The sequence below is a fragment of the Hydrogenophaga sp. ZJX-1 genome, from assembly GCF_048590325.1.
Taxonomy (GTDB): domain Bacteria; phylum Pseudomonadota; class Gammaproteobacteria; order Burkholderiales; family Burkholderiaceae_C; genus Hydrogenophaga.
Map to the genome: position 1 here is coordinate 56703 of NZ_JBMBRA010000004.1, position 57671 is coordinate 114373.

General features: G+C 66.7%; 48 protein-coding genes and 1 pseudogene (2 of these 49 cut by a window edge). 24 read left to right on the forward strand and 25 right to left on the reverse strand.

Annotation, left to right across the window (positions count from 1 at the left end; all coding sequences use genetic code 11):
• Both ACN5W5_RS12270 and ACN5W5_RS12275 read left to right on the forward strand, forming a co-directional pair.
• Positions 1-773: the 3' portion of an amino acid ABC transporter permease gene (locus ACN5W5_RS12270; protein WP_420048793.1), read on the forward strand. The gene continues 331 nt to the left of window position 1, outside the view; 773 of the gene's 1104 nt are visible here — the last part of the coding sequence; the start codon falls outside the window, past its left edge; its stop codon occupies positions 771-773.
• A gap of 32 nt (positions 774-805) precedes the next feature.
• Positions 806-1561 carry an amino acid ABC transporter ATP-binding protein gene (locus tag ACN5W5_RS12275; RefSeq protein WP_177137826.1) on the forward strand — a complete coding sequence of 252 codons (756 nt, stop codon included), beginning with the start codon at positions 806-808 and terminating at the stop codon, positions 1559-1561.
• Between the two features lie 236 nt (positions 1562-1797).
• Here the strand turns inward: ACN5W5_RS12275 and ACN5W5_RS12280 are convergent.
• The 5 genes and pseudogenes from ACN5W5_RS12280 to ACN5W5_RS12300 form a co-directional block, all read right to left on the reverse strand.
• Positions 1798-2112, reverse strand: a pseudogene (locus ACN5W5_RS12280) (hypothetical protein); the annotation flags it as partial.
• A gap of 129 nt (positions 2113-2241) precedes the next feature.
• Positions 2242-2547 carry a hypothetical protein gene (locus ACN5W5_RS12285; protein WP_420048794.1) on the reverse strand — a complete coding sequence of 102 codons (306 nt, stop codon included), beginning with the start codon at positions 2545-2547 and terminating at the stop codon, positions 2242-2244.
• Positions 2544-11105, reverse strand: coding sequence for a filamentous hemagglutinin N-terminal domain-containing protein (locus ACN5W5_RS12290; RefSeq protein WP_420048795.1), 8562 nt, complete (start codon positions 11103-11105; stop codon positions 2544-2546). Before ACN5W5_RS12290 ends, ACN5W5_RS12285 begins: the two co-directional genes overlap by 4 nt.
• Positions 11106-11168: 63 nt before the next feature.
• Complete coding sequence (locus ACN5W5_RS12295; RefSeq protein WP_420048796.1) at positions 11169-12899, reverse strand: ShlB/FhaC/HecB family hemolysin secretion/activation protein; 1731 nt, start codon at positions 12897-12899, stop codon at positions 11169-11171.
• A gap of 124 nt (positions 12900-13023) precedes the next feature.
• Positions 13024-13494, reverse strand: coding sequence for a Cd(II)/Pb(II)-responsive transcriptional regulator (locus tag ACN5W5_RS12300; RefSeq protein WP_420048797.1), 471 nt, complete (start codon positions 13492-13494; stop codon positions 13024-13026).
• Positions 13495-13570: 76 nt separating this feature from the next.
• Between ACN5W5_RS12300 and ACN5W5_RS12305 the strand changes: the two genes are divergently transcribed.
• The 8 genes from ACN5W5_RS12305 (at position 13571) to ACN5W5_RS12340 (ending at position 20224) form a co-directional block, all read left to right on the forward strand.
• Positions 13571-14224 (forward strand): cation transporter, encoded by a 654-nt coding sequence (locus ACN5W5_RS12305; protein WP_420048798.1) that lies wholly within the window; start codon positions 13571-13573, stop codon positions 14222-14224.
• A gap of 60 nt (positions 14225-14284) precedes the next feature.
• Complete coding sequence (locus ACN5W5_RS12310; protein WP_420048799.1) at positions 14285-15067, forward strand: DUF1223 domain-containing protein; 783 nt, start codon at positions 14285-14287, stop codon at positions 15065-15067.
• 67 nt (positions 15068-15134) lie between these two features.
• Complete coding sequence (locus ACN5W5_RS12315; protein WP_420048800.1) at positions 15135-15518, forward strand: hypothetical protein; 384 nt, start codon at positions 15135-15137, stop codon at positions 15516-15518.
• 419 nt (positions 15519-15937) lie between these two features.
• Complete coding sequence (locus ACN5W5_RS12320; RefSeq protein ID WP_420048801.1) at positions 15938-16174, forward strand: cupredoxin domain-containing protein; 237 nt, start codon at positions 15938-15940, stop codon at positions 16172-16174.
• A gap of 29 nt (positions 16175-16203) precedes the next feature.
• Positions 16204-16680: a DUF411 domain-containing protein gene (locus ACN5W5_RS12325; protein ID WP_420048802.1), complete on the forward strand. Its 477-nt coding sequence runs from the start codon at positions 16204-16206 to the stop codon at positions 16678-16680.
• Positions 16681-16701: 21 nt separating this feature from the next.
• Entirely contained in the window at positions 16702-17067 is a 366-nt protein-coding gene (locus ACN5W5_RS12330) for a copper-binding protein (RefSeq protein WP_420048803.1), read from the forward strand.
• A gap of 195 nt (positions 17068-17262) precedes the next feature.
• Positions 17263-18849 (forward strand): methyl-accepting chemotaxis protein, encoded by a 1587-nt coding sequence (locus tag ACN5W5_RS12335; RefSeq protein ID WP_420048804.1) that lies wholly within the window; start codon positions 17263-17265, stop codon positions 18847-18849.
• Between the two features lie 43 nt (positions 18850-18892).
• Complete coding sequence (locus ACN5W5_RS12340; RefSeq protein ID WP_420048805.1) at positions 18893-20224, forward strand: TAXI family TRAP transporter solute-binding subunit; 1332 nt, start codon at positions 18893-18895, stop codon at positions 20222-20224.
• Positions 20225-20234: 10 nt separating this feature from the next.
• Here the strand turns inward: ACN5W5_RS12340 and ACN5W5_RS12345 are convergent, their stop codons facing one another.
• The 6 genes from ACN5W5_RS12345 to ACN5W5_RS12370 form a co-directional block, all read right to left on the reverse strand.
• Positions 20235-22316, reverse strand: coding sequence for a DUF1631 family protein (locus ACN5W5_RS12345; RefSeq protein WP_420048806.1), 2082 nt, complete (start codon positions 22314-22316; stop codon positions 20235-20237).
• Between the two features lie 105 nt (positions 22317-22421).
• On the reverse strand, positions 22422-22976 hold the full coding sequence (locus ACN5W5_RS12350; protein ID WP_420048807.1) for a DUF1415 domain-containing protein: 555 nt from the start codon (positions 22974-22976) through the stop codon (positions 22422-22424).
• Positions 22977-23179: 203 nt separating this feature from the next.
• Positions 23180-23611 carry a GNAT family N-acetyltransferase gene (locus ACN5W5_RS12355; RefSeq protein WP_420048808.1) on the reverse strand — a complete coding sequence of 144 codons (432 nt, stop codon included), beginning with the start codon at positions 23609-23611 and terminating at the stop codon, positions 23180-23182.
• A 215-nt stretch (positions 23612-23826) separates the two neighbouring features.
• Positions 23827-25488: an energy-dependent translational throttle protein EttA gene (gene ettA / locus ACN5W5_RS12360; RefSeq protein WP_420048809.1), complete on the reverse strand. Its 1662-nt coding sequence runs from the start codon at positions 25486-25488 to the stop codon at positions 23827-23829.
• Positions 25489-25543: 55 nt separating this feature from the next.
• Positions 25544-26089, reverse strand: a complete 546-nt coding sequence (locus tag ACN5W5_RS12365; protein ID WP_420048810.1) for a hypothetical protein — start codon at positions 26087-26089, stop codon at positions 25544-25546.
• A gap of 55 nt (positions 26090-26144) precedes the next feature.
• Positions 26145-28268 (reverse strand): DUF1631 family protein, encoded by a 2124-nt coding sequence (locus ACN5W5_RS12370; RefSeq protein WP_420048811.1) that lies wholly within the window; start codon positions 28266-28268, stop codon positions 26145-26147.
• Between the two features lie 328 nt (positions 28269-28596).
• Here ACN5W5_RS12370 and ACN5W5_RS12375 point away from each other — a divergent pair, with 328 nt between their 5' ends.
• Positions 28597-30396, forward strand: coding sequence for a DEAD/DEAH box helicase (locus ACN5W5_RS12375; RefSeq protein ID WP_420048812.1), 1800 nt, complete (start codon positions 28597-28599; stop codon positions 30394-30396).
• A gap of 93 nt (positions 30397-30489) precedes the next feature.
• Here ACN5W5_RS12375 and fdhF read toward each other — a convergent pair whose 3' ends face one another.
• Positions 30490-33336 (reverse strand): formate dehydrogenase subunit alpha, encoded by a 2847-nt coding sequence (gene fdhF / locus ACN5W5_RS12380; RefSeq protein WP_420048813.1) that lies wholly within the window; start codon positions 33334-33336, stop codon positions 30490-30492.
• Positions 33333-35153 (reverse strand): NADH-ubiquinone oxidoreductase-F iron-sulfur binding region domain-containing protein, encoded by a 1821-nt coding sequence (locus tag ACN5W5_RS12385; RefSeq protein WP_420048814.1) that lies wholly within the window; start codon positions 35151-35153, stop codon positions 33333-33335. The genes fdhF and ACN5W5_RS12385 overlap by 4 nt, the downstream gene beginning before the upstream one ends.
• Positions 35154-35278: 125 nt before the next feature.
• Between ACN5W5_RS12385 and ACN5W5_RS12390 the strand changes: the two genes are divergently transcribed.
• From ACN5W5_RS12390 to ACN5W5_RS12405, 4 genes are read left to right on the forward strand one after another with little or no spacing between them, the layout of a single operon-like run.
• Entirely contained in the window at positions 35279-36349 is a 1071-nt protein-coding gene (locus tag ACN5W5_RS12390) for a substrate-binding domain-containing protein (RefSeq protein WP_420048815.1), read from the forward strand.
• 34 nt (positions 36350-36383) lie between these two features.
• The gene (locus ACN5W5_RS12395) at positions 36384-37463 is read left to right on the forward strand and encodes an endonuclease/exonuclease/phosphatase family protein (protein ID WP_420048816.1); all 1080 of its coding nucleotides are present in this window, start codon (positions 36384-36386) and stop codon (positions 37461-37463) included.
• A 19-nt stretch (positions 37464-37482) separates the two neighbouring features.
• Positions 37483-38145 (forward strand): response regulator, encoded by a 663-nt coding sequence (locus tag ACN5W5_RS12400; RefSeq protein WP_420048817.1) that lies wholly within the window; start codon positions 37483-37485, stop codon positions 38143-38145.
• Positions 38142-39509 (forward strand): sensor histidine kinase, encoded by a 1368-nt coding sequence (locus ACN5W5_RS12405; protein WP_420048818.1) that lies wholly within the window; start codon positions 38142-38144, stop codon positions 39507-39509. The genes ACN5W5_RS12400 and ACN5W5_RS12405 overlap by 4 nt, the downstream gene beginning before the upstream one ends.
• A 36-nt stretch (positions 39510-39545) precedes the next feature.
• On the opposite strand, the gene ACN5W5_RS12410 is transcribed toward ACN5W5_RS12405, so the two are convergent.
• The 5 genes from ACN5W5_RS12410 to ACN5W5_RS12430 form a co-directional block, all read right to left on the reverse strand.
• Positions 39546-40460, reverse strand: coding sequence for a 2OG-Fe(II) oxygenase (locus ACN5W5_RS12410; protein WP_420048819.1), 915 nt, complete (start codon positions 40458-40460; stop codon positions 39546-39548).
• A 174-nt stretch (positions 40461-40634) separates the two neighbouring features.
• Positions 40635-41729 (reverse strand): WD40/YVTN/BNR-like repeat-containing protein, encoded by a 1095-nt coding sequence (locus ACN5W5_RS12415; protein ID WP_420048820.1) that lies wholly within the window; start codon positions 41727-41729, stop codon positions 40635-40637.
• 28 nt (positions 41730-41757) lie between these two features.
• Entirely contained in the window at positions 41758-42027 is a 270-nt protein-coding gene (locus ACN5W5_RS12420; RefSeq protein WP_177137885.1) for a MoaD/ThiS family protein, read from the reverse strand.
• A 102-nt stretch (positions 42028-42129) separates the two neighbouring features.
• Positions 42130-42513, reverse strand: a complete 384-nt coding sequence (locus tag ACN5W5_RS12425; protein WP_420048821.1) for a hypothetical protein — start codon at positions 42511-42513, stop codon at positions 42130-42132.
• Between the two features lie 136 nt (positions 42514-42649).
• Complete coding sequence (locus ACN5W5_RS12430; RefSeq protein ID WP_420048822.1) at positions 42650-43282, reverse strand: DUF4148 domain-containing protein; 633 nt, start codon at positions 43280-43282, stop codon at positions 42650-42652.
• Between the two features lie 290 nt (positions 43283-43572).
• On the opposite strand from ACN5W5_RS12430, the gene ACN5W5_RS12435 reads away from it, so the two are divergent.
• The 4 genes from ACN5W5_RS12435 (at position 43573) to ACN5W5_RS12450 (ending at position 47113) form a co-directional block, all read left to right on the forward strand.
• Positions 43573-44505 (forward strand): LysR family transcriptional regulator, encoded by a 933-nt coding sequence (locus ACN5W5_RS12435; RefSeq protein ID WP_420048823.1) that lies wholly within the window; start codon positions 43573-43575, stop codon positions 44503-44505.
• Positions 44506-44605: 100 nt separating this feature from the next.
• Positions 44606-45511 (forward strand): hypothetical protein, encoded by a 906-nt coding sequence (locus ACN5W5_RS12440; RefSeq protein WP_420048824.1) that lies wholly within the window; start codon positions 44606-44608, stop codon positions 45509-45511.
• Between the two features lie 52 nt (positions 45512-45563).
• Entirely contained in the window at positions 45564-46139 is a 576-nt protein-coding gene (locus ACN5W5_RS12445) for an RNA polymerase sigma factor (RefSeq protein WP_420048825.1), read from the forward strand.
• Positions 46136-47113, forward strand: coding sequence for an ankyrin repeat domain-containing protein (locus ACN5W5_RS12450; RefSeq protein ID WP_420048826.1), 978 nt, complete (start codon positions 46136-46138; stop codon positions 47111-47113). Before ACN5W5_RS12445 ends, ACN5W5_RS12450 begins: the two co-directional genes overlap by 4 nt.
• 13 nt (positions 47114-47126) lie before the next feature.
• On the opposite strand, the gene ACN5W5_RS12455 is transcribed toward ACN5W5_RS12450, so the two are convergent.
• Both ACN5W5_RS12455 and ACN5W5_RS12460 read right to left on the reverse strand, forming a co-directional pair.
• Positions 47127-48116 carry a 2-hydroxyacid dehydrogenase gene (locus ACN5W5_RS12455; protein ID WP_420048827.1) on the reverse strand — a complete coding sequence of 330 codons (990 nt, stop codon included), beginning with the start codon at positions 48114-48116 and terminating at the stop codon, positions 47127-47129.
• Positions 48117-48264: 148 nt separating this feature from the next.
• Positions 48265-48612 (reverse strand): FKBP-type peptidyl-prolyl cis-trans isomerase, encoded by a 348-nt coding sequence (locus tag ACN5W5_RS12460; protein ID WP_177137893.1) that lies wholly within the window; start codon positions 48610-48612, stop codon positions 48265-48267.
• A 190-nt stretch (positions 48613-48802) separates the two neighbouring features.
• On the opposite strand from ACN5W5_RS12460, the gene ACN5W5_RS12465 reads away from it, so the two are divergent.
• Positions 48803-49609, forward strand: coding sequence for a hypothetical protein (locus ACN5W5_RS12465; protein ID WP_420048828.1), 807 nt, complete (start codon positions 48803-48805; stop codon positions 49607-49609).
• Between the two features lie 113 nt (positions 49610-49722).
• Here the strand turns inward: ACN5W5_RS12465 and ACN5W5_RS12470 are convergent, their stop codons facing one another.
• The 3 genes from ACN5W5_RS12470 to ACN5W5_RS12480 all read right to left on the reverse strand — a co-directional run bounded on the left by ACN5W5_RS12470 (position 49723) and on the right by ACN5W5_RS12480 (position 51974).
• Entirely contained in the window at positions 49723-50457 is a 735-nt protein-coding gene (locus ACN5W5_RS12470) for a nitroreductase (protein WP_420048829.1), read from the reverse strand.
• A 75-nt stretch (positions 50458-50532) separates the two neighbouring features.
• On the reverse strand, positions 50533-50976 hold the full coding sequence (locus tag ACN5W5_RS12475) for an acyl-CoA thioesterase (RefSeq protein WP_420048830.1): 444 nt from the start codon (positions 50974-50976) through the stop codon (positions 50533-50535).
• A complete protein-coding gene (locus ACN5W5_RS12480; protein WP_420048831.1) occupies positions 50973-51974 on the reverse strand; it encodes a histone deacetylase in 1002 nt (333 codons plus the stop codon). The genes ACN5W5_RS12475 and ACN5W5_RS12480 overlap by 4 nt, the downstream gene beginning before the upstream one ends.
• A gap of 263 nt (positions 51975-52237) precedes the next feature.
• Between ACN5W5_RS12480 and ACN5W5_RS12485 the strand changes: the two genes are divergently transcribed.
• Positions 52238-52780 (forward strand): phasin family protein, encoded by a 543-nt coding sequence (locus tag ACN5W5_RS12485; RefSeq protein WP_226462647.1) that lies wholly within the window; start codon positions 52238-52240, stop codon positions 52778-52780.
• 410 nt (positions 52781-53190) lie between these two features.
• Positions 53191-54234 (forward strand): extracellular solute-binding protein, encoded by a 1044-nt coding sequence (locus tag ACN5W5_RS12490; protein ID WP_420048832.1) that lies wholly within the window; start codon positions 53191-53193, stop codon positions 54232-54234.
• 217 nt (positions 54235-54451) lie between these two features.
• Here ACN5W5_RS12490 and ppk2 read toward each other — a convergent pair whose 3' ends face one another.
• Entirely contained in the window at positions 54452-55369 is a 918-nt protein-coding gene (gene ppk2 / locus ACN5W5_RS12495; RefSeq protein WP_420048833.1) for a polyphosphate kinase 2, read from the reverse strand.
• A gap of 144 nt (positions 55370-55513) precedes the next feature.
• A complete protein-coding gene (locus ACN5W5_RS12500) occupies positions 55514-56038 on the reverse strand; it encodes an RNA polymerase sigma factor (protein WP_420048834.1) in 525 nt (174 codons plus the stop codon).
• A 122-nt stretch (positions 56039-56160) separates the two neighbouring features.
• On the opposite strand from ACN5W5_RS12500, the gene ACN5W5_RS12505 reads away from it, so the two are divergent.
• Both ACN5W5_RS12505 and ACN5W5_RS12510 read left to right on the forward strand, forming a co-directional pair.
• Positions 56161-56892 carry a response regulator transcription factor gene (locus ACN5W5_RS12505; protein WP_420048835.1) on the forward strand — a complete coding sequence of 244 codons (732 nt, stop codon included), beginning with the start codon at positions 56161-56163 and terminating at the stop codon, positions 56890-56892.
• Between the two features lie 3 nt (positions 56893-56895).
• Positions 56896-57671, forward strand: the 5' portion of a protein-coding gene (locus ACN5W5_RS12510; protein WP_420048836.1) for an ATP-binding protein. 766 nt of this gene lie beyond the right edge of the window; the window shows 776 of its 1542 coding nt (coding positions 1-776); it begins with the start codon at positions 56896-56898; its stop codon lies beyond the right edge, outside the window.

The window sequence follows — 57671 nt, forward strand, 5'->3', positions numbered from 1 at the left end:
GCGTGGTCGGCATCAGCTGCATGCCGCGTTTCTGGAACAAGGCGCTGCCCCTGATCTGGGTGGTGATGCTGGTGGTCTATTTCACCCTCATGAAAGGTGGCGTGCTCGGCCTGACGCCGGTGGACACCGACCAATGGGGTGGCCTGCCACTCACCGTGATGCTGACCGTGGTGTCGATGACGATGGCCTTCCCGCTCTCGATCTTCGTGGCGCTGGGACGGCGCTCCAACATGCCTGCCATCAAGACGCTGTGCACGCTGTATGTGGAGCTGATTCGCGGCGTGCCGCTGATCACGGTGCTGTTCATGGCCTCGTTCATGCTGCCGCTGTTCATGCCCGAGGGCGTGAGCATCGACGTGCTGATCCGCGTCGTGGTGGGCATCACGCTGTTCTCGGCCGCCTACATGGCCGAGGTGGTGCGCGGCGGCCTGCAGGCCCTGCCCAAGGGCCAGACCGAAGCCGCTGCCACGCTGGGCCTCACCTACTGGCAGACGCAACGCAAGATCGTGTTGCCTCAAGCGCTGACCATGGTGGTGCCCTCGCTCATGAACACCTTCATCGGCATGTTCAAGGACACCTCGCTGGTCACCATCGTCTCGCTCTACGAACTGACCGGCGCACTGGCCCTGGCGCTCAACGCCGACGCCGACTGGCGCCCCTTCAAGCTCGAAGCCTATTTCTTCATCACGCTGATCTATTTCGTGTTCTGTTTTGCCATGTCGCGCTACAGCCTGTGGGTTGAGAAACGCACCGCCATCAGCAAAGTCCGCTGAACACAGAACATCCCAAAATCAGAAAGCCTCTCATGAGCCAATCAGAAGCACCCATCATCCAGTTCGACAACGTCAACAAGTGGTACGCCAGCAATGGCTACCACGTGCTGCGCGACGTCAACCTCAGTTTCGCCAAGGGCGAAAAAGTCGTGATCTGCGGCCCGTCCGGTTCGGGCAAGTCCACGCTGATCCGCTGCATCAACGCGCTGGAGGAATACCAGCAAGGCAAGCTCACGGTGGACGGCACCGTGATCGGTGACGACCTCAAGGGCATCGACAAGGTGCGCCGCGAAGTCGGCATGGTGTTCCAGCAGTTCAACCTGTTCCCGCACCTCACCGTGCTGGAGAACCTGATCCTCTCGCCCACCTGGGTGGCCAAGCTGCCGCGCAACGTGGCGATCGAAAAGGCCATGGTGCAGCTGGAGCGCGTGCGCATCGCCGAACACGCCAACAAATACCCGCTGCAGCTCTCGGGTGGTCAGCAACAGCGCGTGGCGATTGCGCGCGCGCTGTGCCTCACGCCCAAGATCATGCTGTTCGACGAGCCCACCTCGGCGCTCGACCCGGAGATGATCAAGGAAGTGCTGGACGTGATGATCGGCCTGGCCGACCAGGGCATGACCATGCTGTGCGTGACGCACGAGATGGGCTTCGCCAAGGCCGTGGCCGACCGCGTGATCTTCATGGACCAGGGCCAGGTGGTTGAACAGAACACCCCCGAGGAGTTCTTCAACAACCCGCAGACCGACCGCAGCAAGGACTTTTTGTCCAAGATCCTGGGGCATTGACGCGCGCGGCCTGGCCAGAGACCTCGGATCAGGAACGGCGGGGCAGTTCTGCCTGCCCCGTCGACTATCGCTTCGTTGCGCGTTCTTCGTCGTTGCCGCTGCCCCACACCGGTCTGGTTGTAGGTGCTGTTTTCAAAGGACCAGACCGGGCCTTTGCCGACCGCGTTGCCATTCTCATCGCGCGGGGACTGGGCTCGCACCTGTTTGCCGGTGTCGTAGGCCAGCAGCAGCAGGTCGCCGCCGGCTGAGAGTCGGGCCTTGCCCCCGGCCTTGATGCCGCCGCCGACGAAGACCATGTCGCCCCCGGCTTTCATGGTGAGGTTCTGGCGCGCGGCGATGTCACCCAGGATGCTGGTGATGCCGCCGCTGGCGCGCAGGTCGACGTTGTTGCCCTGCAGCTGGCCGAGCACGTTGGTGATGCTGCCGGCGTTGATGGCGAGGTTCTCTCGTGCGGCCAGCGTGCCGCTGTTGAACAGGCCGCCCGAGAGGTTGATGGTCGTGCCTTTGGCCGAGATCAGGCCGGGTTGCAGGGTGCCGGTTTTGCGGTCCACCAGGGCTTAGAGCTGGGGCACGAGTACGCGCTGGTTGCGGCCGTCGGGCAGTTGCACGGTGCGTTCGACCAGCCAGACGATGTCGCTGGTCAAGAGGGCCATCTGCTGGTGCACCGATTCGCGAAAAAATCAGTGACGTCGATTGCGCAGGTAAAGCACAGTTGCCCCGATGATGCCCGGTAGGCAGATAGCGGTCGACCACATTTGTCGCCACCGGATCTTGCCTTCGGAATCAACATCATGTGGTCCCCAACCCATAAGATTGTCCACCCAGGGGCCGATGATGTGTCCATACCAAGCGTATGCCCAAAATGCACCGAACGCGAAGACCCAGAACACCAAATCTCCGAACTTCTCCAGACGGGCACGTTTCTCCATTCGTGCCGTCACACGTGCTTCATGGCGTTTGAAGGCATTGAACCATCGTTTGATCATGGCTTGCTCCCAGGTGTGTTGCCATTGCTCAAAGGAATGAAACTGGGAAGGTTGCCCACGGTGTTGCCTGTGGCCGCGCCGATGTACCCAGGCATCGTGGGCCAACGGCTTTGAATTGGAATGTAAGCTGTGCCAGTCATTGGAATTCTTGGAGCGTTGGTCACCCAAGGTGCCACAGCACTCCCAACGTACCTTCCCACATACGGTCCGGCAACCGATGCTCCTGCGCCCAAGCCCGCAGCAAACCACACGTTTGTGTTCTCTCCATAGTAGAAGTTGTTGAATGTCGTATTCGCTCCGACCACCGCACCACCTGTGGCCGCGGTCGTGTACACGCCACCCCTAAGTGCCAAAGGCAAACCAGCCGCCCCGGTGAGACCCGCCACCACACTCTGCACAGGACGCACGGAACCGTTTTGAACGAATTGTCCCGCAGCATCGAAGCCGGCCCCCAAGGCAAAGCCTGCGCCAGAAAGCCGCAATATTGACGCGCCTTGCCCGCCTGCTGCGAGTACCAAGGCATCCGCAGTGCTCTGGCTGACATTGTCGTTGAAGCTATTCGGGCGCGTGACGGGCCCGACCGTTGCGGTGTTCAGTCCAATGGCCCCGTTGGTGCTGTTGGCATAAACCAAGCCCCCGTAGCTGCCTGTGATCACATTGCCCATGGCAATGGCCTGTTGCGCCTGGAAATTGCAATCCGCTTGACTTGCGCTCGGCCCTGAGCATGCATCTTTCAGTGCATAGTCGCGTGCCGCTGAACGCAGCGCCAATTCATCGCGCAGGGCGCAAGCCCCTGGGTTGCTTGGACCACATTCACTGACCGCACGCTCGTACTGCTCGACCTCAGACAAAGCCACCACGCTGGTGGGCTTGTTGTGGTTGAGGTAGTTGTTCACCGCCGCGTTCTGCGCCGTGCCCATGGCGATCTGCATCGTTGAGGCGTCGCCCCCGATCAGCAGCGCTCCGCCCGCACCCGTCAACTTGGCCAGTTCGGTGACGGTGTTGCGGATCTGGGCAACCTGCTGTTTCAGGGCCTCGTTGTTCGGGTCGTTCTTGAGCTTCTCCTCCAGGCCCCCAAGGTTCTGGCTGTCGCCATACAGCCCCGCCACGATCTCCCCGATCACCGCGCCCGTGGCCCCGGGTGCACAGCCACTGCTGCTGCCGGCCGTGGCCGTGCCCATCGCGCAGCCCAGCAGCGCGTGCGCCAGCGCTTTGCTTGTCGCACCAAGCTGGGCATCACCAATCTCGTCCGCCCCCTGCGCCGCCACGGTGTTGATCAACGCGCCTTTGAGGTTGTTCTTGAGCGCTTCTTCCAGGCTGGTGCCCATCACGGCGCTCTCCAGCACCGCGCTGGTGATGCCCTGGATGGTGTTCCTGGCGAACAACTGGCCCACCGTGCTGTTGGCGTCCACACCGCTGAGCCCGACCTGGTTGATGATGCCGTTGCTCAGCCCGGCCGTGGCCATGGTCAAGAGCAGGCCCTTGGCGTTGTCTTCGCTGCCCAGCTCCTTCAAGGTCGCGCCGATGTCGCCCTTGTTGTTGATCAGGCTCACCGCTGCCGTGCTGGCCAGCGAGGTGAGGCCGGCGGTGACCGCCGAGGCGACTGCCGCACCTGTGGTGGTCAGCACCGCGCCCGCGGCCACGCCGGAGCCGGCGACACCAGCGCCTGTGGCCGCCACCGTGCTGGCGCCAGCGGAGCCGGCCGCTGCGGTGGTCGTCATGTTGGCGCTGGTGGCCGCTGCCGTCCCCGCACTGCTGGCCGCCCCATAGGTCAGGATCGAGACGACTATGATGACCACGATGGTGGCTTCCTGCGTCAGGCCCGACTTGCTGAAGTCCAGGCTCTTGTTCAGTTCCTCCACCCGCTGCCAGTCGATGTCGCTGCGCTTGCCCAACTCTTTGAGGTAACCCTGGCCCGGCTTCTGCGACAGCGTCTCGATGGCCGTGCGCACGTTCGAGCCGGCGGGCAGTTGCACGCTCACCCCACCGGCGCCCTGGTAGGCGCTCATGTTGGCGGGCAGGCCGTGGATCTCCGGCATGTGCAGGGTCTGCTCAATGCGGCCCGTGCTTTTCGTGCTCTGCCAGCGGATGGTGCTGGTGAAGACGCTGTCCTCCACGTGGCGGGTGTCCACCGCCGCCACGGCCGTGACGGTTCCACCGGCGGTGAGCGGGTTCACTTGCCCGCCCCGGATCACCGAGCCTTCGATGAGCACGTCGCCGCCAGCGTTGCGGTTGACCGCCCCTGCCCCGGCGTTGATGTCGGTGACGATGGCCGTGCGGGTGCTGTCGATGTGGGTTTCGGTGCGGTCCTTCTCGGTCTTGCCACCCTGCTCGCCCAGGGTCGCTATCGCCAGGGTGTTGTTGGTGGCGTCGGCCAGGTACACCCCAAATCCGGTGCGCTTGGTGGTCTCGATGTGGACGTTTTCTTTCACGTCGTAAGCCGCACGCTCCTGGTAGCTGCCGCCGGCGCTGGCGCTGTAGCCCTGGCTGTTGATCTGCGCGCCCACCACGCTGAGGTTGCCCCCGGCTTTCAGGCTCACGCCCCCGCCGCTGCTCCAGTTGTTGCCGCTGTTTTTGAGGTCGATGTCGCGGCTGTTGATGCGCTGGCTGATCTTGAGCAGGTCACCGGCGCTTTTGTACTTGTTGTAGAAGTCGAAGCTGTTGACGTGGCCCCTGAGCGCGGTGGTGAGCTGCATGTCCTTTCCCGCCCTGAGGCTGGTGCTGCCGCCGACGTTGGCGTTCACGCCCTGGGCCACGAGGTTCTTGCCCGCGCTGGCCTTGAGGCTGCCGCCGACCTGGATGTCCACGCCGGTCTGGTTGTAGGTGCTGTTCTCAAAGGACCATACCGGGCCTTTGCCCACCGGGTTGCCGTTTTCATCGCGCGGGGACTGGGCGCGCACCTGGCGGCCGGTGTCGTAGGCCAGCAGCAGCAGGTCGCCACCGGCCGAGAGACGGGCGTTGCCCCCGGCTTTGATGCCGCCGCCGACGAAGACCATGTCGCCCCCGGCCTTCATGTTGAGGTTCTGGCGCGCGGCGATCTGGCCCAGGATGCTGGTGATGCCGCCGCGGGCGCGCAGGTCGACGTTGTTGCCCTGCATCTGGCCGAGCACGTTGGTGATGCTGCCGGCGTTGATGGCCAGGTTCTCCCGTGCGGCCAGCGTGCCGCTGTTGAACAGGCCGCCTGAGAGGTTGATGGTCGTGCCCTTGGCGGAGATCAGGCCGGGTTGCAGGGTGCCGGTCTTGCGGTCGACCAGGGCGTAGAGCTGGGGCACGAGCACGCGCTGGTTGCGGCCGTCGGGCAGGGTCACGGTGCGTTCGACCAGCCAGACGATGTCGCTGGTCAGGAGGGCCATCTGCGCGCCGGTGAGCGCGATGCCGGGCTTGAGCTGGTAGGTCTGCGCGAAGGCCACGCCCGCTTCGAGCAGGGCGCGGTACTGCGCTTCGTCGTCGCTGAAGCTGCCGAGGAAGCGCCGCCCGGTGAGCTGGGCGACCTGTTCGCGCACGAGCTTCTGTTCGTAGAACCCGTCGCCCAGGCGCTGGGTCTGGGTGGCCGGGTCGTAATCCAGCTGGGTGAGCATGTAGTCGCTGCCCAGCCAGCGGCGCTGGTTGGTGAACTCCGGGTCGGTCTCGACCAGGTAGCCCGCCGGCGCGCCGATGCGAACCTGGAACAGCGCGTTGGACGGCAGGCCGATGGGTGGGGCGTTGACGGACGATGCTGCTGTGGCGCCGGAGCCCGTGACGTGGCCACCGCTGCCCAGGCCCGAAGGCAGGGTGCGCACGACCACACCCGGGCCGGGCCGCCCGAGCTGGTTGTTGGGGGTGCCGCTCAGGCCAGTGGCCGTGGTGGCCGTAGGCGCGCTGGCGAGGCTGGCCACGGAGACGGCCTGTGCGTCCTGCGGGCGTGCGCTGCCGTGGTTGGGGTTGGTGTGGTAGTCCAGTTCGGCGGAGATGGCTTCGTACTCGGTCTGCTGGGTGGACAGGCGTTCGCCTGCGTCGCTGAAGAATCGGCGCCAGTGCCGCGACCAGTCGTACCAACCCCGCTCCGTGTAAGAGAGCTGGGATGTGCCGTTGTCTTCGGTGACCGTGCGCGAGCGGTAGCCGTCGATGTTTTGCAGGCTGCCGCCCGTGAGCAGGAAGTTGCCACCAATGAGGATGCTGCTCTTGTCGTTGACGGTGCTGCCGGCGTTGACCGTCATGTTGCCGCCCACGCTGATGCGCGCGGGGTCGCGGCCGGAGCTGCCGCTTTCGGTGATGGTGCGGTCGTATTCGTCGATGCGCCACAGGTTGCCCCCGACATGGGGGCTGCCGTCGTCGAAGAGGTAGTGGGCCATGTACTGCTCGTCGTACTCCAGGCGCCAGTCCATCTCGCCGGTGGCTTCGCTCAGGGGTTGCAGGTACTGAGGGTGGTCCTCATCGAGCAGCAGGAATTCCTTGATGTGTTCGGTGGTGCTTCTCTCGAAGCTGGTTCCGTGTGCATCGACGTTCTGCACGCTGGCGGCGTTGATCGTGAGGTTGCCGAAGACCTCGACTTCGGCGCTGCTGTTGATGAAGGCGCCGGCGCTGCCTATAGCCCGGGCGTTGGCGTCCAGGCTGCCGCCCACGCGGGTGTCGCCCAGGCTCAGCAGCAGGGCGCCTTCGCTGTTCTTTAACGTGCCCACGCCCAGATCGAGGTCGCCCCGGCTGGCGATCACGGGGTCGGTGCCCGCGCCGCCCTGGTTGTTCAGCTGGTTGGCGGCGATCGAGATCTGGTCGCCGTAGATGCGGCCACCGCTGGAGTTGGTGGCGGTGCCGGCCTGGATGAGGGTGAAGCTGCCGTTGACCAGGCCCTGGTTGCTGAGGCTGCCGGCCTGCAGGTCGATCAGGCCGGCGCGCACGGCGCCTGTCGCCTGGTTGTGGATACTGCCGGCGGCCAGCTGCAGTTCGTTCGAGGCTTCGAGCGTGCCGGCGTTGCTGGCGCTGACGACGGTCGCGCTCAGGCTGTCGGCGGCCTGCACGAAGCCGCCCGTGCGGTTGACCAGCGCACCGGACAGCGCGATGCGCAGGTCGCCGCTGCCGTCGCTGCCGTCGCCCGCGTTGACGATGACACCGCTGTTGTCCAGGCTGCGGGCGTCGATGGCGGTGGCGCCGTTGGCGGCGATGACACCGCCAGCGCCGTTGGTGATGGCCAGGGTCTTGGCGGCCGGGTTGGCCGCGGCCTGCGGGTCTGTGATGGCCAGCGTTCCGGTGCTCGACAGCAGGCCGCCCGTGTTGTCCAGACTGCCGCTGGCGCTGACGGCCAACTGGTTCTGCGCGAGCAATGCGCCGTTGCGGTTGTCCAGGCTGTGCACGTTCAGGCTCAAGCTCTGGGCCTGGATGCCCTGACTGGCGCCCGCTGTCTGGCTGTTGTTCAGGGCGCCGCCGCGCAGGTCGAGCGCGCCACTGGCGGCGATGAGGCCTGCCTGGCTGTTGTCGACGGCGCCAGCGCCGGCGTCGACCTGAAGGGCGGTTGCGCTCTTGATGTCGCTGCCCTGGTTGATCAGCCCCTGGCTGGTGATGCTCAGGCCGGTGTTCGCCGCGATGGTGGCGCGCACGCCGCTGGCGGAGCTGCTGTCGACGGTGTCGCTGCTGGTGAGGGTGAGCGTGCCGCCAGCGAGGATCTGGCCGCCCTGGTTGTTGACCGCGCCGTTGGCGGCGATGCTGGCATTGCCGCCGCCTTGCAGTACACCGCGCTGGTTGTCGATGGCGCCGCTGGCGATGTTCAGGTGGCGCGCGGCGAGGATGGCTCCGTCGGCGTTGCCCAGCGCACCGCCATGGGTGTCGATGCTGATGTCCTGCCCGCTGATCAGGCCCTGGGTGCTGTCGAGCGACTGGGCGCTGATGCCGATGTTCGCGCGCGACTGCACACTGCCTTCGCGCAGGCTGGCTGCACCGGCGATGGTGAGGGTGGCGCCGCCGTCGACGCCGACGAGGTCGGCCCTGTCCGCGCTGAGGCTGCCGGCGCTGACGCCCAGCGCACCGTTGGCCACGAGGGTGGCTTCGGTGGCGGTCATGGCGCCCTGCACGCTCAGCTGGGCGTCGGTCTGCGCGCTGATCAGGCTGCGGCTCGCTTGCAGCGCGGCGGCGTCAAGCCGCAGCGAGCCGCCGGTGCTCAGCAGCGCGTCGTCGGCCACCACGGTCTGCGGGCCCTGGCTTTGCAGCACAAGTGCGCCGGTGCCGCTGTGGGTCAGTGTGGTGCGGTCCAGCTGCAGTGCCTGGCTGGACAGCGTGAGCGAGCCGGCGTTGACGGCCAGGGTGGCGCCGCTGGCGTCGATGCGCTGGCCCACCTGGATGCGCGCGGCCTGGTCGGCGGTGCCCACCTGCTGCAGCTGACTGCCCTGGAGGTTCCATTCGCTGGCGGTGACTTCGAGCTGGGTGGCGCCCAGGGTGGCGTTGTCGGTGCGCAGCTCACCGGCTGCGTCCAGCCGCAGCTGCTGCACGGCCTGCAGCGAACTGCCTTGCGCCAACAGGTCGCCCTGGCTGGCCTGCAGGTCCATGCGCTGTGTCAACAGGTCCTGGCCGTCCAGGTTGAGGCTGCCGGCCTGGGCCTGGATGCTCTGGCCAGCCAGCGTCAGGCCCTTGAGGTCGATGGCGCCCGCGCTGCCGCCGAGCAGGCTCAGGCTGCCTTGGCCCAGCGGCACGGCGCCAGCGGGGTCCATGCCGGCGCTGAGCACCGAGCCGGTGGTGCTGTCAATGCGGCCATCGGCCGCCCGGGTTTCGAGCCGGATGTCGCCATCGGCGCCGATGCGGCCTTCGTTGAGGATGGCCTGGCCAGCGCTGCCCTGCAGGTCGCCGCCCGCATAAATCTGGGCATCGCTGTGGTTGCGGATGCGCTGGCCACTTTCCAGCTGCATGCTGCCGTCGCCAACGATCAGGCCGTGGTTGTCGATGCGGTCGGTGGCGCTCAGCGTGGTTTGCGCGCCGCTGAGGATGTGGCCCCGGTTCTCGATGATTTGTGGGGTCTGGATGCTCACGCCCTGGTCGCCCATGAGGCTGCCGGTGTTGGTGACGGTGGTGCCGGACTGAACGGCGAGTGCGCCGTCGGCCACCACGCTGCCGCTGTTGACCACATCGGCGGCCGTGGTCAGGGTGATGTTTTTCTGGCTCTGGATGCTGCCGGTGTTGGCCATGCCTTGCGGAGCGACAAGTTGAACCGAGCCCTGCACCACGATCTCGCCCGCGTTGTCGAAACGCCCGGCCGAGCTCAGGCTCAGCTGCTGGCCGGCGTTCAGACTTCCCGCGTTGGACAGTTGGGCGCCCTGCAGGCTGAGGTTGGTGCCCGCGCTCATACCGCCCGTGTTGTCCAGCCGTCCACCGGCGACGATGGTCGCGTCGGTCCCCGCGCCGATCTGTCCGCTGTTGTCCAGGTCGGCAGCGGTCTGCAGTGTCAGCGCCCCGCCGCTGCGGAGCTGGCCGCTGTTGGTGACCGAGCCCGTGCTTTGCACGTTCAGCGCAGCACCGGCGCTCAGGCTGCCGCTGTTGTCAAAGCGCCCGCTGCTGTTCAGGCTGGCGCTGCCTTGCGAAGCAAGACTGCCCTGGTTGACGAGGTCGCCGTTGGCGGAGAGTCTCAGGCCACCGGTGCCGGCCTGCACACCGCCCGCGTTGCGCACGCCCACGCCCGCTTCGGTGGCCAGCAGCGTGATCTTGCCGGCGTACATGCCGCCGAGTTGCGAGACGTCCAGCGCGAAACTGGGCGCCGGGCCGCTGCCGGCGGTGGGCGCAGCGCCCTGGCCGTCGGCCTCGATCTGGTTGGCGCCGGTGATGACGTTCAGCTGGTTGGCGCGCACCGGCCCGTTGACGGCGACGGCGCGCGCCAGGATGCCGGTGTAGTCGGTCAGGCTGGCATCAAAGCCCTGGCTGCCTATGGTGATCGTGCCGCCACGCACGGTGTAGCCACTGACCCCCGCGTCATTGAGGTTGACTTCGCCGGTGGTGAGCGTGGCGCGGCTGGCGTTGATGAAGCCGCTGCCATTGACGTTCAGGCCGGCGGGGTTGGCGACGATGATCTCCGAACGCTGACCGGCGATCTCGATGAAGCCGTTGATGTGGCTGGGGTTCTGGCTGTTGACTTCCAGCAGGATCACGCGCGCCTCGCCGGTGGCCAGCCAGGGGTTGCCCTGGACCCAGCCGCCGATCTGCGTGGGTGTGTTGGGGCGGCTGTTGTTGACCACGGCGCCGCGGCTGTCCACGTCCATCTGCGAGAGACGGTTGCGCGAGACACCGGCGGCGCTGGGCGTGGTGATGTTGACCTGGGGCAAGCCGTTGCCAGTGCTCAGCACGGTGGGGCGCTGCGCGCCAGGGGCGGTGTTGTCGGCTCGGATCTGCGCCACCGCCTGCAGGGGTTGCAGCAGGCTCTGGGTGAGCATGGCCGACAAGGCCAGGGTGTTGACCAGGCGCACGGTGCCCGAGGCGCCGCCAACCGGTGCGCGGCTGCGCTCGCCGCGTGCGCCGCCGCCCTTGCCCTGCCCTTTGGCCGCTTCGGCCACCACCATCAGGCAACCCCGGATCTTGCTGAATACCCAACGTCCACAATGCTTGTTCATTTGCTCACTCCCTCCATCGATATCGTTGTTGGCCGGCCGTGGCCGGCGGCTGGTGCCGGCGGGTCAGAAACCGCGGTGCAGCATGAAGCCCCAGGTGCTGGACGAAGCCTTGAGTTCGGCCGGCTTGCTGATGGGTTTGCCCCAGAAAAAGTCGTACTGGAATCCACCCAGAAGACCTCTGACGCCCAGGACGGCACCGACCAGGGTGGTGCCCGGCAGGTTGGCCGCGGAGGGGCCGGAGACCCGCCCCATGTCCCAGCCCAGGTAGGGCGACTGCCCGAGCGCCCAGCTCGGTGACCAGTTCAGTTCGTTGCGCCAGACCACACCGCTTTCGGCCACCAGCGAGGCCGCGTTGTCGAAACCCCGAACGGTGTAGCGCCCGCCGATGCTGAAACGGTCCTGGGGCGTCAACCGGGTGTGGTGTTTTTGCAGGCGCACGGTGGCGCTGTAGCGCCAGGCGCTTCCCAGCGCCTTCCACGGCACCTGGGCATTCAGGCTGGCGGTCGTCAGGCGGTAGCGGCTGGTGCCCTCATCAAAGGCCTCTTCCGGGGCCGGCAGGGTGCCCAGCCCGCTGAGGCCTTGCTTGAACGTGACATCACCCGCGAGGATGGCAGGACCCCAGTACATCCGGTGCGACAGCCCCCAGACCAGCGACGCAACGGCCCGCCGCTGGACGAGCACCTCGGTATCGTCGATGAAGTTGTTCGATGTCCGGCGTTGCAGGCTGGCATGGGCGGTCGTCACATGCCGGTTGTTGCGCCAGAGCACCCGATCGACGTTGAGTTCGATGTGATCGCTCTCGCCCGAGTAACGGTAGTTGTCGAAAGCGCCCACCACGGTCTGGTGGTAGTGATTGCGGCTGAGATTGAGGCTGTAGAGCCAAAAACCCCAGGGCACCGAGTAGTGCGCGACCAGGGCCTGGCTGCCCTTGGGCGAAGGGCCTTCGCCGCCCCCAAAACCCCGGGTGAAGCTGACGTAGGCCAGGTCGCTCAGGCCCAGGAGGTTGTCGGCCGATGCGGTCGTGGTGCCCTGGAACCTGCCGGTGCTGTCGCTGCCGGCATCGTCGAGCGACACGCCCAGGCGCCAGCGCCGGTCCTGCGTCCAGTTCAGTAGCAGGTCGCTCAGACCCGCCTCCTGGCCCGGAGCGATCTGCAGATCCGCCCGGACCGTGGGAACCCGTTGCAGATTCTCCAGGGCCTGCTCCACATCGCGCAGGTTGAGCAGGTCGCCTGGACCCGCGGGCAGCGCCGCTGCCGCATGGATGTGCCCGCGCACTGAGTCAGGCACCACCACCTGTGCGAGCCGCCCCCCGATGGGGCGCAAGCTGAGCACCCCGCTGGAGATGTTCTGGTTCTCCACGATCACCCGCGTGGTGACGTAGCCCCGGGTCATGATGGCGTTTTGCAGCCGTTTCTGGACCAGATTGATACCTTGGACACCGAGACAACGGCCCAGGGGCGGGTCGTCTCCCCGTGGTCCGGCCAGCGCACGCACTGCCCAGGTGAACCCAGCGGCATCGGGGCCAACCAGCCTCAGTTCCTTGATGTCGAAGCAGGGTGACTCGCCTTCCGGCAATCGCTCGCCCTCTTCTGCTCGCAGGTCCTTCGGAGCCAGCCGGTCGGTGGGTATGACCAGCGCGCGCCGGGCGGCCTCGTTGTCTTGCTGACGGCGCAGCTCAACACTCGGATCCGGCAAGGCCTGCTGGGCAAAAGCACTGGGCGTGGCCGCCAGCAAGCCGCAGATCGAACAGTCCAGCGCCCTGCGACGCAGACCCCCCACATATTCTCTTTTCATTCTTTTGAACCACCAAAACGAAGCGCGCCAGCCTAAGGTAGTTCAATGGACCTCAATTTTTGACACCTGCCGATTTTTCGCAACCGTGACAAATTGCACGCCGCATCGTCTGCAGCGGGTTCCCTCAGACGTGGCGCCGGGGCACAGGGCCAGCGGGTTCGGGCAGCGCCGCATCGGCCCGCTGGTGCAGCGCCTCGATGATGTGGCAGTGGTCGTCCGTGCCGTCGCAGCGTTTGCGCAGCGCGAGCAGGTCTTTTTCCAGCGCGCGCAGTTCGGTCAGGCGCTGGCGCACATGGCCCAGGTGTTCGTCCAGCGCCCCGCTGGCGGTGGCGCAGTCGGCCTTGTTGTTCAGGTCGAGCCCGAGCAGGGTGCGCACCTCGTCGAGCGACATGTCCATCGCACGGCACTGGCGCACGAAACGCAGCCGGTGGATGTCCGATTCGCTGTAGAGCCGGTAATCATTGCCGGCCCGCGCCTGCGGCTGCAGCAGGCCCTCGCGTTCGTAGTAACGGATGTTGGCCGTGCTCACGCCGGATTGCCGGGCGGCCTCGCCGATGCGGTGCTGTGGCGTCGTGGACAAAGGTGCTGCCGTCATGCTTGACCTTCAAGTGGCTTCAAGGTTTCCAATCATGACACGCCACCTCGCCCACTCCCAACGAAAGCCCCTTTTCATGGCCTGCACCTCCTGCCATTCCAGCTGCTCCACCGACACCGCCAACGCCGCCCAGACCATCGACCCGCGCTGGCGCAAGGCGCTGTGGATCGCGCTCGCCGTCAACGCCACCATGTTCTTCGTCGAACTGATCGCCGGCCTGCAGGCCAACTCGGTTTCGCTGCTGGCCGACGCGGTGGACTTCGCTGGCGACGCCGCCAACTACGCGCTCTCGCTGGCGGTGCTCAGCATGGCGCTGGTCTGGCGCAGCCGTGCCGCGTTCATCAAGGGCGTGACCATGTTCGCCTATGGCGTTTTCGTGCTGGCCCGCGCGGGCTGGATGCTGCAGGCGGGCAGCATGCCCGAGCCGTTCACCATGGGCGTGGTCGGGTTCATTGCCCTGCTGGCCAATGCGGGCGTGGCCGTGCTGCTGTACGCCTTCCGTACCGGCGACGCCAACATGCGCAGCGTCTGGCTGTGCTCGCGCAACGATGCGCTGTCCAACGTGGCGGTGATGCTCGCCGCGCTCGGCGTTTTCGGCACCGGTTCGGCCTGGCCCGACCTGGCGGTGGCGGGCGTCATGGCCGCGCTGGCGATCTCGGCCGGGATCTCTGTGGTGCGCCAGGCACGCGGTGAACTGGGTGGCCGGCAGGCCCATGGTCACGCGCATTGAATCCGGGCTGTAAGGTCTGGCGCGGCCAGGCGACCCATCTCCATTCCACAGGAGAGCGCCATGTCAAACGACCGGAATCTTCACCAGACCTGTGCCCCGAAATCGCTTCGGCGCCTTCGCCCGCTCTGGCTGAGCCTGCCGCTGCTGGCCAGCGCCGGCTGGATGCCACCAGCGGCCGCGCAAACCTGCCTGGCCCGCGCGGGCAGCACCCCGCCGGCGGTGGTGGAGCTCTACACCTCCGAAGGCTGCAGTTCGTGCCCGCCGGCAGACCAATGGCTCTCGACGCTCAAGCCGGAAGACGGCGTGATGGCCCTGGCCTTTCACGTCAGCTACTGGAACCACCTCGGCTGGCTGGACCGCTTTGCCACTCCGGAGACGACCGCGCGCCAGCACCGCATCAAGGCCGCGCTCGGGGCCCCCTATGTCTACACGCCACAGGTGGTGCTCAACGGGCGGGATCACCGCGGATGGCGGGGCCAGACCGCAAAGCAACTGCCCCCGCTGCCAGCGGCGCAGGCGCCGGCCTTGCGCCTGAGCCGGACGGGCGACAAGGTCACGGCCCACATCGGCCCCAGCCCTGCCAACACGTCGCTGGCGGGTTACTGGGCCGTGCTGCAGGACGGGCTGAGCAGCAAGGTCACACGGGGCGAGAACGCGGGTGAACACCTCAGACACGACCATGTGGTGCGGCTGTACCAGCCCCTGCCCGCCTGGCCGGCCGCTCAGGCCCACACCGTGGAGATCACCCTGCCCGCCGGCACGGCCGATCTTCGTGTGGCTTTTGTGGTCACCGACAGCGGCTGGACACGCCCCCTGCAAGCACTCACCCTGCGCTGTTCGTGACGCGGCCCCTCATCCCCTTGCGACCGTCCGAGGAACTTCTGCACCGCCCGCCATATCATCTACCTGCATGCGCCATTTCCTCATCGCCCTCATGATCGCCCTGCTGCCCGTGCGCGGCTGGGTGGGCGAGGTCATGGCGTTCTCCATGCAGGCGAACCCCACCAGCCCGGCGGCCCACGCCGGCTGCCCGGACCACGCGCCACCGTCCGCAGCGTCTACCGCACAGCTGACGCCGCCTTTGTTGGAGATGGCCAGCCTGGCCACCGACGCGGGCACCGATGACGATGGCACCCAGCAGCACGGCGCCTGCGACATCTGCAACGGCCCGGCCATGGCCGCATCGGCCACCGCGCTGCTGGCCCTGACGGCCATGCATCCCCAGCATGCCTCGCGCGTCGAACGCTTCGCCAGCTCCGAGTTGCGGCAAGGCGTCAAACCCCCCATTTCCTGAAGATCCACGCCACAGGTGCGTCCGTCGCCGGCCCGCGCCGGTGCGCCAGCGGAGGTCGTTTCGGATTTTCAGGAGGCATTCATGACCGTTTTTCGGTGGCAGCCGCCACCCTTGTCCCCATCCACTGAAGGCCGGCGACCTGCGCTCGTTGCGCTGGCCACCCGCCTTGACATTCCAGCACACCGCAAAAGACCAACCACCCATGGCACACACCGCACCCACCCGCCGTCGGTGCCAGCAATGGCTGGCCTTGGCCCCCTGGCCGCCTGGCTGGTCCACCGCCCGGCCAGCGCCCACGGTGAGAAGCACGAGAGTGGCGCTGCGGCGCCCCCGGTCGTGAAGGAGCAGAAGCCCTGGGGCATCGCCGCTGGAACCAAGGAGGCGAAACGCTTCGCCTGCGCGCGGTCAACCGCGGCAAAGTGCTGCACGCGATCGTGATCGGCACGCCCGAAGAACTTCAGGCACGCACCGAGATGATGAAAAAATACCCCGACATGGAGCACGACGAGCCCTACATGGCCCACGCGCCGGCCGGTCAACGCAGCGACATCACCTGGACCTTCAACCGCGCGCGCGACTTCGAATTCGCCTGCCCGCGGCCCGGCCATATCGACGTGGGCATGCGCGGCACCATCCGCGTCACGCCCCTGGCCTGATCCCTCACTCTTTTTATCTGGAGCACACCATGCAACGACGTTCCCTTCTCATCACCGCCCCTGCCCTGTTGGCCGCGGCCACCCTGCCCGCCTGGGCCGCCACACCATCGGCCAAGGCACTGCCCGTGCTGCAGGTCTGGAAAGACCCGAGCTGCGGCTGCTGCAAGGACTGGATCAGCTACCTGCAGCGCGACGGCTTCCAGGTGCAGGTCTTCGAGACCGGCAACACCGCGGTGCGTCAGCGCCTGGGCCTGCCGCAGAAATACGCCTCGTGCCACACGGCACTGATCGGCGGCTACGTGGTCGAGGGCCATGTCAACGCGCGCGAGATCCGCCGCCTGCTGGCCGAGAAGCCCAAGGCCATCGGCCTGTCGGTGCCGGGCATGCCGATTGGCAGCCCGGGCATGGACGGCCCCGAATACGGTGGCCGCAAAGACCCGCACGACGTGGTGCTGGTGCTGCCCGACGGCAGCGGCCGCGTCTACCAGTCCTACTTCCGCAGCTGATCACCCCTCAGGAGAGATTCCATGTCCCAACCTTCCAACCACTCCCTGCAACGCCTCGCCGCCCGTCTGGCCGCCCTCGTCCTGATCGGGAGCGCGACCATCGTCCACAGCCAGACGACCACGCCGGCTCCGGCATCGCCAGCCGCGGCCCCAGCGGCCAGCCTGCCGCTGGTGGCGGCCGAGGTCCGCAAGGTGGACCTGAGCGCCGGCAAGATCACCCTCAAACACGGGGAGATTCCCAACCTGGAGATGCCGCCCATGACCATGGTGTTCGTGGTCGAAGACAAGGCCCTGCTGGATCAGCTCAAGCCGGGCGACCGCGTGAAGTTCACGGCCGACAAGCGCCTGGGCAGCTACATGGTGCTGACGCTGCAACGTGACGAGTGACGCGTTTGGGCGGCGTCGACACGCGACCGGTGAAGTCCAAAGCGCTCGTTTTTTGAACATGGGGAAGGATTGACCGCCGCAGGTCGCCCAATTCGGGTTTTTGACCGGAAAGACCGCCCGTAGACTCAAGTCCAGCCACGCTGGGTTCGATACAGGACACAGCCAGTCCACCGACCCCACTCACCGAGCCCAGCCATGCGAACCAACCTCCCCGTCACACACAACGAGTTCGTCGTACCCGACGGGGTCACACTGGTCTCGACCACCGACCTGCAAAGCCGCATCACCTACTGCAACCCGAACTTCGTGGCGGTCAGCGGCTACAGCCGTGAGGAACTGATCGGACAGCCGCACAACCTGGTTCGCCACCCGGACATGCCGTCCGAAGCCTTTCGCGACATGTGGGCCACGCTGCAGAGCGGCTCACCCTGGTCCGCACTGGTGAAGAACCGGCGCAAGAACGGCGACCACTACTGGGTCATGGCCAACGCCACACCCATTGTTCAAAACGGCCAGACCGTGGGCTACATGTCGGTGCGCACCAAGCCCACCCGCGAACAGGTCCAAGGCGCTGAAACCCTGTACCAGCGCATGCGCACCGAGGCCGAAAGCGGCCACCCCGGTGTCGCGCTGCACCGCGCCCGCGTGGTGCGCACCGGTTGGCGCGGCACCGTGCAGCGCTGGACCCGCCCGACCCTGGGCCGCAAGATGGGCGCGATCACGATCACGCTGGCGTTTCTTGTGCAAGCCATTGAAAGCGCCACCGAAGGCCTGCCCGACGCCGTGCACTACGCGGCGTTTGGCGCCACCGCCCTGCTGGCCCTCGCGGCCGCCGCCTTCATGCGCCGCCTGATGGTGCGACCGGTGGAGGATGCGGTGAACTTTGCCAACCAGATGGCCGCGGGCGACCTGTCGGCCCGTTTCCAGGGCCAGACCTCCGGCGAACTGGGCGACCTGGCGCGCGCCCTGAACCAGCTCAACGTCAACCTGCAGGCCGTGGTCACCGACGTGCGCCACGAAGTGGAAGGCGTGCAGGTCGCGTCCAGCGAAATCGCCAGCGGCAACCACGACCTCTCCGCGCGTACCGAAGCGCAGGCCAGCAGCCTCGAAGAAACCGCCGCCTCGATGGAGCAGCTCACCAGCACGGTGGAGCAGAGCGCCAGTTCGGCACGCGAAGCCGCACTGCTGGCCTCCCGCGCCACCGAGGTCGCCCGCGAGGGCAACGACGCCATGGGCGCGGTGGTCTCGACCATGGACCAGATCAGCCGCTCGTCCAGCCGCATCGGCGAGATCATCCAGGTGATCGAAGGCATTTCCTTCCAGACCAACATCCTGGCGCTCAACGCCGCGGTCGAAGCCGCGCGCGCTGGCGAACAGGGTCGCGGCTTCGCGGTGGTGGCGGCCGAGGTGCGCAGCCTGGCCCAGCGCACCTCGACCGCGGCCAAAGAGATCAAGCTGCTGATCGACGAGTCGGCCAGTCAGGTGTCGCAAGGCGGCCAGCTGGTGCACAACGCTGGCAAGACCATGAGCAACGTGGTCGGCGCGGTGCAGCAGGTCAACGGCCTGATCGCCGAGATCACCGGCGCCTCGCAGGAACAGTCCATGGGCCTGTCGCAGATCAACCAGGCGGTGGTGCAGCTCGACAACGTGACGCAACAGAACTCGGCCATGGTCGAGGAGCTGGCCGCCGCGGCCAGTTCGCTGCAGGGCCAGGCCCAGGTGATGCACGAGGCGGTGCAGATCTTCCGTCTGAGCGACCAGCGCAGCCCCGGACACGGGTGAGCGCCGCCACCGGCGCGCAGCAGCTGCGTGCTAAGGTAACGCCATGTCCAAAAACATCCGCTACACCCTGCTGTCGCTGCGCGATCTGGCGGTCTCCATCGGCCCGTTTGCGCTGCTCACGCTGGCGCTGCTGTCGCTCACCTACTGGTGGCTCGACCCCAATCCGCCGAAGCGCGTGGTGCTCGCCACCGGCCCGGCACAGAGCGCCTACGACGAGTTCGGCAAACGCTACGCCACCGCGCTCGCGCGCTACGGTATCACCGTCGAACTGCTGCCCTCGGAGGGTTCCTCGGCCAACCTCGAACTGCTGCGCGCGGGCAAGGCCGACATCGGCTTCGTGCAGGGCGGCAGCGCCGACATCGGCTACGACGACGAAGAATCCATCGTCTCGCTGGGCAGCCTGTTCGTCGAACCGCTGTGGCTGTTCTACCGCGAAGACGCCGCGCAACGCCTGAAGAAGTCGCCCTCGATCACCAACCTGAGCGAACTTCAGGGCGGGCGCGTGAATGTGGGCACACCCGGCAGCGGTGTGCCCCGGCTGTTCAACACCCTGCTCGACGTCAACCGGATCGACCACGGTGCCATGCGGCTCAGCGAGCTCGAACAGACCCCCGCCACCGTGGCCTTCCTGGACGGCGAACTCGATGCCCTGGTGTTCGCCTCGGCCCCCGAGTCGCTCATGGTGCAGATGCTGCTGCAGTCGCCGGGTGTGCGCCTGCTCGACTTTGCGCAGAGCGAGGCCTACTCGCGCCGCTTTGCCTACCTCACGCCGGTGGTCATGCCCCAGGGCGTGGTGGATCTCTCGGCCAACGTGCCGGCGCAGGACGTGCGGCTGGTGGCCTCCACCACCAGCCTGCTGGCCGGTGCCAAGACCCACCCTGCCATCCTGCAGCTGTTTGCCCAGACCGCGACAGACCTGCATGGCAGTGGCGGCTGGTTCAGCCGGGCGCGCGAATACCCGAGTCTGGAGCACAGCGAAGTGCCTCTGTCACCGGAAGCCGTGCGCGCGATCCGCAACGGCCCGCCGTTTCTGCAGCGCTACCTGCCGTTCTGGCTCGCCAACCTGGTCGAGCGCATGTGGCTGGCCATGGGCCTGATCCTGGCGCTGGCCCTGCCGCTCTCGCGCATCGTGCCGCCGCTCTACGCGTTCCGTATCCGCTCACGCGTGTTCCGCTGGTACGGGCAATTGCGCACCATCGAACAGCGCAGCCAGGACAACGACGATCCAGTGCCGCTGTCGGAGCTGCTCGAACAGCTCGACACGCTGGAAAACAAGGTGGAACAGGTGGTGGTTCCGCTGTCCTACACCGATGAGCTCTACGCCCTGCGCAACAACATCGCGCTGGTGCGGCAGAAGCTGCTGCAACGCACCTGAAGCGACCTGCTCAGCCCTTGCCGGAGTTGAGCAGCGCCTGGCGCGCGACCGCATCCAGCGCTTCGTCCACCACGCCGTGATCCGCCACCACATGCAGACGGCCCAGCTCCTGCAGCCGTTCCAGCCCGCGTTTCGTGAGCGAAATTGAACGCCCGTTGGGGGCTGTGAACAGGAACATGGTGCCGTATGGACTGGCCCAGCTCAGCTGGCAGCGCAACGTCTGATCCTGCTCCATCAGGTCTACCCAGCACCCCACGGTGAGCGATCCGCCAGACAAGCCAGGTTCTCCCCGGGTCAACTCATCGCGCATCGTCACCGGCTGGGTGTCCAGGAACGCCGGCTGGGTGTCGATCGCCAGGTCTTCCATGAACCCGGTGTCGCGCGCCTCTTCCGGCTGCATCCACATCTCATACCCGTCCGGGTCCTGCTGACTCGGCGAGTCATCCTGCGGCTGCGACCCGTTGCGCTGGGTCTTGTAGGCCGCTTCATGCAGGCCCATCAGGGTTCCGAAAAAACTCTCCGCCTGCGGGCGCGGATAGTCGATCGCGTCCAGCCCTTCGCGCAAGGTGCGCAGCAGGCCAGGAATGACCTTGATCAGCCGCGGCCGGTTGAGGCTGGCCAGGGCGAGCTGGCTGGACCACAGCAGATCGGGCAGCACGCTCATGTAGCGGTGCGCCGCTGCGTCCGCCGGCAAAGCCTCACCCTGTTCGGCCGAATCCAGGCGGGCCTGCGCCACCACCTGGGCCCAGGGCCCGGTCAGAAAGCGCCGCACCACACCGGGCGCACGCGCGAAATCGTTGCGCGCCTGGAACTCGATGGCCACCCGCTCGGCCAGCAGATGGCGCTGCTCCACGCGCACCAGCGTCTTCATCGCCAGACCCCGCTTGGGCGCCTGGCGGCTGGCGATGGCGGCGTCGGCCTCGGTGAAGCGCTGCAACAGCACGGGCATCAACTCCGGCAGGCTCTGCGTCGGCGCCTGCAGGGCCATCACGGTTTCGTGCACGCGCTGCGCGTAGGCCATGAACCCGCGATCCTGCTCGCTGGTGAACGCCAGACTCTGCGTGGTGATGGCGTCGAGCAGGCGCCGCGCGGGGTTGTGCCGGTCGGCAAAAAACCGCGGATCGGTGCGTGCCAGCTGCAGCAAGGCGGGCTTGAGGCGCTGCACCATGTCGCGCACCGGTTGCAGCAAGCGCTGGTCTTCGGCAATGCGCCGCAGCATCAGCGTGACCACCTCGGCCGCGAGCGTGCGCACCATGGCGTTGCCCGAGCCCGACGTGCCCTGGTCGGTGACCGCACCGCCGCTCTGCTCCAGGTTGCCCACCAGCAGCTGGTGCAGGTGGTCCAGCGTGAGCAGCGCATCGCTGCCGAGCATGGAGGTCGCGGGCACGCTGTCCGATCGCTCCGCCGAAGGCGCTGCAGACGCTGCGGGTCGGGCCTTGGCGGCATGCACCACCACGTAGCCTGCGGGCTGCACGCCCATGCCGTCGAGCAACAGGGTCAGTGTTCGGTAAAACTGCTGCAGCTCGTTGCCCAACGTCACGGCACCGGCGTGCAACCAGCGCGCGCGAACGGCTTCGTCAACATGCAGGCCCGACAGCGCTTTCATGAGCGCCCCCACCACCGCCTCGGGCCGCAGCGGGTTGGTTTCGATGCGCACCACGTCGTACCCTTGAGCACGACACAGGCGGGCATTGAAGGCGACCAGTTCCTCGTCGGCGGCCATCTTGACGACCTGCTGCACGCGTGCGAGCTCCACGGTCTCCTGCACCTGCTGGTGGTCCATCAGCTCCAGATCGTCAAAGCTCAACGACCGGAGGCTGCGCGCCGGGCCGGCATTCCCCTGGGGCGCTGTCGAACCCTGCACCACCTCGGCGATCTCGGCAATGAAGCGGCTGGCCAGCAGATCACGGTAGCCGACCAGCGCGGTACGCGCCTGGGAAAACACCTGTTTTTCATTCAGGTTGCCCGCCGACGTTTCGCGCTGGTGCAGCGTCTCCAGCAGCTTGCCCAACCAGCGTGGCACCCAGCCACGCGACAGCACAAGCGCCTCGCTCAGACAGACATCAAAAGGGGAATCAGCACTTGCGCTCATGGCAATGGGTGGATGTGTCGCCAGAAAAGAAAGTATTCACTTGTCCGGATTATGGGCAGGCCCCTCACCCCCAAAGCCCGAAAGTAACCAAAAAAACTGCGCAGTTCATGGTTTTGAAAGCACGGCTTGCCAGCCGGCCGAGCCCAGTTCGCGCAGGGTCGCGATGTTGCGCTCCACGATCTTCTCGGCGTCACCCGCGTCGGAAGCCACCGCACGCTCCACACTCTCCTCGCGCAACAGATGCAGCATCGGGTAGGGCGCGCGGTTGGTCGCGTTGCTGATGTCGTCGGGCTCGACGCCCTCGAACTGGAACTGCGGGTGGAAGTTCGCCACCTGGATAACCCCCTCCATCTCGTGCTCGGTCACGACGTCGTCCACCACGTTCATGAAATCGTTGAAGACGAAAAAGTCCGGGAACAGCGTGGGGTGCACCAGCAGCGTGGTGTCGACCTCTTCGGCCGGCGTGTTCACCAGCAGGTCCAGCTCGTGGTCCAGTTCGTCGAGGAACGCGTCAAGGTGCCGTGCATGGCTCACCACGATGCGCACCTGGTTCTTCACATAGACCGAACGCGCAAACGGACACAGGTTGAGCCCGATCACCGCCTTCTCGATCCAGTGGCGGGTGTCGGCAAGGATGGTGGCGTCGTCGGGCGTGTTCATGGGTCGGTGCGGTGTTGGGCGGTTCGGCTGGCAAAGTGCGCCATGGTAAACGTTGGGGGTGGTCGATTCCAGACTGGTACAGGGCGTTACACCACCGACCGGAGAGGCTGTGCGGTCAACGCGAAGCGGTCCCCGGCCCGGCAGTGCCCGCAAGCGGTCAGGCACCTGCCCGCTGGCGGCGCCGGCAAAGGGCTGTGAGCGGTTCAGGGTTCATCGATGTAGCCGCGCTCGGCCGCCAGCGCCTGATTCTCGAAAATGGCCATGGCGGTGCGCATGCGCCGAAAGCCGAACTTCTTGTAGAACGGCTCCTTGCCGGGGACGGCATAGAGAATGATCTTCTTGTGGCCGGCGGACAAGGCCAGCAGTTTGGCGACGATTGCCTTGCCCAGACCTGTGCCTTGATGGCTGGGCATGACCGCCACGTCGCAGATGTAGGAGCAGTCCGTGCCGTCGGCCAGTGCCCTGCCAACGCCCACAAGAACACCGTTTTCACGAACGAAGCACCTGAACATGCTGTGGGTGAAAGCCATCTGCAGGGTTGCCGGCAGCTTGTTCCCGAGCGGGGCAGCACGGTAGAGCGCCGCGAGCTCGCTCCAGTCGACGTTCTCAATGGAATCGGACCATACCAGCTTCATGTGTGCTCCCTGTGAAATCTTCACGTTCAGAATGTGTCGCACCGGTGCGCGGCGGAAGGTGCCAGCAGCGACGTTGTTGATGCCGGTTTGACCCCCCGTTTGGTTGAAAAATGGACGCCCCATTGAAAAAGAAAAAGCCCACCGGTCACCGATGGGCTTTTGGTACTGTGAACGGGCTCCCGCACCAATCGGCGCAACCCGGTCGCTGAACCGCCTTATTTCAGCGCCTTGTAGCGGAACCGGTGCGGACGGGCGCCCTCTTCGCCCAGGCGCTTCTTCTTGTCGGCTTCGTACTCCTGGTAGTTGCCGTTGAAGAACACCCACTGGCTGTCGCCCTCGGCGGCCAGGATGTGGGTCGCAATGCGGTCGAGGAACCAGCGATCGTGGCTGATGACCAGCGCGCAACCGGCGAATTCGAGCAGCGCGTCTTCCAGGGCACGCAGGGTTTCCACGTCCAGGTCGTTCGAGGGTTCGTCCAGCAGCAGCACGTTGCCGCCTTCGGCCAGGGTCTTGGCCAGGTGCAGACGGCCGCGTTCACCACCCGACAGGCTGCCGACGCGTTTCTGCTGGTCGCCGCCCGAGAAGTTGAAACGGCCGCAATACGCACGGCTGGGCATCTGGAACTTGCCGACCGTGATCATGTCCAGGCCACCCGAGATGTCTTCCCACACGGTCTTTTCGTTCGCCAGGTCGTCGCGGCTCTGGTCCACCACGGCCATCTTCACGGTCTGGCCGATCTTGACCTCGCCGCTGTCGGGCTGCTCCTTGCCCGAGATCAGCTTGAACAGCGTGGACTTGCCGGCGCCGTTGGGGCCGATGATGCCGACGATGGCGCCGGCCGGGATCTGGAAGCTCAGGTTGTCGATCAGCAGGCGGTCGCCAAAGCTCTTGCTGACGTTCTTGAACTCGATCACCTCGTTGCCCAGGCGCTCGGCCACGGGAATGAAGATCTCGTTGGTTTCGTTGCGCTTCTGGTAGTCGACGTCGCTCAGCTCTTCAAAGCGCGCCAGACGCGCCTTGCTCTTGGCCTGGCGGCCCTTGGGGTTCTGACGCACCCACTCCAGCTCCTTCTTCATGGCCTTGGTGCGCGCGTCTTCGGTGCGCTGCTCCTGCTCCAGGCGGGCTTCTTTCTGCTCCAGCCAGGTGGAGTAGTTGCCCTTGTAGGGAATGCCGTGGCCACGGTCGAGTTCGAGAATCCACTCGGCCGCGTTGTCCAGGAAGTAGCGATCGTGGGTGATGGCGACCACGGTGCCCGGGAAGCGCTTCAGGAACTGCTCCAGCCACTCGACCGACTCGGCGTCCAGGTGGTTGGTGGGTTCGTCGAGCAGCAGCATGTCGGGCTTGGACAACAGCATGCAGCACAGGGCCACACGGCGTTTTTCACCGCCGGAGAGCAGGCCGATCTTGGCGTCCCAAGGCGGCAGGCGCAGCGCGTCGGCGGCGATTTCGAGCTGGTGTTCGCTGTCGGTGCCGGCGGTGGAAATGATGGCTTCGAGCTGGGCCTGTTCGGCCGCCAGGGCATCGAAGTCGGCATCTTCTTCGGCGTAGGCCGCGTACACCTCTTCCAGGCGCTTCTGCGCAGCACGCACGCCGCTCATGCTGGCCTCGACCGCTTCGCGCACGTTCTGCTCGGGGTCGAGCTTGGGTTCCTGGGGCAGGTAGCCGATGCGGATGCCCGGCATCGGGATGGCTTCGCCCTCGATTTCCTTGTCGATGCCGGCCATGATCTTGAGCAGCGTCGATTTGCCCGAGCCGTTGGTGCCGAGCACGCCGATCTTCGCGCCGGGAAAGAAGGACAGCGAGATGTCCTTGAGAATCTGACGCTTGGGCGGCACGATCTTGCCGACCTTGTTCATGGAAAAGACGTATTGAGCCATTGCTGTCCTGTCGCTGGAGACGGTCTGAGAAAAGTCTTTGATTATCGCCGGCCCGTCAACTTGCATCCAGATCGTCGGGCAAGGGCTTGTCGACCAGCTCCTGCACCGACGCGGGCAGCACACCCGCACCCAGCCAGGTCGGCAGGGGTTCGGGCAAATCCCAGCGGGCCTGCCTGAGCACCATCACCAACCCCTGTAACCACAGGTGGGTGCCTTTGCGGCTCATGCGCAGGACCATCGGGCCCGTTTCGGTGTCGAACGCCATCACGACCGACTGGCTGTTTGTGCGCGTGGTGATCCGGGTGCAGAGGCGCTCCTGGGCACCGCTCCGCTCACCGGGCAACACACGACCCGAGCGGATCTGCGCCGGGCGCTGGCCGGGCGCGACTTCGTTCAGAGACAGATCGTGCTCGATGGCCGCCCGGGTTGCCGCCGTCGCCCCACCCTGCTCGCCCGGCGTGGCCGCCTCGAAGGCCTTGAGCACCGGCCCCAGGATGTTGGCGACCATGCGCCGCGTGAGCCAGACCATGGCGTCCTGTTCGTGCACACGCATCCAGATGCGGTCCTGGGTGGCACTGTAGCCAAAGGTGGTGGTGGTCAATGAAAGATGTCCGGTCAAGGGATGCTGGGGATGCGACGGGCGTGCGGATCCTGTTTCAGGCCAGGTCGTCCGGATCGTGGACGTTGCGCAGGGCCTGCTGGGCCACGGCATCCAGCGCACCCTCGACCACCCCGCCCCGCGAGACGATCCTCAGCGCATCGGTCCCGAGCAGGCGGTCCAGCGTGCGGCGGGTCATGGAGTGCGCCAGGCCGCTGGCGGAGATGAACATGAACAGGCTGCCGCGCGGGCTGGTCCAGGTGAGCTGGGCCCGCACCCATTGGCCCTGGGTCAACAGGTCGACCCAGGCGCCGGTGGACAAGCCGGATTCGGACGGCTGCGCGGTGTCCTGCTCTTCGGGTTGCGGTGTCCCGGCGACAAAGCCGGCATCGGCCGCCTCACTGTCCGCCATCCAGAACGATTCCGCCGCTTCGGCCGGAACGCTTTCCGTGGTGGGCGCCAAGGTGGGTGCGGTCAACACGGGCAGGACCGGGCTTTCAAAAGCCTGTTCATGCAGGGCGACCAGGGCATCAAAAAACTGCCCCATGCGCTCGTCCGGGTACTCGATGCGCTGCAGGCCCTGCCGCAATTGCCCGAGCAGCCGGGGCACCAGCTTCAGCAGGCGCTCGGCGTCCCGGCGGATCAGCGCCGGCTGCGCACTCCAGATCAGATCGTCGGCCACGCCGTCCATGACGGCCGCCTCATCGCCCTGGGCAGGGGAGACCAGCTGCGATTCGGCCTGGGCCTGGGCCCAGGGGCCACACAGAAACCGCTGCACGAACTCCGGCACCTCTTTGCCCTGCACGCGGTGCTGGAAGTCGGTGGCCAGTCGCTCGGCCAGCATCTGTCGCTGCTCGGCATGCAGCAGGGCCCGGGTCGCCTCCTCGCGCAGCCGGTTCTTGCGCATGTCGTCTTCTTCCCAGCGCCGGCGCAGGCGCTTGAGCAGCCGCGCAAAAACTTCTTCGGAGGCCTGCACCCGGTTGATGGACCGGACCGCCGCCGTGATGGAGCGCAGCAGGTCGGAGAAGCCTTCTTCGTTCGGGCTCAGGTACCCCAGGCTGCGCTGCGTGATGCTTTCCAGCAGCAGCCGGGCGGGGTGCTGCCGCTCGCTGAAAAAGCGCGGGTCGGCGAGGGCGAGCTGGATCAGCGCCGGTTCGAGCAGCCCGATCTGCTGGCGGATGACGGGCAGGAGGCGCTCGTCCCGGGTGAGGTTCTCCAGCATGAGCCGCACCACCTCCTGCCCCAGCAGGCGGCCCAGGTTGTGCCCGGACACGACCGGGAGCTCGGCCAGCGGAGACCGCACCGCGGGTGCGCTGATCCGCTGTCGCAGGCGCTGTATCAGCGGCTCGATCAGGTCCATGTCTTCCAGCGCGTTCATGGACAGCGGCATGGTGTGGATGAAGCCTTCGCCCGCGTCCTGCGAACTGAAATCGCCGGCCAGCAGCTGCCTCAGGTGCCCCAGAGTGAGCAGCGTTCGACCGACCGCGTTGCGGGGCGTCTTGTCCTGCAGCAGCGTTTGGGGACTTTCCAGCGGCTCGACGCCGTGCGCGTGCAGCCACTGGATCAGCTCGCGGTACACCTGCCGCAGGCTCTCGCCCAGGATGCCGGCCACGGGGACGAACAGGGCGCTGCGCTGCGCCGGATCGGGCACATGCACCAGCAGGACCGCCCGCAAGGCGCGCGCGTAGGCGGCCGGCCGCAGGGGGTTGAGATCGGGCTGCACCGTGAGCCAGCCCATGAGACTGCTCATCAAGGCATTCAATCTGGGCAGCAGGTCCGCCGCGGCCCGCGAGAGCTCCTGCTCGACCATCGCGAACTCGATGCTGGCGTCGATGTGCCGGTCGTCCAGCTGGCGCAGGTCGTCAAACCGGACGGTCAACTGGCTTTCGTTTTCGTGCCCGCCACCCTCGAAAAACTGGCGGCGCAACTCGCGGTCCCAGGTCGCCTTGAGGGCGTCCGAATGAACGACCAGCTGCTCCACCTGATCGGGGTCGATGGCGGCCAGCTCCTGCGGCAGGTTCGTCAGCCGCCCCGGGTCGGTCACCAGTGACAGGTGTGCCAGCACCTCGTCGATCATCGAGTCGGAGACCGACAGGGCCGCCTCCAGACCATGCTGGAGGGAGGGCCGCAACTTGCCGGTGTCGTTGGCCACGCCGGAGCGGATCAGCTTTTGGGTGTTCATTCGCGTTCAAGGTCCATGAATCGACTCGCCCGGATGGTGGGTTCACCGGGCGCTTGCGCACGGCGTGGGCCAGCGCACCATTATGAAATCGGCGGTCGCCGGGTGCGGCGACGGTCCTTCCCAGCGCCCATTCTGCAAGACATGCGACAATACGCGGGTTGCGCTGCATCAGTGGCTCGCAACACCAGCAGCCTGCTGGAGGTTCAGCGTCTCGCCCTGTCGAGCCCGCCGGCCCACCTTGTTGACCCTGTCTGCCTTCAACTGAACGGACGCTTAGGCGCCCGACCAGGCAGATGTCCCCAGCGCCCTGGACGGGCGCCTCACCTTAATGAACTTCGAAGAACTGAACCTGGCCCCGGCCATTGTCCAAGCTGTGCGCGAGCACGGTTACGAAACCCCCACCCCCATCCAGGCCGAGGCGATCCCCGCCGTGCTGGCCGGGCGCGATCTGCTCGGTGGTGCCCAGACCGGCACCGGCAAGACCGCCGCCTTCACCCTGCCCATGCTGCACCGGCTGAGCATCGGCGAGCGCGCCAAGAGCAAATTCGGCGGCATCGCGATCCGCGCCCTGGTGCTCACGCCCACCCGCGAACTGGCCGCCCAGGTCGAAGAGTCGGTGCGCACCTACGGCAAACACCTCTCGCTGACCTCCACCGTGATCTTCGGCGGCGTCGGCATGAACCCGCAGATCAACGCCATGAAACGTGGCGTGGACATCCTGGTGGCCACGCCCGGCCGCCTGCTCGACCTGCAGCAACAGGGTTTCCTGGACCTCTCCGGCGTGCAGATGCTGGTGCTGGACGAAGCCGACCGCATGCTCGACATGGGCTTCATCCACGACGTGAAGAAGATCCTGGCCCTGGTGCCCAAGGACAAGCAGAGTCTGCTGTTCTCGGCCACCTTCAGCGACGAAATCCGTGACCTCGCCAACAACCTGCTGAAAGACCCGCTGAGCATCCAGGTGACGCCGCGCAACACCACGGTGCAGCGCATCACGCAGGTGATCCACCCCGTGGGCCGCGGCAAGAAAAAGCAACTCCTGGTTCACATCATCAACCAGCACAACTGGAGCCAGGTGCTGGTGTTCACGCGCACCAAGTTCGGCGCCAACAACGTGGCCGAGTTCCTGACGAAAAACGGCATTCAGGCGATGGCGCTGCACGGCAACAAGAGCCAGGGTGCCCGCACCCAGGCGCTGGCCGGCTTCAAGAGCGGTGACATCCGCGCCCTGGTGGCGACAGACATCGCGGCCCGCGGCATCGACATCGACGAGCTGCCGCACGTGGTGAACTACGAGATCCCGAACGTCAGCGAAGACTACGTGCACCGCATCGGCCGCACCGGCCGCGCGGGCAAGAGCGGCGAAGCCGTCAACCTCGTGAGCCTGGACGAAGAAGGCTTCATGATGGACATCGAGCGCTTCACCAAGCAGCAGATTCCGGTGCAGATCTTCCAGGAGTTCATGCCCGAGCCGGGTGAGAAGGCCGAGCCCATCGCCATGGGCCGCCAGACCATCTGGGGTGGTGCCGGCAAGCCGCCGAGCCGTGACGTGATGGCCGCTGCCGCCAAGGCCGCGCGCACCGAGATGCTGCAGCGCGTGCGCGAAAAGAAAGCCGACGCACCGCAAGGTGCCCGTGGCAACGGTGGTGGCCAGCGCCAGCGTCCGGCGGCGCAAGGTGACGGTCAGCCGCGTGGCGAAGGCGCCCGCGACGGTCAACGCGCCGACGGCCGCCGTGCCGGTCCCGGCCGCAACGGCCCGGCCAACGGCCCCCGCAACGGCCCGCCGCGCAACGGTGGCAACGCACCGCGCAATGCCGAGCGCGCCGACCGTGGTCCTCGTGAGGACCGTGGACCGCGCGAAGACCGCGGTGACGGCAGCGAGCGCCAGCCCGGCCCGAACGCCCACCTGGGCAGCCTGCGCATCCGCGAGCCGCGCGCACGCGCCGCAGCACCGGGTGGTCAACCCGATCCGCTGCGCACCAGCATCGACTCCATCGGTGGACGTGGTCGCGGCAACGGTGGCGGCAATGGCAACCGCGGTGGCCGAGGCGGCCCGGGTCGTGGCGATGGTCCACGCGGTGGTGGCCCGGCCGATCCGCTGCGCACGAGCTTCGGTCGCATCCGCTGATCACAAACATCAGCCCCCGGCCCTGAACCTCTCGTTCAGGGCCCCATCACAGCGGACTTCGGTCCGCTGTTTTGTTTTGGCGACCCGGGCCGCTCAGGCAGCCGGCGCAGGCGCTGCTTCGCCACCGCCATAACCCACACCCGCGTGCAGATCGCCCCCCCCGCTCACCGCGACCGCGCAGTACTTGAACTCCGGTATTTTTCCGAACGGGTCCAGCGCGGGGTTGGTCAACAGGTTGGCGGCCGCTTCGGCGTAGGCGAAGGGGATGAACACCGTGCCGGGCGGCATGCCGTCGTCGCGGCGCGCATGCAGCGCCACCGTGCCACGGCGCGAACACACGGTCACCACGCCGCCGGCCGGCACCCCCAGACGCGCCAGCTCGGCGCCGTTCAGGCTCACGGTGGGATGCGGCTCCACGGCATCCAGAACCTGGCTGCGGCGCGTCATGCTGCCGGTGTGCCAGTGTTCGAGCTGGCGGCCGGTGATGAGCACGAAGGGGTAGTCGGCATCGGGCAGTTCGGCGGCGGGCTTGAAGCCGGCCGGTACCAGCTGCACTCGGCCGTCGGCCGTGGCGAAGTGTTCGGTGAAGACGATCGGCTGGCCCGGATCTTCCGCGCTCAGGCAGGGGTAGGTCACGCTGTCTTCGCGCTGCAGGCGCTCCCAGCTCACACCGGCGATCACGCCGTGCATGGCCTGGCGCATTTCCTCAAAGACCGCGGCCACACCGGACTCTTCGCCCTCGTAGTTCCAGGCCAACCCAAGACGACGGGCCACCTGCTGGATGATCCACAGGTCGGGTTTGGCATCCCCAGGCAAATCGAGCGCACGCCTGCCCATCTGCACCATGCGGTCGGTGTTGGTCACCGTGCCGGTCTTCTCGGGCCAGGCGCTGGCGGGCAGCACCACATCCGCCAGCCAGGCGGTCTCGGTCATGAACAGGTCCTGCACCACCATGTGCTGCAGGCTGGCCAGCCCTTCCCGGGCGTGGTTCAGGTCGGGGTCGCTCATGGCCGGGTTCTCGCCCATGATGTACATGCCCCAGATCTTCTGCGGATCGCTGGCGGGCGCCTTGGCCTTGTGCAGGATTTCCACCACGGTCAGGCCGGGCTGGTTGTCCAGCGCCGTGTTCCAGAAGGCCTCGAACCAGTCGTGCACCTCGGGTGTGTTCACGCGCTGGTAGTTGGGGTACATCATCGGGATCAGGCCCGCGTCGCTCGCACCCTGCACGTTGTTCTGCCCACGCAGCGGGTGCAGGCCCGTGCCCGGCCGACCGATCTGGCCGGTGATGCTGGCCAGCGCGATCAGGCAGCGCACGTTGTCGGTGCCGTGGGTGTGCTGGCTCACGCCCATGCCCCAGAGGATCATCGACGCCGGGCTGGTGGCGTAGGCCCGTGCCACCTCGCGGATGGTCTCGGGGGCGATACCGCAAATGGGCGCCATGGCTTCCGGGCTGGTGTGCTGCACCTGCGCACGGATCGCATCAAAGTTGTCCACGCGGCGGGCGATGAAGTCGGCGTCGGTCAGGCCTTCGTTGATCACGACGTGCAGCATGGCGTTGAGCAGGGCCACGTCGGTGTCGGCCTTGAACTGCAGGCTGCGCCAGGCGTGGCGGTGCAGGTCGGTGCGGCGCGGGTCGGCCAGCACGATCTGCGTGCCGCGCGCGGCGGCGTTTTTCATCCAGGTGGCGGCCACCGGGTGGTTGCTGGTGGGGTTGGAACCGATCACCAGCACGAACGCGGCGTGTTCCACATCGTTGACGGGGTTGCTCACCGCGCCCGATCCCACACCTTCGAGCAAGGCGGCCACGCTGGACGCGTGGCACAGGCGGGTGCAGTGGTCCACGTTGTTGCTGCCAAAGCCGGTGCGCACCAGCTTCTGGAAAAGATAAGCCTCTTCGTTGCTGCCCTTGGCCGAGCCGAAACCGGCGAGCGCCTTTTTGCCGTGTGTGTCACGCAGGTGTTTCAGGCCACCGGCCGCCGCCTCCAGTGCTTCGTCCCAGGTGGCTTCGCGGAACACGTCGCGCCAGTCACCGGGCCGGGCCGTGGAAGCCGGGTCCTTGGGCACACCGGGCTTGCGGATCAGTGGCTTCGTCAGGCGCTGGGCGTGGTGCGCGTAGTCGAAGCCGAAACGGCCCTTGACGCAGAGGCGACCCTGGTTCGCCGGGCCGTCTCGGCCTTCGACGGCGACGATGGTGTTGTCCTTGACCTTGTAGGTCAGCAGGCAGCCGACGCCGCAATACGGGCACACCGAATCCACGCTCTTGTCGACACGCTGGTCGCCGACCAGCGTCTTCGGCATGAGCGCGCCGGTGGGGCAGGCCTGCACACATTCACCACAGGCCACGCAACTGCTCTCGCCCATGGCGTCGCCGAGATCAAACACGATCTGCGCATGGCCACCGCGGTGGGCCACGCCGATCACGTCGTTCATCTGCGTTTCGCGGCAGGCGCGCACGCAGCGGGTGCACTGGATGCAGGCGTCCAGGTTCACCGCCATGGCCGGGTGGCTCAGGTCGGGCGCCAGCGCGGGCGCGCGCAGGGCTTTCAGTGCGGGGCGCGCCGTCACGCCCAGGGCGTTCGCCCAGTGGCTGAGCTCGCCGTGAGGCTGCTCGCCTTGCTCGTCGGCCCACTTGTGGCCCGTGTCGGGCCGGTCGGCCAGCAGCAGTTCCAGCACCAGTTTCTGGCTCTTCAGGGCGCGCTCGCTCTTCGCCTTCACCTCCATGCCGTGTGTGACCGTGCGGCAGCACGACGGCGCGAGGGTGCGCTCGCCCGCCACTTCGACGACACAGGCGCGGCAGTTGCCGTCGGCACGCAGCCCGTCGGTAAAACACAGGTGCGGGATGTCCACGCCATGGCGCTGCGCGGCCTTGAGCACGGTCTCGCCCGCCTGGGCCTGCAGCTCGACGCCGTCGAGCTTGAAGGAAATGGTGGAAGTGCTCATGTCGAAGCCTTTGCGCCAGCTGCCCGCACTTCGTGCGGAAAGTATTTCAAAACACAACGCATCGGGTTGGGCGCGGCCTGGCCCAGGCCGCAGATCGACGCATCGGTCATCACCACGGCCAGGTCCTCCAGCGTGAGCGCATCCCAGTCGCCCGGTTGCGCCATCAAGGCTGCGGCTTTCTCGGTTCCGACACGGCAGGGCGTGCACTGGCCACAGCTCTCGTGCGCAAAGAAGCGCATGGCGTTGAGCGCGGCGTCGCGTGCGCTGTCGGCCTCGCTGAGCACCACCACCGCGGCCGAGCCGATGAAGCTGCCGTGGGGTTGCAAGGTGTCAAAGTCCAGCGGTTCGTCGGCCAGCGAAGCCGGCAGGATGCCGCCCGAGGCACCACCAGGCAGGTAGGCATACAGCGTGTGGCCCTCGACCATGCCGCCGCAGTAGTCGTCCACCAGTTCGCGCAGCGTGATGCCCGCCGGCGCGAGCTTGACGCCGGGTTGCTGCACGCGCCCGCTCACGCTGAACGAGCGCAGGCCCGTTCGACCGTTGCGGCCAAAGCCGCTGAACCAGGCCGGGCCGCGCTGCACGATGTCGCGCACCCAGTACAGCGTCTCGAAGTTGTGTTCCAGCGTGGGCCGGCCGAACAGGCCGACCTGCGCGATGTAGGGCGGGCGCAGACGCGGTTCGCCGCGCTTGCCTTCGATGCTTTCGATCATGGCGGACTCTTCGCCGCAGATGTAGGCACCCGCGCCGCGCCGCAGCTCGATGCGTGGCAGCGGAAACGGCGGCTCGGCCTGCAACCGCGCCAGCTCGGCGGCCAGGATGGCGCGCGCGCCGTGGTACTCGTCACGCAGGTAGATGTAGACGGCCTCTATGCCCACCACCTGCGCCGCCACCAGCAAGCCCTCCAGAAAGCGGTGCGGATCACGCTCCAGGTAGGTGCGATCCTTGAAGGTGCCGGGTTCGCCTTCGTCGATGTTCACGGCCATCAAGCGCGGTGCGGGTTGCTCACGCACGATGCGCCACTTGCGCCCGGCCGGGAAACCGGCACCACCCAGACCGCGCAGGCCCGAGTCTTCCATGGCCTTGAGCACCGACTCGGTGGTGCGCGCGTCGGCCTGCACCGCCGTCGCCAGCGCGTAGCCACCTTGCGCACGGTAGGCGGCGTAACCCACGTACGCGGGCGCCACGTCCTGCAAGCCCGCCGTGATCACGCAGGGTGCCACCGCCGCCGGGTCGAAGGCGCCGTCGTCACGCGCGGCGGGGTGTGTCGTCGCACCCGACTGACACGCGTTCTGCACAGAGGCCACATCGGCCAGCAACACGGGCGACTGCCCCACCACCGCCACCGGTGCCTGCTCGCAGCGGCCCACGCAGGGCGCGGGGATCACGCGCACATCTGGGCCCAGGATCGCGGGCAACTTCGCCAGCAGATCCTGCGCACCGGCCATCGCACAGCTGAGCCCGTCACACACGCGCACGGTCAACGCGGCCGGCGTGTCGCCCTCGCGCAGCACCTCGAAGTGGTGGTAGAAGCTCGCGACCTCGAACACCTCGGCCATGGACAGGCGCATCTCGGCCGCCAGCGCCACCAGGTGGCGCTCCCACAGGCCGCGGTGTGCGTCGTTGAGCGCGTGCAGGTGCTCGATCAGCCGGTCACGCCGGTGCGGCCCGGTGCCGATCAGGGCGCACACCTCGGCACGCGAGGCGTCATCGGGCTGGCGGCCCTTGAGCTGGCCGCGGCGGCGCAGCTGGGCACGCAGGGCGTCGGGTGTGACCATGGAAACCGCGGCGGGTGTGGGCAATGGACTGGTGGCAATCATGGGTCGGTGGTGGTTCGCGCCGGGCGCGCGGGTCGCATGGACAATGGTCGCCTGCGCGGGCGCGCTTGGCAATATGAGCGGCGTCGCCACAGCCATATGAGCCGCGCCGCATAAAGTTGCCCACGATGAAAAAAATCACCATCAAACCGGTCTGGACCATCCAGGGCGCCGACAACGTGGCCCTGTCGCCCCGGCTGATCGAGCTGCTGAGTGCGGTTCACCAGGAAGGCAGCCTGCTGGCGGCATGCCAGCGGCTGGGTCTGTCGTACCGCCACGGCTGGGACCTGGTGCGCGCGGGCGAGGCCCATTTCAACACCACGCTGCTGCACATGGAACGCGGCAAGGGTTCCACCCTGTCGCCGCTGGCCGAAAAACTGGTGTGGGCCGATCACCGCATCCTGGCGCGCCTGCAACCCATCCTCGACTCCATCGCTTCCGAACTGGCGACCGAGATTCACCGCGTGTCGCCCACCGGCGGGCAGGCCTTCCGCATACACGCCAGCTACGGCTTCTCGATCGAAAAGCTGATGGAATCGCTGATGGCCGAAGGCGTGCCGATCGAGCGCCGCTACGCCACCAGCACCGCGGCGGCCGCGGCCTTGCGCGACGGCGCCTGCGACGCCTGCGGCATCCACATCCCCATCGGCTCGCAGCAGCCGCGCGCGCTGGCGCACTACGCGCAGTGGCTCGACGGCGAAGACCTGCGGGTGATCGACATCGCCACGCGGCGCCAGGGGCTGATGGTCGCGCCGGGCAACCCGCGCAAGATCTACGACCTGCAGGACCTGACCCGCGCCGATGTGAAGTTCATCAACCGGCCGGCGGACTCGGGCACGCGCTTCCTGCTCGAAGGCCTTTTGCGCGAAAAAGGCCTGGCCGACCAGCCGATCCAGGGCTTCGAGCAGAGCGAAGCCACGCACGCCTCGGTGGCCGCGTACGTGGCCAGCGGCCTGGCCGACGCCGGCTTCGGGCTGGAGCGGCCCGCACGCTATTTCCAGCTCGACTTCATCCCCATGGTCAACGAGCGCTACGTGCTGGTCTGCCGCGCGGCCACGCTCGATCACCCCGCCATGCAGGCGGTGCAACGCACGCTGGCCGACCCCGGCTTCAAGCGCACGGTGGACGCCCTGCCCGGCTACGACGCGGCGCACTCGGGGCGGATCACCCCCTGGCGCGAAGCCTTCGGAAGTACCTGAACACAGGCACCTTCACGCTGGTTACAGTGCAACCATGCAAGCCCCTGCTCCGCCCAACCCCTCGCGTTTCGCCACCCTCATGGTGGCCACCGCCAACGTGCTCAACCTGGCGCAACCCGGACGGCATTTCTACGACGGCCAGGACCCCTACAGCCAGCATGAGTTCGACCGCAAGGTGGCCTGGCTCGGCGAGCGCTTCAAGGTGCTCAACGCCGACGTGCTCGCGGTGCAGGAGGTGTGGGACGAGCTCGCACTGCGCGCCGCGGTGGCGCGCAGTGGCCTGCAATACCATTTCGTGAGCGTGCCCGGCGCGGAAAACGGACCCGGGCAAACGGGCGCGCAGGGCACGCCGCGCGTGGGCATCGTGACGCGGCTCAAGGTCGAATCGGTCACATCGTTGACCGACTTTCCGGCCGCTGCGGTGGTGGATGTGCCGGGCCTCGGGCTCCACTCGCGCTTCGAACGCGCGCCGCTGTTCGCTACGCTGCGCATGAAACACGGTCAGGAAGTGGGCGTGATCACGGCGCACCTGAAATCCAAGCGGCCCAAGTACCTGCAGGACGCCGAGGGCCACCCGCTGGAAGACCCGGACGACCCGGCGGTGCAGGCCGTGGGCTCGTTGCGCTCGCTCATCATGCGCGCCGGCGAAGCGCTGGCGCTGCGGCTGAAGGTGGTGGAACTGCTGCACCGCACGCGCCTGCCGCTGATCGTGATGGGCGACCTGAACGACGGGCCGCACAGCGTCACCACCCAGCTCATCGCCGCCACCTCGCAGGTGGCCTACGACAAGGGTGCGCGCGACAACGCGCTCTTCAGCGCCTGGGATGTGATGGGCGAGGCCGCACTGCGCCGCGACGTGGCCTTTTCCCACATTCATCAAGGCTACCCCGAAGTGCTGGACCAGGTGCTGGTGAGTGAAGAATTCGTCGCCACCAGCCGCTCATCGATCGGGGATGTGCGACGCGTCGAGGTGTTCAACGACCACCTGTTCGAAGGGCGCGACCGCAGCCGCAGCGACCACGGTTTCGTGCGCGCGCTGCTGCGCCTGCGGCTGCCGGAACCGGCGCCGCAAGCGGTGGGTGAGCGCAGCGGTTCTGGTGTAATTGAGCGCTGACCAAGTCCCGCCATTCCCCATGAAACTGCTGCTCGCTGAAGACGATGCCATGCTGGGCGACAGCATGGAAAAAGGCCTGAATCTGGCCGGATTCACCCTGGACCGGGTGCGCGACGGCCAGCATGTCCTGAACGCACTGGAAAGCCACACCTACGATGTGATCCTGCTCGACATCGGGCTGCCCAAGATCGACGGTCTGGAGCTGCTGCGGCGCCTGCGCCAGCAGGGAGTCAGTACCCCGGTGATGTTCGTGACCGCCCGGGACGCCGTTCACGATCGTGTGGCCGGATTGAACCTGGGTGCCGACGACTACGTGAGCAAGCCCTTTGATCTCGATGAACTGACCGCACGCATCCATGCGCTCGCCCGCCGGCAGACCGGTCAAAGCCAGCCGCAGCTCCAGCTGGGCCGGCTGCAACTGAACCCGATCGAGCGATCGGCACGGCTCGGCGAAACGGCCCTGGCGCTGTCGCCGCGCGAGTTTGATCTGCTGGAAATACTGATGCGCCAACCCGGTGCCGTGCTGTCGCTGGACCTGCTCGAAAAGCAGCTCTACACATGGGGCAATGAAGTCACCAGCAACGCCGTCGAGGTGCATCTTCACCACCTGCGCAAGAAGCTGGGCGAGCCCTGGATCGTGAACGTTCGGGGCGTGGGCTACAAGCTGGTGCAACTCGCTTGAGATCCATCCGGTCACGCCTTCTGCTCTGGCAGATTTCGGCCCTGCTGCTGACGGCGGTGGTGGTCAGTGTTCTGACCTTCCGGCTCGCCTGGGTGGGGTTCAACGATGTGCGGGACCAGGGACTCGAACAGATCGCACAGACCGTGCTGCGACACGATCCTTCGCTGGAAGCCAGCAACTACCAGGGCACCTCACCAGCCCAGCAGGACCTGTCCATCCTCGAAAAAAGGTGGTTTGCCGACGACAAATACCTCGACCAGTTCGTCAGCCAGATATGGAGCCATCAGGGCAGTTTGCTCTATTCGTCGTTACCGGAGGTCGGGCCGCCCATGCAGGCGCAGGGACACCACATCGTCACCTGGCGTGGTCAGAGCTGGCGCCTCTACACACTGCCGCATGCGGAGCGCGTGGTTCAGGTGGCGGTGACCACCCATATCCGGCGGCAGCACTTCTACGAGCTGATCACGTGGCTGCTGATTCCGCTGGGCGTGCTGGTGTTGGTGCTGGGCATGCTGATCCATCAGGCGGTGCTGCGCTCGCTGCGCCCGCTCGAAAGCATGCGCCGCGAATTGGGCCAACGTGATGTGGCCGGCTTGCGGCCGTTGTCCACCAGCGAACTGCCCAGGGAACTCGTTCCCCTGGCTGAGACCCTCAATCAACTGCTCACCCGCCTCGACACCCTGCTGGTCAACCAGCGGCGCTTTCTCGCCGATGCCGCGCACGAGCTCAACACACCGCTGGCCGCTGTCAAGCTGCAGGCCCAGCTGGTGCGGCGCGCGCCCGAGACCGACCGGCTGCCCGCGCTGGATGACCTGGATCGCGGCATTGCGCGCACCAGTCACCTGGTGTCGCAGTTGCTGCTGCTCGCGCGACTGGAACCCGATGCGCGCCTGCCCGAACGCTCGCTGGTGCAACTGGATGAACTGGTGCGTGGGGCCGTGGTGTCGTTTGCGGCGCGTGCCGCCGAGCAGCACATCGACCTGGGCCTGATCGCTGCCGATCCGGCTCGTGTGTGGGGCGATGAGCAGGCTCTGCGCGCCCTGCTCGACAACCTGGTGGACAACGCCTTGCGCTACGCGGGGGAAGGTGCCCGCGTGGACCTCGCCTTGCGAGTGGTCGACAACCAGGCCGTGGTCGAGGTGATGGACAACGGGCCAGGCATTGCACCGACGGACCGTGAAAGGGTCCTGGAGCGCTTCGTCCGGCTGGATCAGGGACAGTCCACCGGCAGCGGGCTCGGGCTGGCCATCGTGCGAAGCATTGCCGAACGGCACAAGGCCCGGCTGGAACTGTGCACAGCGCCGACCGGGGGTTTGCTGGTGCGCATTCGCCTGGCGCTGGCGGACACCACCAGACCCGACTGAACGCAGCCGCACATGGCGGCGTGCCACGGGACGCGCTCAGCCGCGTTTCTGAATCGTGCCGCTGAAAAAGCGCTCACGCATGCGCCTGGCGGTGCGCCACAGAATGGGAGGCGCAAAGTCCTGACCCATGCGCCAAAAGACGCCTTTGAACTCCTCGGTGGGACGGGCCTTGAAAATGGTGGTGTGGATACCATCGGCTTCACCCTTGGGCCGACCATTGGTGTAGAAATAGAGCGCCAACGATTTGCGCGTCATGTCCTCCGGGCAATTCAGGGGGTCTGGGTGCCCATGAAAGGATTCGCTGGTCGTGGAAAAGATGGCCAAACGGTTGAAAACCGGCAGGATCTTGTCACCGCAGAACGACGTGTCCTTGTTCCACAGTTCCAGATAACCGCCGTATTCCTCTTTCCAGTCCTTGTTCAAATACAACAGGATGTTGACGCGCCGGTCCAGAAAGGTGGCGTCGTGGTGATTGAAGTCGGCGTGGAGTTTGAGCAGACCACCTCGGCGGATCTGATGCAGACCACCACCACGCAATGCCGGATCGGGAATCAGGTTCGGGATGCCCGTGACCTTTTCCAGAAACCGCAGGAAGGGCAGCGAATGCAACTGGTAGAACAGATTGCGTGTCACCGGTCCAAATTTCGCCTCGTCGGCGCAGACCAGCTTGATTTCGGTCTGGCGGTTGTAGTTGTGCCAGTCGATATCGCCCGGCTGGGGAAATTCCTTCAGCACCGCGTCGGCCACGTCTTCGGGCAAAAAATTGTCGAATGCGATATGGGGAAAAGGAGACCCCTGCTTGTATTTGACCGCGCCCTCTGTCGCGAGAGCGGCGTATTTCGGGTCATCAAAAATAAACCGATTGGTCAGTCCTTTGGCCGGCATTGTGTGCTCCTCGACACCTGTTCGTGAATAGTTCGTGCCGCGAGCCATCACAAGACCTGCATCCATCACTCCTCCACGTGAATGGAACGAATGCGCCCCCTCGCAGCCAGCCTGAAAATGTAAAGAAACGCGACTTAAGAATCGCTTAAGACACCGCCACGGGTAGGCGGCAAACTGGCTGCTCCGGGATACCCCCGGAAAGCGGCGATCGCAAAACGCCGCGCGGGGAAAGCGGCTACCTCAAACGAACCGCAGCATCGCCACCGGCGGCAGGTCGCTCGATATGGCCTTCCAATGTTCACCCGCGTCGGCGCTGATCCACAGGCCGCCCGTGGTTGAGGCCATGGCCAGGGTCTGGCCGTCAGCGCTCACGTCCAGCCCGTGGCGGTAGACCAGGTGGTAGGCGTGGCTCTGTGGCAGGCCGCTGGAGAAGGTCTGGAAGCTGACACCGCCGTCGTCGGTGCGGTTCACCACCATGCGCCCGCCCACCGGTATGCGGCAGGCATCGGCCTGCGCCGGCACGAACCAGGCGCGCTGCGGGTTGTGCGGGTCGCAGGCCACGGCGAAGCCAAAGCCCGAGGGCGCCGGCGCGGTGATGCCGATCCACCGCTGGCCACCGTCGTCCGAACGGTAGATGCCGCAGTGGTGCTGCAGCCACAACACATCGGGGTTGGCCGCGCACTGCACCATGCAATGCGGGTCCTGCGCGTTGCCATCGTCGGCGTTTTCGGGCGGCAGGTAGTCGGCCGTCATGCCGCGGGCGGTGAGGGCCCAGTGCTCGCCGTCATCGTTCGTCTGCCAGACGCCGCCGCAGGACACGGCCACCGTCACATGGCGCGAATCCCTCGGGTCCACGACGATGGAGTGGATACCCGCGTGGTCGTAACCGCCGCCCATCCAGTCGCGGCGCCCCGGCTGTTCCCAGAGCGAAGTGTTCAAAGACCACGTGGCACCGGCGTCGTCGGAGCGGAACAGCCCGGCCGGGATGCAGCCCGCCCACAACGTGCCTGGCTGGTCGGGACCACCCGCCGCGAGCGACCAGGTCAGGTCCACGCTCCAGGGCGTGGCGTCATCGGCCCAGAGGCCTTCGGTGGGTTTCGGCGGAAAGGCGGGGGCAGCGACCTCCTGCCAGGTCTGACCGCGGTCGACGCTGCGGTGCAGCTTGACGCCGAAGTGGCCCAGGCGCAGCGCCACGGTCCAGGCGCCGTCGCGCGCGTCGGCGAGCACAGCGGTGACCGGTTCACCCGGAAAGTGGTGGGCGGCGATGGCCCAGTCCGTGACCGCACCGCCCAGCACAAACAGGCCCTTGCGGGTGGCGAGCAACAGCGTCTGCATCTCGATCTCCTGGCATGGGTGGAGGGTGTCAACCGCCGCTCAGCGCCTGGACCACCAGCACCCGGTCGCCCGCGGCCAGCGGCTGGTTCAACACGGCGCGGTCCCTCACCATCTGACGGTTGACGAACACCGCCACGTGTTTGCGCACCGCGCGCTGGTCGTCAAACACGTAATGCGCCAGCTCGGGCGCGGCGAGCAGTGCCGCTTCCAGCACTTCGCGCAGTGCGCCGGGTGCGACGAGCTGGGGCGCGCAGTCCACATGGCGGCGCAGAGTGGGGGCAAATTCGACCGTAACCATGGCAATAAACAGTCCGCCAGTTTCCGGCAGGAGCGCGGCCGGCACAAGCGCCACCCCGGCGCGTTCAGGGTTGTCGAGCGGGTGGCCCGGCGACGCGGCGGATCAGCCGCGCACGAACAGCGTCACCAGTGGTTGATCGCCCACCTGTCGGCTCCAGTGGCCGTGCACCGAAGGGTCGAAGGTCGCACCGTCGGGCAAGGTGTCGGCCGAATAGAAATGATCACCCGGGCCGAAGGTGCGCGAGCTGCCGTCCTGCAGGCCGATCTCCATCTGCCCCCGCAGCACAAAAAGCCACTGCGGTGCGCCGGTGCAATGGAACTGGCTGCGAAACCCCACCGGACTCTCGCGCAATTGAAAACCCTCCGAGGGCATCAACGGCGAAAGGCGGGCCGCAGGTGTGCCCTCGCTCAAGGCCACCGTCTCTTCGCGGAAGGCCGCCCGGCCATCGGTGTCGGTGAACAACACCACTTTGTTGAATGTGCTCATGGGTTTCCTGGGTTGCGCCGTTGGTTGGCCCCGGTTTGTACCAGATGGCCCATGCCCCTTCGATGGCCGCCGCACACAAAAAAACGGCCTGGCGACTTGAAGGTCACCAGGCCGCCATCGCGGGATCCGACAGGGATCAGTTCATCGACGAGACAGGGTAACGGCCGGGGTTCAGCTCCTTGAGCGTCTGGCCACTCTCCGAGTTGGCCATCACGTCGCCATTGCGTTGCGCTTCGCGCAGCTCGGCACGCACCTGCTCGCGGGTCTTGCCCTGGGCCACAGCGGTGTGTGCGTAACGGCCGGGGTTCAGGTCTTTGGCGGTCTGGCCGGTTTCCGAATTGGCAACCACCTCACCACGGGCCTGGGCTTCGCTCAGTTCGGCTTTGACCTGGTCGCGGGTCTTGGCAGCGGCCACAGCGCGGTCCGGGTAGTTCTGGGGTGCCAGTTCGGCCAGCGTCTGGCCGGTTTCACTGTTGGCCACGACGTCTCCGCGGCGCTGGGCCGCCAGCAGCTCGGCCTGCACCTGGGCGCGGGTCTTGGCCTGCACGGCCACCGCGGGGTAGGCGCCCGGGTTCAACTGGCGCAGGGTCTGGCCCGTCTCGCCGTTGGCCAGCAGGTCGCCATTGCGCTGGGCGTCCAGGTATTCGGCGCGAACCTGATCACGTGTCTTGCCATCGGCCGGATCGGCGGCGAGGGCATGGCCCGCGCTCAGGGCAGCGATGGCGAGGGCGACGGAGGACAGAACGGTGGAGCGGTTTGCGAATTTCATGGTGCGTTTCCTTTCGGGGGAGTGAAAAAGTGGATGACGGATGGATCGTGCCGGGCCGGCCCTGGGGTGTCTTCTCAGCGAGGTTTCGCTGTTTTTCGGTTTGTTTCGTTGCCGTTGAAAGTTCAGAAACACCGGTCAGGTCGGTCGGGCTTCGTAGCGGTTTAGGGGGTTGTTTCGCTGCGATGGGTGAACTTTAAAGTTTCTGTTTCCAAAGAAAAATCACCATATCAACGTCAATCCATTTCGTTTTCAGCAACAATAAGGTTGTTGAATTTCTGGAGCCTCACCTCATGGACCGTCTGACTTCGATGCGTGTTTTCCTGCGGGTGATCGACGAGGGGAGCTTCGCTGCCGCGGCCCGGGCGCTGGACATGTCGCCCGCGGTGGTGACCCGTCTGGTCGCCGATCTCGAAGACCACCTGGGCACGCGCCTGCTGCACCGCACCACCCGGCGCCAGTCGCTCACCGAAGCCGGCGAGCAGTACCTGCAGCGGGTGCGCCACATCCTGCAGGACCTGGACGAAGCGGACGCCGTGGTCAGCTCACACACCCACACGCTCTCGGGCGTGCTGCGCATCCTGGCACCCCCCGTGCTCGCCACCCATGTGCTCGCCCCGCTGATCACGGGCTTCCGCCAGGCCTACCCGGACATCCGGCTCGACATCGAGGTCGAGTCGCACCGCGAACCGCCGATCGAAGATTTCGACATCACCCTGCTCGGCGCCAGCGATGGCTTTGACGGTGGCGTGATCGCGCGCAAGGTGATCAGCACCGAGGCCATCCTGGTCGCTTCGCCGGCCTACCTGGCGCGGCGTGGCGTGCCGCAGACACCGGCCGACCTGCAGCAGCACGACTGCCTGCGCATCAAGCCCGAAGGCCTGCGCAGCCGCTACTGGCGCCTGTTCCGCGCCGACGACGACAACGAGCAAGTCGAACTGGATGTGACGCCCGTGCTCTGGGCCAACCACAACGACACCTTGCAGCGCGCGGCGCTCGACGGCGCGGGCATCACCGGTGCCACGGTGGAAATCGCCGCCCCGCACCTGGCCAGCGGCGCTCTCGTGCGCGTGCTCAGCCCCTGGATCGCCGGCCGCTTCACCCTCTACGCCGCCCTGCCCAGCCGCAAGTTCATGCCGCAGCGCACGCGGGTGTTTCTCGACTACCTGACCGAGCAGACCCGCCTCGGTGTGGCCCAGGCGCTGAGCGCCTGCGAGCGCTGCTGAGCGGCACGCACACGCTGTTACACAAATCCCGGGGCGCGCCAACCCCGTCGGGCGCGGTTCTTCGTTTCAGTGGGCTCCACCTTCTTTTTCAGGAGCCTCCATGAACCCCCATCGCCCAGCCCTGCGCCGCCTGGCCCTGCCCGCGCTCGCGGCCTTCACCCTCACCCTCTTCAGCGCCCTGCCCGCCCACGCCCTGGGGCGGTTGAGCGACATCCAGGTCATCGACCGCGACAGCGGCGAAACCCTGCCGGTCTACCAGCACCGCGGCGAACACTGGGTGGCCGGGCGGCCCGGCGCGCGCTACGCCGTGGCCCTGCGCAACACCACGCACGGCCGCGTGCTCGGGGTCGTGTCGGTGGACGGCGTCAACGTCGTCTCGGGCGAAACCGCCGCCTGGCACCAGACCGGCTACGTGCTGAGCCCCGGGCAGCGCTACGAGATCACCGGCTGGCGCAAGAGCGACGCCGAGGTCGCCGCCTTCCACTTCACCGCGGCCCCCGCGTCCTACGCCGCGCGCACCGGCCGCCCGGCGCAGGTGGGCGTGATCGGCGTGGCCGTGTTCCGCGAAAAGACGCCGCCCCCGCCGGTCATCGCACCTCAACCCGAGCCCTACAGCCAGTCCTATCCCTCACGCGAACGCCTGTCCGACGCCGAATCGGTAACGGACTTCAAAAACCGCGCCGAGGGGGCCGGGGCCTCGGCGGACAGTTCCAGCGACAGCAGCGCCAGCGCGATGGCCCGTGAAGCCGCGCCGGCTTCACGCCGCATGGCCCCGGCCAGCCCGGCACCCCGCCTGGGCACCGGTCACGGCGAGCGCGAAGGTTCGTGGGTGGGGCACACCACGTTCGAGCGCCGCAGCGAACGGCCCGACGAGCTGATCCGCATCCGCTACGACAGCCGCGAAAACCTGATCGCCATGGGCATCCTGCCGACTACGCCCATGCCCCCAAGGCCCAACCCGTTTCCCGGTGCACCACACCCCGGCTACGCGCCCGACCCGTCCTGATGCTGAAGCCCGTGGCGGTGCAACGCACCACCCGCTCGCCATAATCCACCGCATGTCCGCGGTGAATGCGCCCTCTGACGAGCAGCTGATGTTGGCCTTTGCGGCCGGGGACCCGCGCGCCTTCGAAACCCTCTACGACCGCCATGCCCTGCCGGTGTGGCGCTTCGTGATGCGCAGCGTGAACGACCGCGCCCTGGCCGACGATCTGGTGCAGGACGTGTGGTTCAGCCTGGCGCGGCAGGCACCGGCCTACCAAGTGCGCGCCCGCTGGCGCACCTGGCTGTTCACCCTCGCCCACCACCGGCTGGTGGACCACTGGCGCACGCACAAGCACCACGCCAGCCTTGATGCGACCTCCGAAGACGGCGCCAGCCTGGCCGACACGCTGGCGGCCGAATCCGGCTTCGGCCCCGAGCGCCGGCTGACCTCGCGCGAGCAGGCGCAGGCGCTGCTGGATGCGCTCGCCGCACTGCCCGCCAACCAGCGCGAAGCCTTTCTGCTGCAGGCCGAAGGCGGCCTGAGCCTGGCCGAAATCGCCCAGACCACCGGCGTGACCCCCGAAACGGCCAAGAGCCGCCTGCGCTACGCCCGCGCCCGCCTGCGCGAAACCCTGGAGGCGCACGCATGAACCGCTTTCCCCCACCACCCAGCACGCCCGACGGCGACGGCGGCGGCGAAGACCGGCTGCTGCGCCGCTACCACGAAGCCAACGCGCTCGACGACGCCCGCCCTGATCCCGCGCTGCGCGAGGCCGTGCTGGCCCATGCGCGCAGCGTGGCCGCTGCACAGAAAGACGGGGCTTCGGTCCGGGACCGTGCACCCGCCAGCAACGACCTTTCGTGGACCCTGCGCGCCCTGGGCAGCCTGGCCGTGCTCGGCCTCGTGGGTCTGCTCGTGCTGCAGTTCGACCGCGGATCGCCCGAGGAGCGCGAGGCCGCGTTCGGCTCACCTCCAGCGCCGGCTGCCATGCGGCCAGCGCCCGCCACTGCGACAGACAGCCAGCCCGCGGGTGAACCGGCGCCAGGCCCGACGGACCGCCGCGAGGCGGGCACGGCCCCATCGCTGAAACCCGCGCCTGCGCCACCGCTCGTTCCCCATGCGGCCCGGGAAGCCGCGGCCACGCCGGCACCCGCCAAGGTCCGGCCACCGGCACCGCAGCGGCCGGCGGCGCCCGCTGCCGGCCCGGCGCCAGCACCCGTGGCGGCCGACTCGGCACGCGCTTCGATGGCCGGTGCACCGGCTGCACCAGCCGCGGCACCCGCAGACCGGGAACCGGCCCGCAACGCAGCGACGCTGCGCCGGGAGGCGCCTGTGGCCGACCGCGCTCGATCAGCGGCCGCCCTGCCACCTCTGCTCGCGGCCACCACTCAGGGGGATCCTGATGCCGTGCGCCGCCTGCTCGCCACAGGCACCGATGTCAACACCCGCGATGCCACAGGACGAACTGCCCTCATGCTCGCGGCGCAACGCGGCGATGTGACGTTGATCCGCCTGTTGCTGGATGCGGGTGCCGAGCCTGCGCTGCGCGACAGGGAGGGTCTGAGCGCCACCGACCACGCCACGCAGGCCGGGCAGACCGCGGTGCTGCCACTGCTGCGTTAGACCCTCGCGGTTTTCAGCGCGGGTTCGGCAAACCGGCGTTCAGCGGGGTCAGCGCCTCGCCGCGGGTCAGGTAGGCGATCAGGTTGTCGGCGGCCAGGTCGGCCATGGCGCGCCGGGTCTTGAGCGTGGCGCTGGCGATGTGCGGCGTGAGCACCACGTTGGGCACGTCGAGCAGGTCGGGGTGCACGCAGGGCTCGCCTTCGAACACGTCAAGCCCCGCGGCCGCGAGGCGTTTCTCTCGCAGCGCCACGGCCAGCGCCGCGTCGTTCACGATGCCGCCGCGCGCGATGTTGACCAGTGTGGCCGTGGGCTTCATCTGAGCGAGCTCGGCGGCGCCGATGGCGTGGTGCGATTCGGCGCTGTAGGGCAACACCAGCACCAGGTGGTCGGCCTGCTGCAACAACTCGGCCTTGCTGACGTAGCGCGCACGGCAGGCGGCTTCGTTCTCCGTGTCAAGCCGGGAGCGGTTGTGGTAGATCACGTTCATGCCAAAGCCGTGCGCGCCGCGCCGGGCGATGGCCTGGCCGATGCGGCCCATGCCCAGGATGCCCAGCGTGCTGCCGTGCACCTCGGCGCCGGCAAACATGTCCAGCGCCCAGCGGTTCCATTGGCCGGCGCGCAGGAAATGTTCGCTCTCGGTGATGCGTCGTGCCGTGGCCATGAGCAGGGCAAAGCCGAAGTCGGCCGTGGTCTCGGTCAGCACGTCGGGCGTGTTGGTGGCGAGCACGCCGGCCGACGTCATGGCCGGCACGTCGAAGTTGTTGTAACCGACCGCGATGTTGCAGACCACCTTGAGTTGCGGGCAGGCGGCCAGCAGCGCCGCGTCGATGCGCTCGCTGCCGGTGGTGAGCACGCCCAGCTTGCCCTGCAGCCGTTCGATCAGTTGCGCGGGCGTGAACGGCGCGTCTTCATCGTTGGTTTCCACTTCGAAGTACTCGCGCAGGCGCGCCACCACCTCGGGAAACACGGCGCGTGCGATCAGGATGGCGGGGCGTTGGTTCATGTCGGCTTTCAATGGAAACACGCGCACCCTCAAAACGATGAAGCGGGGCGCGAGGGGGAGCCACCCAGCACACGCCGAGGATCCGGCTTCGCCGGTCCAAGGGCGTGGTCCCCCTAGGGGGAAGCCGCGAAGCGGCGCAGGGGGAGTCTTATACAGCCAGCAGATCGACTTCAAACAACAGGGTCGCGTTGGGCGGAATCACGCCGCCCGCACCGCGTGCGCCGTAACCCAGCGCGGCCGGGATGACCAGGCGGCGCGTGCCGCCCACGGCCATGCCCTGCACGCCTTCGTCCCAGCCCTTGATCACGTGGCCGGCGCCAAGCGGGAATTCGAAGGGTTGGCCGCGGTCTTTGCTGGAGTCGAACTTGGCGCCCTGCGCGCCGTCGTTGAAGAGCCAGCCGGTGTAGTGCACCTGCACCGGGCGACCGGCCTGGGCGACTTCGCCGTTGCCGACCACGGTGTCTTCGTATTGCAGGCCGCTGGGGGTGGTGATCATGGAATGTCCTTGTGTTGGATGAAATGGGAAGTGACGATTATTCCAGCCCTGGTGCGACCCGCCGCTGCGCCCGCGCGTTGCACCATTGGCAACACGGGTTTACACAAGCTTTTCATGAAGCACGATCAGCGTTTACGCGCGCCGTTTGTACTGCAGGCTCCCATCCACCCCTGGCATCAGGAGAGCCTCCATGAACCCCAACACCACCACCCTCACCCGCCGCATGGCGCTGGGCGCCATCGCCGGCACGGCCTTGCTGACGGCGCTGCCCGCCATGGCCTTGGGCCGGCTGGCCGACGTGCGCATCATCAACCGCGACAACGGCGAAATCCTGCCGTTCTACCGCCACCAAGGTGAACTCTGGATCGCGGGCGAACCGGGTGCGCGCTACGCCGTGGAGCTGTACAACCGTTCGCGCAGACGCCTGCTCAACGTGGTGTCGGTCGATGGCGTGAACGTCATCACCGGCGAAACCGCCGCCTTTGACCAGGCCGGTTACGTGCTGACGCCGGGCCAGCGCTACGACGTGAGCGGCTGGCGCAAGAGCCGCCGCGAGATCGCGGCCTTTGAGTTCACCCGCCTGTCGCGCTCCTACGCCGCACGCACCGGTCGCCCGGACGATGTCGGTGTGATCGGCGTGGCGGTGTTCCGCGAACGGCCTGGCTACCGGGCACCGGAAGCCGAGATCTACGGGCGCAGCGCGCCGGTGCCACAGGGCGAAGAATCCTTCCAGGGCAAGTCGCACCGCAGCGACGGGCCTTCGGCCGCCGGCCCGCAACTGGGCACGGGCCACGGGGACCGCGAACGCGACCGCGTGGGCCAGACCGATTTTGAGCGCCGCAGCAATCGGCCCGATGAGATCGTGCGCATCCGGTACAACAGCCGCGCCAACCTGATCGCGATGGGCGTCATTCCAGCGCACCACCGCCCGGCGCCCGACTACCGACCGCGCGCCTTCCCTGGCGCGCGCCCGGGCTTTGTCCCAGATCCCTATTGAGTCTCAATAAACCCGGCGCCAGAAGCAGCGCCAACCCAGGCCACCGCCGGGCTGGCTTTGCCAGACGACTGGTGATGCCCCCTGGGGGTGGCGCGAAGCGGCGCGGGGGAGTGTTACTCCAGCCAGCGAGTGAAGCTTGCGACCGGTTCGCGCGGTGTGATGAAGGTGTTGACCTTGTCGGCCGGGTCGGCGTAGCCCAGCGACATGCCGCAGACCAGCATTTCGTTCTCACCGGCGCCGATGTGCGGCAGGATGATCTTCGAAAAGCCGTTCCAGGCCGCCTGCGGGCAGGTGTGCAGGCCGTGGCCGCGCGCGCCGACCATGAGGTTCTGCATGAACATGCCGTAGTCCACCAGCGAGCCGCGGCCCATGATGCGGTCGAGCGTGAACATCAGGCCCACCGGCGCGTCGAAGAAGCGGAAGTTGCGCTGGTGCTGCGCATGCATCTTGTCCTTGTCGCCCTTGGTGATGCCGAGCAGGCCGTAAAGCCCCCAGCCGTTTTCGCGCCGACGGTCGATGTAAGGGCTGACCCATTTTTCCGGGTAGTAGTCGTATTCCTCGCGGTACTCGACTGCCAGCGAGGGATCGGCGCGCAGGGCGTCGTGCGCGGCGCAGCATTTATCGACCAGGCTGTCGCGGCTCGCACCCTGCAGCACATACACCTTCCAGGGCTGGGTGTTGGTGCCCGAGGGCGCGCGGCTGGCCAGCTGCAACAGGTGTTCGATGGTCTCGCGCGGCACCGGTGTGGGCAGGAACGCGCGGGCCGACATGCGGCTGGTGATGGCGGCGTCGACGCTGCGGGCGTCGATCGGGGTCAAGGCACCGGCCAAGGGGGGGTTGAAGCTCATGCGGGGTCTCCGTGTTGTATTGACGTTTACGTCAACGTCAATTATGGCAAGAACCCCGCCAGCGCGCTGCCGCCTTCACAGGATCGTCTCAAGCACCGCCTTGAGATCGTCCGGCAAGGGCACCGGCCGGCGCGTGCTGCGGTCCACGTACACGTGCACGAAGTGCCCGCAGGCAGCGGCCATCTCGCCGTCTTCGGCAAACAGGCCAACCTCGTAGCGCACGCTGGAACTCCCCAGATGCGCTACGCGCAGGCCGGCGTGAACGGTCTGCGGAAAGGCCAGCGGGGCAAAGTAGTTGCACTGTGTCTCGATCACCAGACCGATGACCTCGCCGCCGTGGATGTCCAGCGCGCCCTGCTCGATCAGCCAGCCGTTGACCGCGGTGTCGAACCAGCTGTAATACACCACGTTGTTCACATGGCCATAGACGTCGTTGTCCATCCAGCGCGTGCCGATGGTGCGGAAGACGCGGTAGTGGCTGCGCGGGCGGGCCTGGGGGCGGGTGGCGGGCGTGCTCATGGCGCGGGATTTTGCCAGTGGGATGCTGCAAGGCCTGTCGCAGAACGGTCAGCCGGCCGCACACCGGCCACCCCATGCCAGCGGTGGTGGTACTCGAGCGCGGTGCGGTAGGTGTTCATCTGGATCTGCACCGTGGCCTCCATGTCGGTGCCGTAGCCGCCGGCCATGGTGAACGCCAACGGCAGGCGGCGCTGCCAGGCCCAGTCCATCACGCGACGGTCGCGTGCTTCCAGGCCGTCGAACGTGAGCTTCAGGCGCCCGAGCCGGTCGCCCTCGTGCGGATCGGCACCGGCCAGGTAAATCACCAGACCGGGATCGAAGCGCTGCTCCAGCTCTTCCAGTGCGCGCTCCAGCGCTTCCAGGTATTCGGTGTCGCCGCAGCCGTCGGGCAACTCCACGTCGAGGTCACTCGGCTCCTTGCGGAACGGGAAGTTGCGGGCGCCGTGCAGCGAGAGCGTGAACACCGAGTCGTCGCGCGCGAAGATGCTGGCCGTTCCATTGCCCTGGTGCACGTCGAGGTCGACGATGGCCACGCGCAGTGGACCGGCGGCGCGATGACGGCGCGCATGCTCGGCCTGCATCAGCCGGGTCGCGACCGCGGCGTCGTTGAAAACACAGAAGCCGCTGCCCTTGTGGGCGTACGCGTGGTGCGTGCCTCCCGCGAGGTTGGCCGCCAGTCCCTCGCCCGACATGACGTCGCGGCAAGCCTGGATGGTGGCACCCACCGAGCGCCGAGCCCGTTCCGCCATCGCCGGGCTCCAGGGGAAACCGATCTCGCGCTGAGCCGCGGCGTCCAGCGTGCCGGTCTGGATGGCCTGGACGTACGCCGGCCAATGGACCAGCGCCAGTTCGCCATCGCTGGCCGGCAACGCCTGGCCCAGTCGAACTTGCGGCAGTTCGACCGTGAGGCGCTCGCGCAGGCGGCCGTACTTGGCCATGGGAAAGCGGTGGCCGCTGGGCAGGGGCAGGATGAAGTGGTCGGCGTAGAAAGCGTGCACAGGAAGGGGCGCTGAAAGGGTGCGGCCATTGTGTCCGCCACTTGAAACCGGCGCACGGCGTCCGTGTTTTAGAAAGGCCCTTCTAGAATGTTGCAATGCAACAAAAACCGCTTGCATCGGATCGAGTTATCCCTATAATTCGAACCATGTTGCAGTGCAGCAAAACGAACGAAAACAACAGCGTCGAGACAGCGCGGAGTTCGGGAGCAGCTCTCAACTAGGCCACTACCCCCCTATCTACTTCCTCTTCCGGAGAACCCAACATGCTGACCGCTGAACAAATCGTCGCCGCACAAAAAGCCAACATCGAAACCATTTTCGGTCTGACCCAGAAAGCCTTCGAAGGCGTGGAAAAGCTGCTTGAGTTGAACGTCCAAGCCACCAAGGCCGCCCTGAGCGAGTCCGCCAACAGCACGCAAGCCCTGCTGTCCGTCAAGGACGCCCAGGAACTGCTGACGCTGCAAGCCAGCCTGATGCAGCCTCTGGCCGAGAAGACCGTGGCCTACAGCCGTCACCTGTACGACATCGCTTCGGGCACCGGCGCCGAATTCGGCAAGGCCGCTGAAGCCCAGGCCGCTGATGCACAGAAGAAATTCATGTCGGTCGTGGACAACGCTTCCAAGAACGCTCCCGCCGGTTCCGAAACCGCCGTGGCCGTGATGAAGAGCGCCGTGTCCGCCGCCAACAACGCCATGGAATCGGTTCAGAAGGCTGTCAAGCAAGCCACCGAAATGGCCGAAGCCAACTTCAACACCGTGACCACGCAAGCGGTCAGCGCCACCAAGGCCGCTGCCAAGAAGCGCTGAATTGCAGAGGTTTCGTACCTTTGATCGGGCCTTTGACATCGGTCAAGGCGCCAATACTGGAATCACTGGAGACTAGCGCCAGACTTGAGAAGGCGGCGCTGGTTCACCAAATCCGTTTTTTCTGGTTGTCTCCTCGGGTCCTTTTCGAAATTCGATTTCATCGGACCCCTTAAGCCCTCGCTGCAAAGCGGGGGCTTTTTTTATGCGCGTCATCCCACAGACCTTTCCAGGCGCGCCATCCGCCACTGCGCTGCGGGTGCTCAGATTCGCTGGAGTTTGACCCAGATCAACCAATATTTATTGAGAACCATTCGTGTTTGTGTTAGCATCTAACCCGGATGAATCGTGCCCGCAGCGCTGGTGATTTCCAGACGGATGCGGGGTTATTGGCTCCAGAGAAAGTCCCCCACATGCGCAACACCATCAAGCTCAGCATTGTCCTTGCCGCGGCCTCCGCGGCCATGGGCGCCCAGGCCCAGGACAAGGTGCTCAACCTCTATTCGGCCCGCCACTACCAGACCGACGAGGTGATGTACGAGACCTTCACCAAGACCACGGGCATCAAGATCAACCGCGTCGACGCGGACGATGCCGGCATCGTGGCGCGCCTGCGCGCCGAAGGCGCCGCGTCGCCTGCCGATGTGATCCTGCTGGTGGATGCTGCCCGCATGGCCTCCGCCGACAGCCAGGGCTTGTTCCAGCCCATCAAGTCGGCCAAGCTGGACGCCGCCATTCCCGCCAACCTGCGTGCCGACGCCACGAAGGACGGCGTGACCTGGACCGGTTTTTCGACCCGCGCCCGCGTGATCATTTACGACCCGCTGCGCGTCAAGGCCGCCGACGTGGCCACCTACGAACAACTGGCAGATCCCAAGCTCAAGGGTCTGGTCTGCACCCGCTCAGGCTCACACCCCTACAACCTGTCGCTGTTCGCCACCGTGGTCGAACGCCTGGGCGATGCCAAGGGCGAAGAATGGCTCAAGGGCGTGGTCGCCAACATGGCTCGCGCGCCCAAAGGCGGTGACACCGACCAGATCAAGGCCGTGGCCTCGGGCGAATGCGGTGTGGCGCTGACCAACACCTACTACGTGGCCCGCATGATCAAGTCCAGCAAACCCGAGGACCGCTCGGTGATGGAAAAAGTGCGCGTGGTCTTCCCCAACCAGGGCACCAGCGGCACCCACGTCAACATCGCTGGCGCGGCCGTGGCCAGACACGCCAAGAACAAGGACAACGCCATCGCCTTCATGGAGTTCCTGGCCAGCCCCTTTGCGCAGGACTACTTTGCCAACGGCAACAACGAGTTCCCCGCCGTCAAGGGCCTGAAGGTGGACAACCCCGCCATCAAGGCCATGGGTGGCGACAACTTCAAGGCCGAGCAGATCCCGTTGGGTGTGGTGGCGAAGAACATGACCAAGGTGCAGCAGATGCTGGACCGGGCCGGGTACAAGTAACCACCCCCGCGCCGCGCCTGCGGCGCGTCACCCCCTCAAGGGAGCGGCACTGGCGGCCCGGCAAAGCCGGTTCCGCGGTGCCCTGGGATCAACTCCCCTTCAAGCAGACATAGCCCCTCCGGAGCGCTTGCCCTGACCCAGGATGCGGTGGAACCGGCTTTGCCGGGCCACTCGCATCGCCCCCTGGAGGGGGTCGCGCGCAGTGCGGCGGGGGTGTTCAATAAATCTCTGGCACGTAGATCTCTCCCGGCACCTGGTGGCGGCGGTAGTCTTCGTGGCGCATGCGTTCGGGCAGTTCGATACCGGGGCGCTCGATCTCGTGGTACGGCATCTGTGACAGCAGGTGGTGGATGCAGTTCAGACGTGCCTTCTTCTTGTCGTCGGCGGGCACCACCCACCACGGCGATTCGGGGATGTGGGTGCGCTCCAGCATCACTTCCTTGGCCTTGGTGTAGAGCTCCCAGCGGCGGCGGCTCTCCAGGTCCATGGGGCTGAGCTTCCATTGTTTGAGCGGGTCGTGGATGCGGCCGAGGAAGCGCAGCTCCTGTTCGGCATCGGACACCGAAAACCAGTACTTGATCAGCTGGACGCCGGAGCGCGCGATCATCTTCTCGAACTCGGGCACATCGCGGAAGAAGGCTTCGTACTGCTCATCGGTGCAAAAGCCCATCACCTTTTCCACACCAGCGCGGTTGTACCAGCTGCGGTCAAACAGCACGATTTCGCCGGCCGCCGGCAGGTGCGGCACGTAACGCTGGAAGTACCACTGCGTGCGCTCGCGGTCGCTGGGCGCGGGCAACGCGACCACGCGGCACACGCGCGGGTTCAGGCGCTGCGTGATGCGCTTGATCACGCCGCCCTTGCCGGCCGCGTCGCGCCCTTCGAACACGATCACCACCTTGTGCCCGGTGGCCTGCACCCAATCCTGCAGCTTCACCAGCTCGGCCTGCAACCGGAACAGCTCGCGGAAATACGTGCGCCGGCTCTCCTTCTGCTGCAGCAGCGCCTCGGGGTCCAGCTCACCGCCGAGCGCGTCCACGTGGCGGTCCTCAATTTCCATCTCCAGCTCTTCGTCGTAGCCGTCCATGAGGTCGTTGTGAATGCGGGTCAGCAGCTCGTCGTGGCTGTCAAACATGGGCGGCTCCTTGCGCGGGTCAATGGTGCCGGCAGGCTACCGCTCTTGTGTGACAGATTCGTGAATATTCAGCGCCAAACCAGTGACGGTTTCAACGACGCGGGCCGTTGTTGACATTGGCGTCAGCGTGATCCTGCAGCGTTCTCAGCACAACAGCTGTTTGCGCGCCCGGTGCAGGCGCACAAACAGGCTGTCCTGGCTGATCGCCAGGCGCTCGCACACCAGCTCGGTGTCTTCGTCGTGCAGCACGCGCCAGCGCATCACATCACGCAGTCCGTGGGGCAGGTTTTCGATGCGCACCAGGGTCTGGGCCAGGCGCTCGCGGTGCTCGGCCAGTTCGTCCGGGCGGGCGGCGCCGCATTCCAGGGGCAGGGCCTCGTCATCGTCGGCATCCATCTCGTGGTAACGGGCGCGGTCCCGGATCAGATCGACCAGCTTGTTCTTCAGGATGCCGGTGAGCCAGCTGCGCAGCGCGCTGCGGCCGGAAAACGCGGCGCCCCCGGACATCACCGCCTCGAACACGTCGTGCACCAGGTCTTCGGCCAGCATCGGGTCGTGGAGCTTGCGCTGGGCAAAGCGGATCAGATAGCTCCGGTGGCTCACCATCTCGGTCCAGCAGACGGCGCCCGCATGAGGCGTTGACAAGGCAGACAGGTGGGTGGTGTTCATGGCGGGCTCCAGTGCGGGTTTGGTGACTCCACTGTGGCCAGCCCAGATCACAACCCGCTATCGAAAGATCACATTTCGATAACAATCGGGTAAGAAATCGCTCACGCAGCGGACCTATTCCCATGAATGCCACCAAGCAGATCCTGATTGCCGAGGACCAGACCGATATCCGGGACCTGTTGGCCCTGAACCTGCGCGGCGCCGGCTATGGCGTGAGCGAAACCCGCGATGGACCGTCGGCGCTGGCGCTGCAGACCGAAGTCGGGCACGACCTGCTGGTGCTCGACCTGATGATGCCGGGGCTGGACGGGCTGGAGGTGTGCAAGACCTTGCGCTCGCGCGGCGACCACACCCCCATCCTGATGCTCACCGCCAAGTCGACCGAACTCGACCGCGTGCTGGGCCTGGAACTCGGCGCCGACGACTACCTCACAAAACCCTTTTCCATCGCCGAGCTGCTGGCGCGCGTCAAGGCGCTGCTGCGCCGCTCGGAGCTGCTGCGCGCGGCGCAGGCGGCCCAGAGCCAAGCCGCAGATGCCGGCGCCCTGCTGGTCAACGGCGAGCTGGAAATTCACCCTGTCAAGCGCGTGGCCCGGGTGCGCGGCGTGACGCTCGATTTCACGGCGCTGGAGTTCGACCTCCTGCTGCATTTCGCCCAGCACCCTGGCCACGTGTTTTCACGCGGGCAGTTGCTCAACGCCGTCTGGGGCTACACGCACGACGGCTACGAACACACGGTGACCACCCACATCAACCGCCTGCGCGCGAAGCTGGAGGCCGACCCACTGCGCCCGGACTTCATCCTCACGGTGCGGGGCGCCGGCTACAAGATGCGCGAACGCCCAGGGCACTGAGCCATGAAGGTTCGGATCAAGATCGCGCTCACGATCTTCCTCACCGGTCTGTTCACCGCACTGGGCGTGGTCATCGCCATCGTGCTGGCCTATGAGCGCTTTGAACACGAGTCGGCCTACTACCGCGCCGACGCATTCTTGAAGCGCGTGGTCCTGCAGCACAACGACCTGCTCGGCATGCGGGCGCGTTTCGGAGAAGGCTTCGACGACTTCCTCGCCAACCTGGTGCTCTACGAACCCGATACCCAGCTCTACCTGCTGGACACGCAGGGCACCGTGCTCAGCTCCACCGGCCAGGCCCAGCTCGCGCCGGGTTTCAAGGTGCGCATCGGGCCGGTCCTGGAGGCCGCTGGCGACACACCCATGCCCTATGTGCTGGGTGACGACCCCGAGCACATGGACAAGCGCGTGATCATCGCGGCGCGCCCCTTGCGGCACGCCGCCATACAGCCCAACCGGCCCGTCGACGGCTACCTGTACCTGGTCTCGCGTCCCCGCACGTTCGGCGAAGGGCGCATGGCGGCGCTGCGCAGCACGCTGTCCCAGCCCGTCTTGCTGATGGTGCTGGCGGTGGTGGCCTTCGCCACCCTGCTCGCCACCTGGGCCACCGCCACCATCACGCGCCCGCTGTCGCGACTCACCCAATCGGTCGGCCGGGTCACACAGGAAGGTCTCGACGACATGGCCTCGACCGACCCGGACGGACCGGGTCCATCGCTCGATCTGCCCGATGCCAGGGGCCGCGATGAATTCGGCCAGCTCGCGCGCGGCATCGATGC

Coding starts and splice junctions, on each gene's coding strand:
- ACN5W5_RS12275 (WP_177137826.1), top strand. CDS start 806: ATGAGCCAATCAGAAGCACCCATCATCCAGTTCGACAACGTCAACAAG.
- ACN5W5_RS12285 (WP_420048794.1), bottom strand. CDS start 2,547: ATGATCAAACGATGGTTCAATGCCTTCAAACGCCATGAAGCACGTGTG.
- ACN5W5_RS12290 (WP_420048795.1), bottom strand. CDS start 11,105: ATGAACAAGCATTGTGGACGTTGGGTATTCAGCAAGATCCGGGGTTGC.
- ACN5W5_RS12295 (WP_420048796.1), bottom strand. CDS start 12,899: ATGAAAAGAGAATATGTGGGGGGTCTGCGTCGCAGGGCGCTGGACTGT.
- ACN5W5_RS12300 (WP_420048797.1), bottom strand. CDS start 13,494: ATGACGGCAGCACCTTTGTCCACGACGCCACAGCACCGCATCGGCGAG.
- ACN5W5_RS12305 (WP_420048798.1), top strand. CDS start 13,571: ATGGCCTGCACCTCCTGCCATTCCAGCTGCTCCACCGACACCGCCAAC.
- ACN5W5_RS12310 (WP_420048799.1), top strand. CDS start 14,285: ATGTCAAACGACCGGAATCTTCACCAGACCTGTGCCCCGAAATCGCTT.
- ACN5W5_RS12315 (WP_420048800.1), top strand. CDS start 15,135: ATGCGCCATTTCCTCATCGCCCTCATGATCGCCCTGCTGCCCGTGCGC.
- ACN5W5_RS12325 (WP_420048802.1), top strand. CDS start 16,204: ATGCAACGACGTTCCCTTCTCATCACCGCCCCTGCCCTGTTGGCCGCG.
- ACN5W5_RS12330 (WP_420048803.1), top strand. CDS start 16,702: ATGTCCCAACCTTCCAACCACTCCCTGCAACGCCTCGCCGCCCGTCTG.
- ACN5W5_RS12335 (WP_420048804.1), top strand. CDS start 17,263: ATGCGAACCAACCTCCCCGTCACACACAACGAGTTCGTCGTACCCGAC.
- ACN5W5_RS12340 (WP_420048805.1), top strand. CDS start 18,893: ATGTCCAAAAACATCCGCTACACCCTGCTGTCGCTGCGCGATCTGGCG.
- ACN5W5_RS12345 (WP_420048806.1), bottom strand. CDS start 22,316: ATGAGCGCAAGTGCTGATTCCCCTTTTGATGTCTGTCTGAGCGAGGCG.
- ACN5W5_RS12350 (WP_420048807.1), bottom strand. CDS start 22,976: ATGAACACGCCCGACGACGCCACCATCCTTGCCGACACCCGCCACTGG.
- ACN5W5_RS12355 (WP_420048808.1), bottom strand. CDS start 23,611: ATGAAGCTGGTATGGTCCGATTCCATTGAGAACGTCGACTGGAGCGAG.
- ettA (WP_420048809.1), bottom strand. CDS start 25,488: ATGGCTCAATACGTCTTTTCCATGAACAAGGTCGGCAAGATCGTGCCG.
- ACN5W5_RS12370 (WP_420048811.1), bottom strand. CDS start 28,268: ATGAACACCCAAAAGCTGATCCGCTCCGGCGTGGCCAACGACACCGGC.
- ACN5W5_RS12375 (WP_420048812.1), top strand. CDS start 28,597: ATGAACTTCGAAGAACTGAACCTGGCCCCGGCCATTGTCCAAGCTGTG.
- fdhF (WP_420048813.1), bottom strand. CDS start 33,336: ATGAGCACTTCCACCATTTCCTTCAAGCTCGACGGCGTCGAGCTGCAG.
- ACN5W5_RS12385 (WP_420048814.1), bottom strand. CDS start 35,153: ATGATTGCCACCAGTCCATTGCCCACACCCGCCGCGGTTTCCATGGTC.
- ACN5W5_RS12390 (WP_420048815.1), top strand. CDS start 35,279: ATGAAAAAAATCACCATCAAACCGGTCTGGACCATCCAGGGCGCCGAC.
- ACN5W5_RS12395 (WP_420048816.1), top strand. CDS start 36,384: ATGCAAGCCCCTGCTCCGCCCAACCCCTCGCGTTTCGCCACCCTCATG.
- ACN5W5_RS12400 (WP_420048817.1), top strand. CDS start 37,483: ATGAAACTGCTGCTCGCTGAAGACGATGCCATGCTGGGCGACAGCATG.
- ACN5W5_RS12410 (WP_420048819.1), bottom strand. CDS start 40,460: ATGGATGCAGGTCTTGTGATGGCTCGCGGCACGAACTATTCACGAACA.
- ACN5W5_RS12415 (WP_420048820.1), bottom strand. CDS start 41,729: ATGCAGACGCTGTTGCTCGCCACCCGCAAGGGCCTGTTTGTGCTGGGC.
- ACN5W5_RS12420 (WP_177137885.1), bottom strand. CDS start 42,027: ATGGTTACGGTCGAATTTGCCCCCACTCTGCGCCGCCATGTGGACTGC.
- ACN5W5_RS12425 (WP_420048821.1), bottom strand. CDS start 42,513: ATGAGCACATTCAACAAAGTGGTGTTGTTCACCGACACCGATGGCCGG.
- ACN5W5_RS12430 (WP_420048822.1), bottom strand. CDS start 43,282: ATGAAATTCGCAAACCGCTCCACCGTTCTGTCCTCCGTCGCCCTCGCC.
- ACN5W5_RS12435 (WP_420048823.1), top strand. CDS start 43,573: ATGGACCGTCTGACTTCGATGCGTGTTTTCCTGCGGGTGATCGACGAG.
- ACN5W5_RS12440 (WP_420048824.1), top strand. CDS start 44,606: ATGAACCCCCATCGCCCAGCCCTGCGCCGCCTGGCCCTGCCCGCGCTC.
- ACN5W5_RS12445 (WP_420048825.1), top strand. CDS start 45,564: ATGTCCGCGGTGAATGCGCCCTCTGACGAGCAGCTGATGTTGGCCTTT.
- ACN5W5_RS12450 (WP_420048826.1), top strand. CDS start 46,136: ATGAACCGCTTTCCCCCACCACCCAGCACGCCCGACGGCGACGGCGGC.
- ACN5W5_RS12455 (WP_420048827.1), bottom strand. CDS start 48,116: ATGAACCAACGCCCCGCCATCCTGATCGCACGCGCCGTGTTTCCCGAG.
- ACN5W5_RS12460 (WP_177137893.1), bottom strand. CDS start 48,612: ATGATCACCACCCCCAGCGGCCTGCAATACGAAGACACCGTGGTCGGC.
- ACN5W5_RS12465 (WP_420048828.1), top strand. CDS start 48,803: ATGAACCCCAACACCACCACCCTCACCCGCCGCATGGCGCTGGGCGCC.
- ACN5W5_RS12470 (WP_420048829.1), bottom strand. CDS start 50,457: ATGAGCTTCAACCCCCCCTTGGCCGGTGCCTTGACCCCGATCGACGCC.
- ACN5W5_RS12475 (WP_420048830.1), bottom strand. CDS start 50,976: ATGAGCACGCCCGCCACCCGCCCCCAGGCCCGCCCGCGCAGCCACTAC.
- ACN5W5_RS12485 (WP_226462647.1), top strand. CDS start 52,238: ATGCTGACCGCTGAACAAATCGTCGCCGCACAAAAAGCCAACATCGAA.
- ACN5W5_RS12490 (WP_420048832.1), top strand. CDS start 53,191: ATGCGCAACACCATCAAGCTCAGCATTGTCCTTGCCGCGGCCTCCGCG.
- ppk2 (WP_420048833.1), bottom strand. CDS start 55,369: ATGTTTGACAGCCACGACGAGCTGCTGACCCGCATTCACAACGACCTC.
- ACN5W5_RS12500 (WP_420048834.1), bottom strand. CDS start 56,038: ATGAACACCACCCACCTGTCTGCCTTGTCAACGCCTCATGCGGGCGCC.
- ACN5W5_RS12505 (WP_420048835.1), top strand. CDS start 56,161: ATGAATGCCACCAAGCAGATCCTGATTGCCGAGGACCAGACCGATATC.